At 31.0% G+C, this 57,671-nt stretch carries 55 protein-coding genes, 1 pseudogene and 1 other annotated feature (1 of these 57 running past the window's edge); of the genes and pseudogenes, 4 read left to right on the top strand and 52 right to left on the bottom strand.

Annotated features, from left to right (window positions below; all coding sequences use genetic code 11):
• From cysK to BR66_RS0109290, 3 genes are all read right to left on the bottom strand, one after another.
• A protein-coding gene (gene cysK / locus BR66_RS0109300) for a cysteine synthase A (protein ID WP_026882690.1) crosses the window boundary here: on the bottom strand, positions 1-574 show its 5' portion. Its footprint begins 335 nt before the window's first position; 574 of the gene's 909 nt are visible here — the first part of the coding sequence; the start codon lies at positions 572-574; its stop codon lies beyond the left edge, outside the window.
• A gap of 18 nt (positions 575-592) precedes the next feature.
• A complete protein-coding gene (locus BR66_RS0109295; protein WP_026882689.1) occupies positions 593-1,735 on the bottom strand; it encodes a trans-sulfuration enzyme family protein in 1,143 nt (380 codons plus the stop codon).
• A gap of 87 nt (positions 1,736-1,822) precedes the next feature.
• A complete protein-coding gene (locus BR66_RS0109290; RefSeq protein WP_026882688.1) occupies positions 1,823-2,449 on the bottom strand; it encodes a class I SAM-dependent methyltransferase in 627 nt (208 codons plus the stop codon).
• 85 nt (positions 2,450-2,534) lie between these two features.
• Positions 2,535-2,779 (bottom strand) — a binding site (T-box leader).
• 150 nt (positions 2,780-2,929) lie between these two features.
• Between BR66_RS0109290 and BR66_RS0109285 the strand changes: the two genes are divergently transcribed.
• Complete coding sequence (locus BR66_RS0109285) at positions 2,930-3,670, top strand: NADPH-dependent oxidoreductase (protein WP_026882687.1); 741 nt, start codon at positions 2,930-2,932, stop codon at positions 3,668-3,670.
• A 59-nt stretch (positions 3,671-3,729) separates the two neighbouring features.
• Here the strand turns inward: BR66_RS0109285 and BR66_RS0109280 are convergent, their stop codons facing one another.
• From BR66_RS0109280 to BR66_RS0109175, 22 genes are all read right to left on the bottom strand, one after another.
• Positions 3,730-3,942: a CsbD family protein gene (locus tag BR66_RS0109280; protein WP_026882686.1), complete on the bottom strand. Its 213-nt coding sequence runs from the start codon at positions 3,940-3,942 to the stop codon at positions 3,730-3,732.
• A 91-nt stretch (positions 3,943-4,033) separates the two neighbouring features.
• Positions 4,034-5,188: a DUF116 domain-containing protein gene (locus BR66_RS0109275; RefSeq protein WP_026882685.1), complete on the bottom strand. Its 1,155-nt coding sequence runs from the start codon at positions 5,186-5,188 to the stop codon at positions 4,034-4,036.
• A gap of 208 nt (positions 5,189-5,396) precedes the next feature.
• Entirely contained in the window at positions 5,397-5,522 is a 126-nt protein-coding gene (locus BR66_RS26625) for a hypothetical protein (RefSeq protein ID WP_278246806.1), read from the bottom strand.
• 82 nt (positions 5,523-5,604) lie between these two features.
• Positions 5,605-8,235 (bottom strand): pyruvate, phosphate dikinase, encoded by a 2,631-nt coding sequence (gene ppdK / locus BR66_RS0109265; protein WP_026882684.1) that lies wholly within the window; start codon positions 8,233-8,235, stop codon positions 5,605-5,607.
• A 293-nt stretch (positions 8,236-8,528) separates the two neighbouring features.
• A complete protein-coding gene (hisE, locus tag BR66_RS0109260) occupies positions 8,529-8,855 on the bottom strand; it encodes a phosphoribosyl-ATP diphosphatase (RefSeq protein WP_026882683.1) in 327 nt (108 codons plus the stop codon).
• A gap of 39 nt (positions 8,856-8,894) precedes the next feature.
• Positions 8,895-9,224, bottom strand: coding sequence for a phosphoribosyl-AMP cyclohydrolase (hisI, locus tag BR66_RS0109255; protein WP_026882682.1), 330 nt, complete (start codon positions 9,222-9,224; stop codon positions 8,895-8,897).
• A 94-nt stretch (positions 9,225-9,318) separates the two neighbouring features.
• Positions 9,319-10,080, bottom strand: a complete 762-nt coding sequence (gene hisF, locus BR66_RS0109250; RefSeq protein WP_026882681.1) for an imidazole glycerol phosphate synthase subunit HisF — start codon at positions 10,078-10,080, stop codon at positions 9,319-9,321.
• Between the two features lie 12 nt (positions 10,081-10,092).
• On the bottom strand, positions 10,093-11,151 hold the full coding sequence (gene hisC, locus BR66_RS0109245) for a histidinol-phosphate transaminase (protein WP_026882680.1): 1,059 nt from the start codon (positions 11,149-11,151) through the stop codon (positions 10,093-10,095).
• 2 nt (positions 11,152-11,153) lie between these two features.
• Positions 11,154-11,894, bottom strand: a complete 741-nt coding sequence (hisA, locus tag BR66_RS0109240) for a 1-(5-phosphoribosyl)-5-[(5-phosphoribosylamino)methylideneamino]imidazole-4-carboxamide isomerase (RefSeq protein WP_026882679.1) — start codon at positions 11,892-11,894, stop codon at positions 11,154-11,156.
• A 44-nt stretch (positions 11,895-11,938) separates the two neighbouring features.
• On the bottom strand, positions 11,939-12,553 hold the full coding sequence (gene hisH, locus BR66_RS0109235; protein ID WP_026882678.1) for an imidazole glycerol phosphate synthase subunit HisH: 615 nt from the start codon (positions 12,551-12,553) through the stop codon (positions 11,939-11,941).
• Positions 12,554-12,586: 33 nt separating this feature from the next.
• Positions 12,587-13,186, bottom strand: coding sequence for an imidazoleglycerol-phosphate dehydratase HisB (hisB, locus tag BR66_RS0109230; protein ID WP_026882677.1), 600 nt, complete (start codon positions 13,184-13,186; stop codon positions 12,587-12,589).
• 11 nt (positions 13,187-13,197) lie between these two features.
• Positions 13,198-14,490, bottom strand: a complete 1,293-nt coding sequence (gene hisD / locus BR66_RS0109225) for a histidinol dehydrogenase (protein WP_026882676.1) — start codon at positions 14,488-14,490, stop codon at positions 13,198-13,200.
• Positions 14,491-14,503: 13 nt separating this feature from the next.
• Complete coding sequence (hisG, locus tag BR66_RS0109220; RefSeq protein ID WP_026882675.1) at positions 14,504-15,145, bottom strand: ATP phosphoribosyltransferase; 642 nt, start codon at positions 15,143-15,145, stop codon at positions 14,504-14,506.
• 18 nt (positions 15,146-15,163) lie between these two features.
• Positions 15,164-16,402, bottom strand: coding sequence for an ATP phosphoribosyltransferase regulatory subunit (locus tag BR66_RS23495; protein WP_035795888.1), 1,239 nt, complete (start codon positions 16,400-16,402; stop codon positions 15,164-15,166).
• A gap of 268 nt (positions 16,403-16,670) precedes the next feature.
• Positions 16,671-17,375: an ABC transporter ATP-binding protein gene (locus BR66_RS0109210; RefSeq protein WP_026882674.1), complete on the bottom strand. Its 705-nt coding sequence runs from the start codon at positions 17,373-17,375 to the stop codon at positions 16,671-16,673.
• Complete coding sequence (locus BR66_RS0109205) at positions 17,368-18,138, bottom strand: ABC transporter ATP-binding protein (RefSeq protein WP_026882673.1); 771 nt, start codon at positions 18,136-18,138, stop codon at positions 17,368-17,370. The genes BR66_RS0109210 and BR66_RS0109205 overlap by 8 nt, the downstream gene beginning before the upstream one ends.
• On the bottom strand, positions 18,125-19,069 hold the full coding sequence (locus BR66_RS0109200) for a branched-chain amino acid ABC transporter permease (protein ID WP_051624165.1): 945 nt from the start codon (positions 19,067-19,069) through the stop codon (positions 18,125-18,127). Before BR66_RS0109200 ends, BR66_RS0109205 begins: the two co-directional genes overlap by 14 nt.
• A 9-nt stretch (positions 19,070-19,078) precedes the next feature.
• Positions 19,079-19,963 (bottom strand): branched-chain amino acid ABC transporter permease, encoded by an 885-nt coding sequence (locus tag BR66_RS0109195; protein ID WP_026882671.1) that lies wholly within the window; start codon positions 19,961-19,963, stop codon positions 19,079-19,081.
• Positions 19,964-20,052: 89 nt separating this feature from the next.
• Entirely contained in the window at positions 20,053-21,198 is a 1,146-nt protein-coding gene (locus tag BR66_RS0109190; protein ID WP_026882670.1) for an ABC transporter substrate-binding protein, read from the bottom strand.
• Positions 21,199-21,598: 400 nt separating this feature from the next.
• Positions 21,599-22,282 carry a hypothetical protein gene (locus tag BR66_RS0109185; protein ID WP_026882669.1) on the bottom strand — a complete coding sequence of 228 codons (684 nt, stop codon included), beginning with the start codon at positions 22,280-22,282 and terminating at the stop codon, positions 21,599-21,601.
• Between the two features lie 197 nt (positions 22,283-22,479).
• Positions 22,480-23,499, bottom strand: a complete 1,020-nt coding sequence (gene tsaD / locus BR66_RS0109180; RefSeq protein ID WP_026882668.1) for a tRNA (adenosine(37)-N6)-threonylcarbamoyltransferase complex transferase subunit TsaD — start codon at positions 23,497-23,499, stop codon at positions 22,480-22,482.
• A 2-nt stretch (positions 23,500-23,501) separates the two neighbouring features.
• Positions 23,502-23,777, bottom strand: a complete 276-nt coding sequence (locus tag BR66_RS0109175) for a hypothetical protein (RefSeq protein ID WP_026882667.1) — start codon at positions 23,775-23,777, stop codon at positions 23,502-23,504.
• Between the two features lie 150 nt (positions 23,778-23,927).
• Between BR66_RS0109175 and BR66_RS0109170 the strand changes: the two genes are divergently transcribed.
• Complete coding sequence (locus tag BR66_RS0109170) at positions 23,928-24,548, top strand: RusA family crossover junction endodeoxyribonuclease (RefSeq protein WP_026882666.1); 621 nt, start codon at positions 23,928-23,930, stop codon at positions 24,546-24,548.
• Positions 24,549-24,595: 47 nt separating this feature from the next.
• On the top strand, positions 24,596-26,389 hold the full coding sequence (locus tag BR66_RS0109165) for a MutS-related protein (RefSeq protein ID WP_026882665.1): 1,794 nt from the start codon (positions 24,596-24,598) through the stop codon (positions 26,387-26,389).
• A gap of 120 nt (positions 26,390-26,509) precedes the next feature.
• Here BR66_RS0109165 and BR66_RS0109160 read toward each other — a convergent pair whose 3' ends face one another.
• The 14 genes from BR66_RS0109160 to BR66_RS0109095 form a co-directional block, all read right to left on the bottom strand.
• Positions 26,510-28,051 carry a sensor histidine kinase gene (locus BR66_RS0109160; protein ID WP_026882664.1) on the bottom strand — a complete coding sequence of 514 codons (1,542 nt, stop codon included), beginning with the start codon at positions 28,049-28,051 and terminating at the stop codon, positions 26,510-26,512.
• The gene (locus tag BR66_RS0109155; protein ID WP_026882663.1) at positions 28,041-28,727 is read right to left on the bottom strand and encodes a response regulator transcription factor; all 687 of its coding nucleotides are present in this window, start codon (positions 28,725-28,727) and stop codon (positions 28,041-28,043) included. Before BR66_RS0109155 ends, BR66_RS0109160 begins: the two co-directional genes overlap by 11 nt.
• 152 nt (positions 28,728-28,879) lie before the next feature.
• Entirely contained in the window at positions 28,880-29,326 is a 447-nt protein-coding gene (locus BR66_RS0109150) for a DUF4342 domain-containing protein (RefSeq protein WP_026882662.1), read from the bottom strand.
• Positions 29,327-29,465: 139 nt separating this feature from the next.
• Positions 29,466-32,066, bottom strand: coding sequence for a bifunctional acetaldehyde-CoA/alcohol dehydrogenase (gene adhE, locus BR66_RS0109145; protein ID WP_026882661.1), 2,601 nt, complete (start codon positions 32,064-32,066; stop codon positions 29,466-29,468).
• A gap of 454 nt (positions 32,067-32,520) precedes the next feature.
• A complete protein-coding gene (locus BR66_RS0109140) occupies positions 32,521-33,678 on the bottom strand; it encodes a mannitol-1-phosphate 5-dehydrogenase (protein ID WP_026882660.1) in 1,158 nt (385 codons plus the stop codon).
• Between the two features lies 1 nt (position 33,679).
• Positions 33,680-34,120 (bottom strand): PTS mannitol transporter subunit IIA, encoded by a 441-nt coding sequence (locus BR66_RS0109135; protein WP_026882659.1) that lies wholly within the window; start codon positions 34,118-34,120, stop codon positions 33,680-33,682.
• A gap of 33 nt (positions 34,121-34,153) precedes the next feature.
• Positions 34,154-36,211 (bottom strand): BglG family transcription antiterminator, encoded by a 2,058-nt coding sequence (locus BR66_RS0109130; protein ID WP_026882658.1) that lies wholly within the window; start codon positions 36,209-36,211, stop codon positions 34,154-34,156.
• 30 nt (positions 36,212-36,241) lie between these two features.
• Positions 36,242-37,687 carry a PTS mannitol transporter subunit IIBC gene (locus BR66_RS0109125; protein ID WP_026882657.1) on the bottom strand — a complete coding sequence of 482 codons (1,446 nt, stop codon included), beginning with the start codon at positions 37,685-37,687 and terminating at the stop codon, positions 36,242-36,244.
• Between the two features lie 227 nt (positions 37,688-37,914).
• On the bottom strand, positions 37,915-38,280 hold the full coding sequence (locus BR66_RS0109120) for a PTS glucitol/sorbitol transporter subunit IIA (RefSeq protein ID WP_026882656.1): 366 nt from the start codon (positions 38,278-38,280) through the stop codon (positions 37,915-37,917).
• A gap of 253 nt (positions 38,281-38,533) precedes the next feature.
• The gene (gene srlE / locus BR66_RS0109115; protein ID WP_026882655.1) at positions 38,534-39,529 is read right to left on the bottom strand and encodes a PTS glucitol/sorbitol transporter subunit IIB; all 996 of its coding nucleotides are present in this window, start codon (positions 39,527-39,529) and stop codon (positions 38,534-38,536) included.
• A gap of 26 nt (positions 39,530-39,555) precedes the next feature.
• The gene (srlA, locus tag BR66_RS0109110) at positions 39,556-40,110 is read right to left on the bottom strand and encodes a PTS glucitol/sorbitol transporter subunit IIC (RefSeq protein ID WP_026882654.1); all 555 of its coding nucleotides are present in this window, start codon (positions 40,108-40,110) and stop codon (positions 39,556-39,558) included.
• A gap of 34 nt (positions 40,111-40,144) precedes the next feature.
• On the bottom strand, positions 40,145-40,522 hold the full coding sequence (locus BR66_RS0109105; RefSeq protein WP_026882653.1) for a transcriptional regulator GutM: 378 nt from the start codon (positions 40,520-40,522) through the stop codon (positions 40,145-40,147).
• Positions 40,523-40,833: 311 nt separating this feature from the next.
• Entirely contained in the window at positions 40,834-41,655 is an 822-nt protein-coding gene (locus BR66_RS0109100; protein WP_026882652.1) for an SDR family oxidoreductase, read from the bottom strand.
• A gap of 313 nt (positions 41,656-41,968) precedes the next feature.
• Positions 41,969-43,321 carry a glucose-6-phosphate isomerase gene (locus BR66_RS0109095; protein WP_026882651.1) on the bottom strand — a complete coding sequence of 451 codons (1,353 nt, stop codon included), beginning with the start codon at positions 43,319-43,321 and terminating at the stop codon, positions 41,969-41,971.
• 276 nt (positions 43,322-43,597) lie between these two features.
• Between BR66_RS0109095 and BR66_RS0109090 the strand changes: the two genes are divergently transcribed.
• Positions 43,598-44,254, top strand: coding sequence for an HAD family hydrolase (locus tag BR66_RS0109090; RefSeq protein WP_026882650.1), 657 nt, complete (start codon positions 43,598-43,600; stop codon positions 44,252-44,254).
• 65 nt (positions 44,255-44,319) lie between these two features.
• Here BR66_RS0109090 and BR66_RS0109085 read toward each other — a convergent pair whose 3' ends face one another.
• From BR66_RS0109085 to BR66_RS26000, 13 genes and pseudogenes are all read right to left on the bottom strand, one after another.
• Positions 44,320-45,309: a sugar-binding transcriptional regulator gene (locus BR66_RS0109085; RefSeq protein WP_242841136.1), complete on the bottom strand. Its 990-nt coding sequence runs from the start codon at positions 45,307-45,309 to the stop codon at positions 44,320-44,322.
• Positions 45,310-45,437: 128 nt separating this feature from the next.
• A complete protein-coding gene (locus BR66_RS0109080; RefSeq protein WP_026882648.1) occupies positions 45,438-45,860 on the bottom strand; it encodes a VOC family protein in 423 nt (140 codons plus the stop codon).
• 58 nt (positions 45,861-45,918) lie between these two features.
• Positions 45,919-46,611 carry an MBL fold metallo-hydrolase gene (locus BR66_RS0109075; protein WP_026882647.1) on the bottom strand — a complete coding sequence of 231 codons (693 nt, stop codon included), beginning with the start codon at positions 46,609-46,611 and terminating at the stop codon, positions 45,919-45,921.
• A 181-nt stretch (positions 46,612-46,792) separates the two neighbouring features.
• Positions 46,793-47,449, bottom strand: coding sequence for a GyrI-like domain-containing protein (locus BR66_RS0109070; RefSeq protein ID WP_026882646.1), 657 nt, complete (start codon positions 47,447-47,449; stop codon positions 46,793-46,795).
• Entirely contained in the window at positions 47,424-48,254 is an 831-nt protein-coding gene (locus BR66_RS0109065) for a MerR family transcriptional regulator (RefSeq protein WP_026882645.1), read from the bottom strand. The genes BR66_RS0109070 and BR66_RS0109065 overlap by 26 nt, the downstream gene beginning before the upstream one ends.
• Before the next feature lie 93 nt (positions 48,255-48,347).
• On the bottom strand, positions 48,348-49,448 hold the full coding sequence (locus BR66_RS0109060) for an NAD(P)H-dependent flavin oxidoreductase (protein ID WP_026882644.1): 1,101 nt from the start codon (positions 49,446-49,448) through the stop codon (positions 48,348-48,350).
• Between the two features lie 44 nt (positions 49,449-49,492).
• Positions 49,493-50,635 carry an AI-2E family transporter gene (locus BR66_RS0109055; protein ID WP_026882643.1) on the bottom strand — a complete coding sequence of 381 codons (1,143 nt, stop codon included), beginning with the start codon at positions 50,633-50,635 and terminating at the stop codon, positions 49,493-49,495.
• 52 nt (positions 50,636-50,687) lie between these two features.
• Complete coding sequence (locus BR66_RS0109050) at positions 50,688-52,112, bottom strand: HAMP domain-containing sensor histidine kinase (RefSeq protein ID WP_026882642.1); 1,425 nt, start codon at positions 52,110-52,112, stop codon at positions 50,688-50,690.
• Positions 52,109-52,909 carry a response regulator transcription factor gene (locus tag BR66_RS0109045; protein ID WP_242841135.1) on the bottom strand — a complete coding sequence of 267 codons (801 nt, stop codon included), beginning with the start codon at positions 52,907-52,909 and terminating at the stop codon, positions 52,109-52,111. The genes BR66_RS0109050 and BR66_RS0109045 overlap by 4 nt, the downstream gene beginning before the upstream one ends.
• A 619-nt stretch (positions 52,910-53,528) precedes the next feature.
• Positions 53,529-54,512, bottom strand: a complete 984-nt coding sequence (locus BR66_RS0109040; protein ID WP_242841138.1) for a LacI family DNA-binding transcriptional regulator — start codon at positions 54,510-54,512, stop codon at positions 53,529-53,531.
• Positions 54,513-54,723: 211 nt separating this feature from the next.
• On the bottom strand, positions 54,724-56,181 hold the full coding sequence (gtfA, locus tag BR66_RS0109035) for a sucrose phosphorylase (protein ID WP_026882639.1): 1,458 nt from the start codon (positions 56,179-56,181) through the stop codon (positions 54,724-54,726).
• Between the two features lie 26 nt (positions 56,182-56,207).
• The gene (locus BR66_RS0109030; protein ID WP_026882638.1) at positions 56,208-57,167 is read right to left on the bottom strand and encodes a carbohydrate kinase family protein; all 960 of its coding nucleotides are present in this window, start codon (positions 57,165-57,167) and stop codon (positions 56,208-56,210) included.
• 157 nt (positions 57,168-57,324) lie between these two features.
• Positions 57,325-57,671: pseudogene (locus tag BR66_RS26000) on the bottom strand (methyl-accepting chemotaxis protein); the annotation flags it as partial.

Genomic DNA, 57,671 nt, shown 5'->3' with positions numbered 1-57,671 from the left:
CTTTTAGGTATTTCATAATTCCAGTGTAAGTTCCGCCACTGCCAGCTCCACAAACAAAATAATCTATTTTCCCATCCAAATCTTTATATATTTCAGGTCCTGTGGTTTCATAATGTGCTGCAGGATTTTGCAGATTATCAAATTGTCTAAGACTTATAGCATTGGGCATCGTTTTAATAAGTTCCTCTGCTTTTGCTATAGCTCCAAGCATACCTTCTTCTCTTGATGTATTCACTATTTTTGCTCCAAGTGCTCTCATAATAGCTTGTTTCTCTAAAGAGAATTTTTCGGGTACAACAAAAATCACATTATAACCTTTATTAACAGCAGCAAGTGCTACTCCAATTCCTGTATTTCCGGCAGTTGGCTCAATAATAGTATATCCAGACTTTAATAATCCTTTTTCCTCAGCATCTTTTATCATGTATATACCGATCCTGTCCTTAATGCTTCCACCAGGATTATTAGTTTCAAGCTTTGCAAAAATATTGACACTTTTTTTAACACTTATATGATTTATTTTTATCAGCGGTGTGCTACCGATTAGCTCTCTAATATCTTCTATATATCTCATCATTCTAACCTCTCAAATCTATTTACTAGCTTTAAAAGCTGCAACCAAGTCTTCAATTAAATCATCTGAATTTTCTATTCCTACTGACAATCTAATTAGATTATCAACAATTCCAACCTTTTGTCTTATTTCTGCAGGTATAGCCGCATGTGTCATACTTGCAGGATGGCATATTAATGACTCAACTCCACCAAGACTTTCACCAAATGTAATAAGTTTAAAACTTGATAAAAATTTCTTATAATCATATCCATTTTTTATCACAAAGGATATTATACCACCATAACCATTTGCCTGGCGTGTTTGAACTTCATATCCTGGATGATCATGAAACCCTGGATAATATACCTTAGAAACTTCTTCTCTATCATTTAAGTATTTTGCAATAGTCTCACCATTAGCATTATGTCTATCCATCCTTACTGCTAAAGTTTTAATTCCTCTTATAAGTAAAAATGAATCAAAAGGTGCTAAAACTCCACCTGTAGAATTTTGAATAAACCGTATTTTTTCAGCTAGATTCTCAGTGTTAACTACTACTAGTCCTGAAACTACATCACTATGGCCTCCTAGATATTTTGTAGCACTATGAATTACAATATCTGCTCCAAGAGTAATAGGTGTCTGCAGATATGGCGTCATAAATGTATTATCAACAATTGTAAGAATGTCATTATCATTTGCTATATCTGCTATTGCCTTAATATCCGTAATATCCATAAGTGGATTAGTAGGTGTTTCAATATATATTGCCTTTACAGTTTTATCTATACTTTTTTTGACTTCTGCAAGGTTCGTTGTATCTGCAATAATATATCCTATATTAAAGTTCTTAAATATTTTATCCAATACTCTGAAGGTTCCTCCATATATATTATTAGATATTATTATTTTATCTCCTGCCTTGAATAAAGTAATTACTGCTGTAATTGCTGCCATACCAGATGCAAAAGCAAATCCTGCATAACCATGTTCTAATTCAGAGATCAACTTTTCAAGAGCCTCTCTTGTTGGATTTCCAGTTCTTGAATATTCGTATCCTGAATTTACCCCAAATGCCGATTGTTTATACGTTGAAGTCTGGAAGATAGGCACGTTTACCGCACCTGTCCTCTCATCACCATCTATTCCACCATGAATTACTAAAGATTCTATTTTCATATTTTTATCCTCCTGTTATTTTATTTTATGCATTTGAAAAAAGTTACAATTCAAATGGACTATCATGCCGACTTGTTATTTTGGGGATTATGCCTTAATTGCAGTAGCTATAAATATCCCCGTTTTTGTGTATTCACCTTTGCTTGAATAACCCTTGCAAAATAAATCTGTATTCTCCACATGAATATTTTTAAACCCTACTTTTTTAAACCAAGTGCTAATCTCATCATTTGAAAACCCTAGCCATTCATCAAACATTTCTTCTCTAGCCCACTCTCCATTATGCTTCATAACATCAGAAATTACTACAGTTCCACCTTTTTTAAGCATTCTATACATTTCTGAAATGGCTACCTCTGCATTTTTAATATGATGAAGTGCCATATTTATAAATACCACATCTAAAGATTCATCGAACAGTGATATATCAACTAGAGAAGATTTTAATGGGTATATATTATTTAAATTTTTTTCTTGGGAAGATTTTTTTAGTACTTTCAACATATTTACAGAATTATCTACAGAAAAAACTACAGCTGCTTCACTTGAAAGTGCCAATGATATAAACCCTGAACCACATCCTAAATCTGCTACCACCTTGTTTTTTATATTAACTTTTGATAAAACCTTAAACTTTAAATTTTCTTCAAAGTAATCACTTCTAATTACATTCCATTTGTCTGCTATATTGTTAAAATATTCTACGGAATTCATATTTATTCTCCTCTCATATTTTTCCTATTGATATACTATGATTAATATTAAAAAAAATCTTCAAAACAAAAAGCCTCTAGCATAACATAGAGGCAGAAATAACTTCCACGGTTCCACTCTAATTATTATGTGATAACCACATAACATCTCAATCTTAGGTACAATCATACCTAGACGCTTTATCGGGCGCACCCGCTGTTATCTACTAAAATTTTCGATACAGTGCTCAAAGATGCATTCGCATAAATCATACTAAAAACCCCTCTCAGCTTACAAAGGTTTCTCTCTTATAGCCAATTTTATGTTACTATTTCTTATCAAAGCCATTGTAATAATATGCTTTTATAATACACATAATATTCTAAAGTACTAATTTTGTCAACAATAAACTGTAATATTTTATTGTGTATTTACATTTGTTGCACACTGATTTATAATAAATATTAAATAATAGTTTTTATTATTTAAAGGAGATTGTATATGAATAATATTATAGATTCAATTAAGAACCATAGATCCATAAGAAAATATACTAATAAGGATGTTTCTGAAGAAATTATAAATGAAATTTTAAAATCTGCACAGGCAATGCCAAGCTCTATAAATTCACAAGAGACTTCAGTTATAGTTATAAGAGATAAAAAGAAAAAAGAAAAAATTGCTGAACTCACTGGTGGTCAATCATATATAGCTGAAGCACCTGTATTTTTAGTGTTCGTATTGGACATGTACAAAACTTATTTAGCTGGACAAAAAACAGGAAAAAAACAAATTATAACTGAAAGTTTTGAAGGACTTTCAGCTGGTGTATTTGATGCTGGCCTGGCAATGGGCGGTGCTATAGTCGCTGCAGAATCTCTTGGACTTGGCATCGTTCCAATAGGTGGCGTTAGACTTAATCCTAAAGAAATAATTAAATTATTAGAATTACCAGAATATACATATCCATTAGTTGGTTTAGTTGTTGGATATCCTACTGACACTTCTAAACAGAAACCAAGGTTTCCACTTAAAGCCTTTAGACACGATGAAACCTACAATAAGGATAAAATGAAAGGTTTAATAGATGGATATGACTCTGCTATGGAAGTATATCTAAAAGAAATAGGAAGAGAACAAGAAGTTAACTGGAGTGAATCCACTTCGAATATATACCAATATGTTTATTATCCAGAAGTTAAACCAACACTAGAAAGCCAAGGATTTAAAATTGATAAATAATACTTCTAAGCAAATGATAATAAGCAACATGACAGTGCATGTTGCTTATTATCATTCATTTAAGATTCATCCTTTTCATCCAACTTATCATTTATTTTTTTTGCAACATTCTCCTTTGCATCGTGAAATTTATCCTTTACATCCGCCTTTTTTGATTGAATTTTTCCTTTAAGTTCAGTTTCTTCACTACCTGTTGCTTTTCCCAAAGCCTCATTAGTTTTTCCTATAACATTCTCCTTAGCATTCTGAAATTTTTCTTTTAAATCCGACATTTTATCATCTCCATATATTTTTATAAATTATATTCTGAAAGTTAGTATTACCTTATTATACACACATTATTAATCATTCCATTTTGAATGTTTATTCGCTGTGAGATGCCAGAATTATTTTTTTTAATTCCTTCACATTAATGTCCGTAATAATGCCTTCGCTATCCCAATGTTTTTTGCAACCACAATAATCAAGTATTACACACTGAGGTACTAAGTTTAATCGTCTTGCTGCAAGTCCACCGCTTATAAGATTTAAAAGACAGGCAACTCCTACAATTCCTATTTCCCCGTACTTAACTTTTCCATCTGTAAATGCAGATGAACCATGTGGTATTATTAAAACTTCAAAGCCATGTTTTTTGCCCATTTCACTGAGCTTATTAACTCTACATTCTTTGGTACAATGTCCGCAAATATATCCGTCCTTAGTGTTTCTTGCCTTGCATATATTGCTTGGCTTATCTCTCATACAAATTGGAATGAGTAACTTCTTTTTTTTAGTTTTAAGAAAATCATTTCTAAAGGCTCTATTTAGAATTTCTGCGCCCACCATATTTAAATGATATTCTGTTCTTTTTCTACCTGTAAAAATAATATCTTCACTAAACCGATAAACATTTTTTTGGTTTTTTAGAAATTGTTGTACATTTATCGTATATTTACCTACTATAGTTTCACTTCTACTTTGAAACCATATTCCATAGTGGATTAGCAAATTAAAAACATTTTCTAGTTTGCTCTCAGTCAAACTAGAAAAATAATTTTCCCAATTTAAAATTCGTCTCCATTCTTCATTAAATTCACCAGAAGCTAGTATCCACCCTTGGAGTTTTTTTAAACCAAGAATAGATATTTCTAATTCATTGGTGGATTTCTTATTTAGAAAAATTGTAGAAGAAAAACCTCTAACAAGATCCGCACTTAATTTTATAGCTTTTCCTTTTTTTCTTAATGCTACAAGATTAACAAGAATTTTACCCTGGATTTTTGTTAATGCTTTGGCATTATTCCCATATACATTCCAAAGCACACCGACAATTAAAGCTTCTAACATATATTCTTCTCTACTTCTTAATGTTTCAATGCTATTTGCACTAACATACTTTGTAAACTCATCAATAACCTGTCCAAGTATTTTTTCCTCATGATTTAATGTTTCATCCGCCAAAAGCTTAACATCACTATAATACTGATCTGAATTTATATTTTTTTCTAAAAGGGAATAAGTGATAATTTTTTTCATATTTTTTACCTCAATTATCTGTATCTACTTACATAATATATGGATAATTAACATTTGTAAATAATTATATTGGAATTTAAAAGTAAAAATAGTCCCCACCTATAATTAGATGGGGACCAATACATGTTTTTTATTATAAACTTCTCAGCTGTAAGTCTTATTTATTATAATAGCTTAGATACGTATAATATAAATTTTAATTTTCTGGTTATCTTTCACCTCTAGTTAGTCCTTCTGTTTTATGTTTCTCAATTTCATCATCACGAACCACTTCTGGCTTTGAACTTTTCATATCTTGCTTCCTAGTTTTCTTTTTTCCTGTAGAATGTGACATAAAAACACTTCCTTTCATTTATAGTTTTACCTGTCACACTACAATTATTCACACTTATATTACCTTGAAGCCTGTCCCTGATCTATCTGGGATTTTTTACTTGGGCTTGCGCTGCCGCAAGTCTTGCCGTAGGAACTCTGTACGGTGAACAAGATACATAATCCAAACCTATCGAGTGGCAAAATTCAATAGAAGAAGGATCTCCTCCATGTTCGCCACATATTCCAAGTTTAATATTTGGATTAGTTCCTTTTCCAAGATTCACAGCCATTTTAATTAATTTTCCTACACCATTTTGATCAATGGTTTGAAAAGGATCAAACTCATAAATTTTATTAGAATAATAATCTTTTAAAAATGTACCAGCATCATCTCTTGAAAATCCAAAAGTCATTTGAGTTAAGTCGTTTGTACCAAAAGAGAAGAATTCGGCTTCTTCTGCTATTTCATCTGCGGTAATTGCGGCTCTTGGAATCTCAATCATGGTTCCAACATGATATTTAAGAGAAACAGCTTCTTTTGCAATGATTTTCTCAGCAGTTTTTACAACTATATTTTTTACATATTTAAGTTCTTTAACTTCACCAATAAGTGGAATCATAATTTCTGGAATAATATTATAGCTAGTTTTTTTATTTACGATAATAGCAGCTTCTATGATAGCTCTAGTTTGCATTTCTGCTATTTCAGGGTAAGACACTGCAAGCCTACAACCTCTATGTCCCATCATTGGATTAACCTCATGTAAATTTTTAATTGTTGAATCAAGTTCTTCGTAGGTAATAGACATTTCTTCTGCCAAAGCCTGTATATCTTCTTTTTCTGTTGGCAAAAATTCATGTAATGGTGGATCTAGTAACCTAATAGTTACTGATTTTCTTTCCATAACTTCATATATATGAATAAAGTCTTTTCTCTGCATAGGTAGTATCTTTTCAAGAGCTCTTTCTCTTTGAACTAAATTTTTTGCTACTATCATTTCTCTTACAGCCGCAATTCTTTCCGCAGCAAAAAACATATGTTCCGTTCTACAAAGACCAATACCTTCAGCGCCATATTTTACTGCAACTTTTGAATCTTTAACAGTATCCGCATTTGCTCTAACCTTAAGACTTCTAATTTCATCAGCCCAAGCCATAAAAGTTTCAAAATCTTTTTCAAGTTTACATTCACCAGTTTTTATTGCTGAACCATATACGTTCCCAGTACTTCCATCAATAGAAATAAAATCATTATCAAAGTATTTAGTTCCGTTAATTTCAATATATCTTTCTTTATCATTAATTATAATATTACTACATCCAACAACACAACATTTACCCATACTTCTAGCCACAACTGCAGCATGTGAAGTCATACCACCTCTAACAGTTAATATGCACTCAGACGCAATCATACCTTCAATGTCTTCAGGTGAAGTTTCAAGCCTAACAAGAATAACGTTTTCACCAAGTTTATGTCTTCTTTTAGCTTCTTCAGTTGAAAATGCTATTTTTCCTGAAGCTGCACCAGGCGATGCTGGAAGTCCTTTAGCAATTACTTTAGTTTTTGCTAATTCATCACTATCAAAATTTGGGTGAAGTAAAACATCAAGTTGCTTTGGATCAACTTTTAAAATAGCTTCTTCTTTAGTTATAATACCTTCCTCAACTAAATCAACAGCAATTTTTAACGCAGCATTAGCAGTTCTTTTACCATTTCTAGTTTGCAGGAAAAACAATTTTCCGTCTTCAATGGTAAACTCCATGTCTTGCATATCTTTATAATGAAATTCCAATTTGTTTACAATAGCAACAAATTCGTCATAAACTACTTTATTTCTTATTTCTAAAGTAGAAATATCTTCTGGAGTTCTAATTCCGGCAACAACATCTTCACCTTGGGCATTCATCAAATATTCAGCAAAAATCTTTTTTTCTCCTGTAGCAGGATTTCTAGAAAAAGCAACACCTGTTCCAGATTCTTCACCTTTGTTACCAAAAACCATTTCTTGAATGTTAACAGCTGTACCACAATCCCATGGTATATTATTCATTTTTCTATAAACATCTGCTCTATTATTGTCCCAAGACCTAAAAACAGCAGAAATAGCTTCAAACAATTGAAATTTAGGGTCATTAGGAAATTCTTCGCCTATATGATCTTTGTAAATTTTCTTGTAATTTACAACTAAACCTTTTAGATCTTCCCCTGTAAGTTCTGTATCAACTTTATAACCTTTAGCTTCTTTCAGATTAGAAATACACTGTTCAAATAGAGAATCATCTATATCCATAACAACACTTGCAAACATTTGAATAAATCTTCTATAACAATCGTAAGCAAATCTTGAATTTTTAGTTAAATTACACATCGCTTCCACAGTTTCATCGTTCAATCCTAAATTAAGAATTGTATCCATCATTCCCGGCATAGAAACCCTTGCTCCAGATCTTACTGAAATCAATAACGGTTTTAATGTACTGCCAAATTTTTTTCCACTTGATTTCTCAAGCTCTTCTAGTGCATTATTAATTTGCTCTATAACCTGATTTGAAAGTTTTTTGCCACAATTGTAATAATCAGAACAAGCTTCTGTAGTCACAGTAAATCCCTGTGGTACTGGAATCCCTAGTTTAGTCATTTCGGCAATATTAGCACCTTTTCCCCCAAGAAGGTCTTTCATAGATGCATTTCCTTCATTAAAAATGTATACTAATTTTTTGTTTTTCATTTTTTGTCCCCTTTGTATATAAGTACAATAATACTTTTATTTTTTTGTATTTATATATATTGTTTAGTTCCGTTTAGTATTGTATAATAAAAACGTTATCACATCAAGTAAACGTTTTAAAATAATCTGATATTGTAATTTTTTTATAAAATAATTGAGTATCTGAGACTTAAATGCAAAAAAAAATGCCTTATTGGTAATTTCATTTTAACTAAATAAATAAATTAAGGGAATACTAAAAGTCTTGTTTAAACAAAACTTTTAGTATTCCCTTAACTTTTTGCTTTTATCTTTTAAAGGTTTTTAATCGCCTTTCTCTCTTTCTTTTTATTTCCAGTTTTTAATTCTCTTTTCCCAAGTTCTGTCTCAATGTCCCTTAGGTCAACTCCTTCATTAGCTAGCAGTACCAATAAATGATAGGTTAAATCACATACTTCATTAACAATCTCTACCTTATCGGAATTTTTTGCTGCAACTATTACTTCTGTTGCTTCTTCCCCCACCTTTTTTAAAATTTTATCAAGACCTTTTTCAAAAAGATAGTTTGTATATGAACCCTCTAGTGGAATTTTTTTTCTCTCGAGAATAGTTTGATATAGTTCATTTATAACTTCGCTCATAATTTTTCCCCTTTATTTTAGGCATCTAAAACAAATACCCTAGAATTCTACATTTTTAAAGAAGCAACTTCTGCTTCCTGTGTGACATGCTGCCCCCACTTGCTCAACTTCAATAAGAAGAGTGTCATTATCGCAGTCCAATTTTATATCCAAAACATTTTGAACATGTCCTGAAGTTGCACCCTTATTCCAATATTCATTTCTAGATCTACTCCAAAACCAAGTAGTTTTTGTATTAATTGTTTTTTTTAGTGATTCTTTATTCATATAAGCAAGCATTAAAACTTCCTTATTTTCAGCATCTACAATTATAGCTGGCACCAAACCCTTACTAAAATCTACTGTTTCAAGCAACTCTATAGCCTTCATAACCAAACACTCCATTCCTATGAAACATAAGGCATCTTCAAAAAAATAACTAGTCAGTATGCTAGTCTATTTTCTTTCAGATGCATAATAAAAATTAAATTCTTACACTTACACCTTTTTCCTTTAGATATTCCTTAACATCTTTAATTGTAAGCTCCCTATAATGAAATAAAGAGGCTGCAAGAGCTGCATCACAATTAGTTTTATCAAAAACCTCATAAAAATGATCTATAGTTCCACAACCCCCTGATGCTATAACCGGAATATTCACCCCACTAGTTATAGCTGAAGTCAGTTCTAAATCATAACCATTTTTAGTACCATCAGCATCCATGCTAGTTAAAAGTATTTCACCAGCGCCAAGTTTTTCAACTTTTTTAGCCCATTCTATAGCATCAAGTCCAGTGTCTATTCTACCTCCAGCTATTACCACGTTCCATCCTGTATTATCTTTTCTTTTTCTTCCATCTATGGCTACAACTACGCATTGACTTCCAAAACGTTCAGCTGCTCTTTTTACAAGAGTTGGCTCTTTTACAGCTGAGGAATTAATAGAAATTTTATCCGCTCCAGCTGCCAAAATATCGCGAAAATCTTCGAGAGTCCTTATTCCCCCTCCTACAGTAAGTGGGATGAATATCTTTTCTGCTGTCCTTTTTACTACATCTATCATGGTGCTTCTTCCATCGGAAGTTGCTGTTATATCCAAAAATACTATTTCATCTGCGCCTTCTTCATTATAAAATTCAGCAATTTTAACTGGATCTCCCACATCTTTTAAATTCACAAAATTTATTCCCTTTACAACTCTACCCATATTCACATCAAGACAAGGTATTATCCTTTTGGTAAGCATAACATAACCCCCTTACTTTATTATTTCCTTAACTTTTTCTAAGAATACATCCATTTCTTCTTCTGAACCTATAGTTATTCTTAAATAATTATTTATTTTAGGTTTGTTAAAATACCTTACAAGTATGCCTTTTTCACGGAGTTTTATAAACAATGTCTCTGCTGATATTTCCTTGTGAGAAGCAAATATAAAATTAGCTTTTGATGGAACAATGCTAAAACCAATCTCTGTAAGATTTTTCACTGTATTATCTCTTGTTTTTATTATTTTTTTTGTACATTGCTTAAAGTATTCCTCATCCTCAAATGCAGCCACTGCTGCTACCTGTGCTATTGTATCTACCGTATACGAATTAAAAGAATTTTTTATTCTGTTTAATCCATGAATAAGTTCTTCCTGTCCAAGTGCAAGTCCAACTCTCATTCCTGCAAGTGACCTAGACTTTGATAATGTCTGCACAACTAAAAGGTTAGGGTAATCCTTTATTAAACTTACCACAGATTCACCACCAAAATCCACATATGCCTCATCTATTATTACTACCTTTTCAGAATTATAATCTAAAATTCTTTTTATAGCGGATACCTCTAAAAATTTACCTGTTGGTGCATTGGGGTTTGGCACTATAACTCCACCGTTTTTACTTAAAAAATCTTCCACATTTATAGAAAAATCTTCATTTAGTTTTGACAATCTTGTCCTTAACCCATAAAGATTAGCATACACCGGATAAAAACTATAACTTATATCTGGATAAACAATTGCTTCATCACTACTAAAAAAAGTCAAAAATGAAAGTGCTAATACTTCATCTGAACCATTTCCTACAAACACTTGATTTCTATTTAAATCATAATAACCCGCAACAGTTTCACGTAATTTTTCAGAGTCAGGGTCAGGATACAATCTTAAATCGCTGCTAGCTGCATCTTTTATTGCTTTTAACACTTTTTGTGATGGTGGATATGGATTTTCATTTGTATTTAATTTTATGTATTTTTTGTCCTTGGGTTGTTCTCCAGCAATATATGGCTCTATAGTTTTCGTAATTTCATTCCAAAATTTACTCATTTTTATAACCCCTGCTTTTTTTCAATAATCTGACTACCGGCTGCTATAGCTTCTTTTAAATCAACATTTCCTGAATATATTGCCTTACCAACTATAGTGCCATAAATTCCCATTTTATTTATAACCCTTAAATCTTCCAATTCCTTTATTCCACCTGAAGCTATTATATTGCAGCTTACACTATCATTTATCTTTTGTAATTGGACAAGATTTGGACCCATTAATGTTCCATCCTTACTTATATCCGTAAATATGATAGTTTTAACCCCTATTGCTTCAATCTCCTTAGCAAAATCTATATAATTTACATCACTTATATTTGTCCATCCGTTTACTGCAACCTTCTCATCCTTAGCATCTATCCCTACAGCTATTTTGTCACCATATTTTTCTGCAGCCTCCGCTACAAATTTTTTATCTTTTAAAGCTGCAGTGCCAAGTATAACCCTTGATACCCCTGCTTTTATTAAAGCATCCACAGTTTTTATATCTCTTATACCTCCACCAAGTTCTACAGGAATATTAACTTCCTTTATTACCTTTAATATAATTTCTAGATTTTTAATAGTACCATTTAATGCTCCATCAAGGTCCACCAGGTGAATATATTCTGCTCCTGCTTTTTTAAAAGACATAGCAACCTCTATTGGGTTTTCTCCTACCACTTCTAGTGCATCAAATTTCCCTTGATAAAGTCTTACACATTTTCCATCTCTTAAATCCATTGCTGGGAATATAATCATAAAAATCATTTCTCCTTTTATTAGGCGTCATCAAAAAAATAGCATTAATCACATAGTTTCCAAAAGTTTTTAAGCATTTGAATTCCTGGATCCCCACTCTTCTCTGGGTGAAATTGTGTTCCAAATATATTTCCATTACTTACAACTGCCGGCACATTAGCTCCGTATAATGTTGCCGCATCTATATTTTCTTCATTCATCTCGGCATAATAAGAGTGCACAAAATACACATAACTACTATTTTTTACCCCTTCTAAAATAGGAGATGATTTTATTATATTTAAATTATTCCATCCCATATGAGGTACTTTTAAATCTATTTGAAATTTTTTGATTTTTCCTCTAATAAAGCCTAATCCATTTGTATTTCTAACTTCATCACTTTCATCAAAAAGTAATTGCATTCCAAGACATATTCCAAGTATGGGTATATTCATCTTTATAGCTTTTTGTAAAGTAACATCAATTTTAAATTTTTTTATATTAGCCATAGCATCTGGAAATGCACCTACACCAGGTAAAATGATACCGTTACTACTTAATATTTCATCTTCATCCCAAGTAATATTACATGTAGCCCCAAAAGATTCAAATGCTTTTTGTACACTTCTTATATTTCCCATACCATAATCAACAATACTAATCTTTTTACTTTTCAAGGTAATCACCTCACATTTTTTCGAAATTTAGAACTAGTCATTTTGTAAGCTACCTTTTGTAGACATAACGCCTTTAATCCTTGGATCAATTTCTATTGCTTCTCTTAAAGCTCTCCCAAGCCCCTTAAAAAGTCCTTCAATCATGTGATGAGTGTTTTTACCATATAACACTTTGGCATGAAGGGTTATCCCGGAATTCATAGCCACAGCTCTAAAAAATTCTTCAACCATTTCCGTTTCAAAATTTCCAAGTAGCTTAGTTTCAAAATCTCCCTCAAATACTAAAAAAGGTCTTCCACTAATATCCATGGACACAAGTTCAAGACTTTCATCCATGGGTAAATATGAAGTTCCATATCTTTTTATACCTTTTTTATCTCCTAAAGCCTTGGCTATACACTTACCTAAAACAATTCCCACATCCTCAACTAAATGATGTGAATCCACATATAAATCGCCCTTTGCTTTAACCTTTAAGTTGAACAATCCATGTTTCGAAAATAGTGTTAGCATATGATCAAAGAATCCCACTCCTGTATCTATTTCTGAATTTCCTTCTCCATCAAGATCTAAACTCATTTCTATTCCAGTTTCAAATGTATCTCTCTTAATTAAAGCCTCTCTTTTTACCATTTATATCACTCCTAAAATCTTACCTTTATAGCATTTGCGTGAGCTGTTAGACCTTCAACCTCTGCTATTGTTATTATTTTATCCTTAACTTCTTTCAGTGCAGGTTCACTATAATAAATATAGCTAGATTTTTTAATAAATGTATCCACGGATAATGGCGAAAAAAATCTAGCAGTTCCACTTGTAGGTAACACATGATTAGGACCTGCCATATAATCTCCTAGTGGTTCAGGTGAAAAGCTTCCAAGAAAGATTGATCCTGCATTTTTAACTTTTCCTAGATATAAAAATGGATCTTTTACAATTAGTTCAAAATGTTCTGGTGCTATGTCATTGGCAAGATTTATTCCTTCATCTATATTTTCTACTACAAATATAATCCCAAAGTTTTTTAGTGATTCTTCAATTATTTCTTTTCTAGCTAAACCTTCAATCTGCTTTTTTATTTCTCCTTGTACCTTCACTGCAAGTTCTCTAGATGTGGTTACAAGAATAGCAGATGCTAACTTATCATGTTCTGCTTGAGACATTAAATCAGCTGCAATAAAACTTGCATCCCCTGTTTCATCTGCCAGCACTAATATTTCGCTTGGTCCTGCTATCATATCTATATCAACTAATCCAAATACACTTTTTTTTGCAAGTGCCACAAATATATTTCCAGGCCCAACTATCTTATCAACTTTTTTTATAGTTTCCGTTCCATAAGCAAGTGCAGCTATGCCTTGAGCTCCACCTACTTTATATATTTCATCCACCCCAGCAATATCCGCTGCTACTAGTATTGCTGGATTTATATTTCCGTCTTTTTGTGGAGGTGTAACCATAACTATTTTTCCCACCCCTGCAACCTTTGCAGGAATAGCATTCATTAATACTGAAGAAGGATAAGATGCAGTGCCTCCAGGAACATAAATTCCAACTCTAGCGAGCCCTCTAACTAATTGTCCCATAACTACTCCGTTGTCCCTAGTCATGATCCAAGCTTTTTCCCTTTGTTTTTCATGAAATTCCGTAATATTTCCTTGAGCGGTTTTTAATGCATCTATAAATTCAGCCTGAACTTTTCCATAAGCACTACTTATTTCTTCTTCGCTTACAATTATTGATGTTATTTTTTCACTATCAAACTTTCTTGTATAATCAATAACTGCTTTATCTCCACCATTTTTAACATTGCGAAGTATTTCCTGTACCACTTTGTTTGCATCTTCTTCCGTATTTCCTGATCTTTCCCTTAGGCTTTTAAAATAATTTTTTGCCTGCTTTGAATTTGCCTGTAATATATCTATTAGTTCACTCATATCTATGCCCCCCCTAATTGTTAACTACTTGTTGAACATCACTTATGATTTTTTTTATTTTATCAATTCTCATTTTCATACTAGCTCTGTTTACAATCATTCTAGCACTGATGTCACATATTTCATCAAAAATAACTAACCCATTTTCCTTTAAAGTAGTTCCTGTTTCAACTATATCCACAATCGCATCTGAAAGTCCAATTATTGGTGCAAGTTCCACTGATCCCTCAATTTTAATTATTTCAACATCCTTGCCTAGTTTTCTGAAATATTCTCTAGTAACTCTTGGGTATTTAGTTGCTATTTTTTTTCTATTATAACCTTTATTTAAATCAAAACTAGGAATGGATGCTAATGCAAATTTGCATTTACCAACCTTTAAATCCACAACTTCATAAAAATCTATTCCAGCTTCTAGAAGTGTGTCCTTACCAACTATTCCTATATCAGCTGCTCCGTGCTCCACATAGGTTAATACGTCTGCAGCCTTTACTAATACAAATTGAATATTATTTTTCTTATCGCTTAGTACTAATTTCCTGCCCTTATTTTTTAATTCCTCTGTGTCTATACCTATCTTATCAAATATTTCTATAGAGAATTTTTCAAGCCTTCCCTTTGTAAGTGCTATTCTTAACGGTTTTAAGCATTCCATAATAAAAAATCCCCATTTCTAAAATTTATATTCTTTTTTTGACCAACCATTAATGCCCATCTTATGTTCTGTTTTATCTATCACATTTATCAAGCAATAACAATCAACTCTTTCACAATATTCTAAGGCTTCTTCCTCACTATCAAATAATGCAACTTCCGCTTTAACTCCAGCTCTATTAATAGTTTTTAATAAAGCATATCCCTTATTTAAGTTGACAATATCACAAAAAACCACTTTTTCTATAGCCTTATCTGGAGTTAGTTTTTCCTGAAGCCTAAGTGCCTCAAGTACAATATCAACATTTATAGCAAATCCCGTTGCTGGTAAACTATCACCAAAATTTTCAATTAATTTATCGTACCTTCCTCCACTTAATATACTGTCACCAACTTCCATGCAGTATCCTCTGAATATCAAGCCTGAATAATAATTTAAATTTTGTAGCATCCCAAGATCAACGGATATGTATTTACTAAGTCCAAGTTTATCCATTACCTCATAAACATCTTTTATACATTTAAGTGATGTCATATTATCAGCATTATTTAAAAGTTTTTGTGTTTCAATTATAACTTCTTTACCTCCAAAAAGTTCCGGAAGTTTTTCTAAAACTATACTTATATTTTTATCTATATTTTCTTTATTATCGTCTAAAAATTCTTTTAAGGCTGATATATTTTTATTTTGAATTAGCATTCTTAAATTTTCTTTTTTTGATTCATCTAAATTCACCGTTTCTGTAAGTTCTTTGAAAAATTTAGAATCTCCAATTTCAATTTTAAAGTCCTCAAGACCTATCTTTTTAAGAGCTTCTATCCCAGTGTAAATTGCTTCCACATCTCCACGTATTTCGTGTGATCCTAATATTTCAATACCTGATTGAGTAAATTCGCTAAGTTTTCCATTTAATATTTCATTTACTCTAAATATATTTTGGCTATAACAAAGTTTCATTGGAAACATTTCTTTTTTTATCTTAGTAGCAGCTATTCGTGCTATAGGTGTTGTCATATCCGCCCTTAGAACTAAGATTCTTCCTCTGTTATCAAACAGCTTAAACATCTTTTCTTGACTAATTGGCTGGTCATTCATATTAAATACATCATAAAATTCTAAAGTTGGTGAAATAATTTCATGGTATCCATAATTTTTATATACATCTCTAAGCAAATTTTCTATTTGAATTTTTGAATAACATTCATTAAAAAGTATATCTCTTGTACCTTCAGGTATATAGTTGTTTAAATTTGGCATGTTAAATCCCCCATAATCAGTTTTCTTCATCAATTCATCACTGCACCGCTTTACTATACTAAAATATTAACAATAAAATTGTTTGTTGTCAACCTAAATTTATTATCTTAGATGAAAATATTAAATTATTTATTACGCCTTAAAAATTTCACTATATCACTTATAAAAAGTACAAGCAAAATGAAAAGAAAAATCCTTTTCATTTTGCTTGTACTTAGGCATGGTCAAAAATAGCAATTCAGTATTATAGTTTGTTTTCCCACATGCCTTATTCTCCTAAATATGCTTTTTTAATATCATCACTATGCAATAGTTCCTTTGCATTTCCTTCCTTCACAATATTGCCAGTTTCAATTACATATGCCCTATCTGCAATAGAAAGTGCCATACGTGCATTTTGTTCTATAAGTAAAACCGTAGTTCCTGCTTGATTTATCTCCTTAATAATTTCAAAAATATTTTTTACAACTAATGGCGCGAGCCCCATGGAAGGCTCATCCAAAAGAAGTATTTTAGGATTAATCATGAGTGCTCTACCCATAGCAAGCATTTGCTGCTCTCCACCACTTAAGGTACCTGCCATTTGTTTAGCCCTTTCCTTTAATCTAGGAAACTTTTGGAATACTTTTTCATAATCTTTTGAAATGTTAGCCTTGTCTTTTCTTATATATGCTCCAAGTTCAAGATTTTCCATTACGGTTAAATTTGCAAAAATTCTTCTTCCCTCAGGAACATGAGATATACCAAGATGTGGCATTTTATAACTTGGAAGCTTACTTATAGTCTTTCCTTCAAAACTAATTTCACCGGATTTTATTTGATTTAGCCCTGAAATAGCCCTAAGTGTAGATGTCTTCCCTGCACCATTTGAACCAATAAGCGTAACGATTTCTCCTTCATTTACTTCCAGATTAATATTCTTAAGGGCATGTATTACTCCATAATATAGATTTAGATCTTTAATCTTAAGCATCTGCATCATCTCCTAAGTAAGCCTTTATAACCTGCTTGTTTGTTTTTATTTCCTCCGGAGTACCCTCTGCAATTTTTTTGCCATAATCTAAAACAACTATTTTTTCACACAAATTCATAACAAGTTTCATATCGTGTTCTATAAGAAGTATTGAAATTTTATATTCATTTTTTACCCATTTAATAAGTTCAGTAAGTTCTTGTGTCTCTTGTGGATTCATTCCAGCTGCTGGTTCATCCAATAAAAGTAGTTTAGGACTAGCTGCAAGCGCTCTTGCTATTTCAAGTCTTCTCTGCTCTCCATAAGATAAATTAGCAGCCATTTCATGCTTCTTGTTATCTAATCTGAAAATTTTAAGAATATTAATTGCTTTTTCTTCTATTTCTTCTTCTTCTCTAAAAAATTTTGGCAATCTGAAAATTGAATCAAATAAATTGTACTTAACCCTAAAATTAAATGATATTTTAACATTGTCTAGCACAGATACATCTTTAAAAAGCCTAATATTCTGGAATGTTCTTGCCATTCTTTTTTTGGTTATCTGATAAGGTTTTATCTTAGTAATATCTTCCCCTGCAAATTGAATTATTCCTTCGGTTGGAGTACGAACACCTGTAAGCATATTAAATATAGTAGTTTTTCCAGCACCATTGGGTCCTATTAATCCCACCAAATCATGTTCGCCCATAGTAATTGAAAAATCCGAAACTGCAATAAGTCCTTCAAAACGTATGGTAAGATTTCGCACTTCAAGCAATGGCATCTTTATCCCTCCCTTTTGACTTTCTTTTAAACAATTTAGATGGAGAAATACCTTTTGCATTTAAAATCATTATTACAATTAAAAGTATTGGATAAATAACCATTCTTAAATCGCCAAAACCTCTAAGTCCTTCTGGAAGGTATGTTAGTACAGCAGTTGAAATAATACAACCTGGTATACTTCCAAGACCTCCTAGTACTACATACACAATAAAATCCATGGATTTAAGAAAGTTAAATGATTGAGGTTCTATATACATCATATAATGTGAATAAAGTCCACCTGCAACCCCTGCAATAAAAGCCCCAATAACAAATGCCATTATCTTGTATTTTGTGCTATTAATACCCATAGCTTCAGCTGCGATTTCATCTTCACGAATAGAAATCATTGCTCTTCCTTGTGACGAATGAACTATGTTATAGATTACAAGTATTGTTACAATCATTGTAAAAAATGTCCACGCAAATGTAGTTTTAGGCGGTATTCCTGTAAGTCCTTGTGCTCCGCCAAACTGGGGAATATTCTGAATTACCACTACTACTATTTGGCAAAAACCCAATGTAGTAATTGCTAAATAATCTCCTTTAAGCCTTAATGTTGGTATCCCAATTAAAAGTCCTATAAAACCAGCTATAATTCCAGCACCTAAAAGAGATAATGGAAAAGGTAGCTTTAAATTTATTGTAAGCATAGCTGCTGCATATGCGCCTATTGCCATAAAAGCAGAATGTCCTATAGTAAATTGCCCAGTAAACCCTACTATGAGGTTTACACTTAGAGCTAACATAATATTAATACAAATCAAAACCAGTATTCTTACATCGTACTGATTAATTATATTCTGATTAATAATAAAAGTAAGTATAACAAATATAATTATTGAAGTTGCTATAAATATTGAGAACCTTTTTAAACTATTTTTTATCATAGAATTCACCTACACTTTCACATTTGATTTTTTCCCTAATAGACCAGAAGGTTTTATAAGTAGAATTACGATTAATATTGCAAAAGCTATAGCATCTGAAAGTTTAGACGAAATATATACTTTTGTAAAAGTTTCAGCAATACCCATTATTATTCCTCCAAGCACCGCTCCAGGTATTATTCCAATACCACCAAGTACTGCTGCTATAAATGCTTTTAAACCAGGCATAATTCCCATATAGGGATCAATTCTAGAATAAAGTATGCCAACTAATACTCCCGCAGCACCAGCAAGTGCAGAACCAATAGCAAAAGTTATTGATATAATATTATCAATATTTATTCCCATTAATGCAGCTGCATCTTTATCAAAAGAGGTTGCCCTCATAGCTTTTCCCACCTTTGTTCTGAATACTATTATTTGAAGTAATGCTGCTAATAATATTGAAATTAAAATAATAATCAAATGAAGTGAATCCAGTCTTAATGCTCCGATTTTTATAATTTGTGATGGCAAAAGATTTGACGGATAAGTTCTATAATCTGGTCCAAATATAAAATCAAGTCTACTTCCATTTTCCAGTAGTAGCGACATTCCTATGGCAGTTATAAGCAAAGAAAGCTTTGGCGAATTTCTAAGTGGTTTATATGCAATTTTTTCGATTGCTACTCCTAAAACAGCTGCACATATCATCCCTATAGCTAAAGTGGGTATAAATGGCAAATTGAATTTTGAAGCAGCAAAAAATCCAAAGAAAGCTCCCATCATATATATATCTCCGTGTGCAAAATTTATAAGACCGATTATTCCATAAACCATTGTATATCCAATTGCAATAAGTGCATAAACACTTCCTAGGGCCAACCCATTAATCACTTGCTGTAAAAATTCCATTTATTTTCCCCCATTTCCGTTATATACTCAATTTCATTTAATTCTTATTACATAGCATGCATAAAAGAGCATGCTATGTAATAAATAAACTATGGTTGAACTTTTTTCACAAAATCGAAATCATTGTTTTTAACATTTATAATTACAGCTGCTTTAATTGCATTTCTATCTTTATCAAATGTAATTTTGCCTGACACTACAGTACCACTATAACTTTTTAATGCATTCTTTATGCTTTCACCATCTGTTTTTCCAGCTTTTTGGATTGATTGCACTAATACTTTCCCGGCATCATAGTTTAGTGCTGCCATAGAATCTGGGGTAGATTTATATTTTTTCTTAAAGCTATCAATAAATGTAGTAACTTCTTTTGAAGTGTCTTTTGATGAATAGTGGTCGGTAAAGTATGCACCATTTACGGCATCTCCACCAACTGTGAATAAATCAGATGAATCCCATCCATCTCCGCCTAAAAAAGTTGATTTTATTCCCTGGGCTCTTGCCTGTTTTGCTATCATACCTACTGTTGAATAGTAATCTGGTGCAAGGAGAACATCTGGGTTTTCATTCTTTATCTTTGTAAGCTGGGCATTAAAATCCTGATCATTTGTATTATAAGTTTCAGAATCTAATATTTTGCCACCTGCTTTTTCAAAAGATTTTTGGAAATTATCTGCAAGACCTTTTGAATAATCATTTCCGTTATCATAAAGAATAGCTGCTGTCTTAGCTTTCAAATCTCCTGAAGCGAATTTAGCAATTACTGTCCCTTGAAAAGGATCAATAAAACATGTTCTGAAAATATAGTCACCTGCTTGTGTGATTTTAGGATTAGTTCCTGTACCTGTAACCATAGGTATCTTATCCTGCTCTAGAATTGGAGCAACGGAATTAGCACAAGTACTAGTAAGCGGTCCAACAATTGCTACAACCTTGTCATCATTTATAAGTTTTTGTGCAACATTTACTGCTGAAGCCGGTTTATTTTCATCATCTCCATAAATAAATTTAACCTTCTTTCCATTTATTCCACCTTTGTCATTAATTTCAGTTTGGAGTAAATCCAAACCATTACGAGCTGACTTACCAAAAGCAGCCACTGATCCGGTAAGTGGAATTACAACTCCAATATCTATTTCGTCGCTAGAACTACCTCCACTTCCAGTACCACATCCAGAAAAAATTCCTAATGTCATTGCTAATGTAATCGCCAATGCTATTTTCTTTTTTATCATAAAAAAAGCCCCCCTGTAAATTTAATAAATAATGAGACATTGCTAAATATATTTCTTCAATATTAACAACAAAGTATTAATATTGATATAATAGGAATTTCATAACTATATTCCTATTATATGTATATAAATTATTTTCCATTATAATATCATAATTTAATATCATAATCAATATTTTATTAATAAATTATTAATAAAATATCTATATATTTATTACATTTCATACTAATTAGGGTATTTTATAATATTATATAGGCCGAAATTGGATATTTTTATTTAGGTTTTAATAGAAATAGAACTACAATCCTTCATTTTTAAGTTATAGATATTATTAAAAATCCAGATTAACTTTAATTGCAAGGTTAATCTGGATTTTTAATATAAATTATATAGCTTGTCCTTATTTGCATAAATAATTTAGTTTAGTAACTAAATTTGATAATTCAACCTTAAAAAGATTATTTGTTTCATATGTAAACATAGCTATTAATTCCTTGTATTCATGCATATATGGGTAATCATTCAATTTTGACCCTTGCATTCTCTCAAGATGCTGATTTATTCTATTCTCATATTCAATAAGTTTCTCTATTCTAGAATAATAATTTACAAGCTCTTGTATCTCTTCTTTACTAAGTTTTGATGAAATATAACCAAAACACTGAAGCCAATTTCTCATAATAGTAACATTACTTATTTTAACAAGTTCAAATCTTTTATTTTTAAATAGTCGCCTACTTCTTTCGATATCAGCTCTAAAAATTCTAGCGTAACTTTTTACCGAATCATTATGTTTATATTCTTTTATTTTTTGCTCATACCAGACAATTATAAATAATGAACTAAGCATTCCTACTAATACCCCGATTATTGTGGTATTTAAGCATAATTTATTTACAACTGAAACATCTTTGGAATCTACATCAATAAGCTGATTGTTGTATAATATCACATTTAAAACAATAAATAATATTAACACAAAGAATGTTATAATACGTGATTTTGCTCTTATAAAATTCAGCAATTTTTCTACATTAATGCCTTTATTTGTGTGGTTTTTATCTATATTTACTCCTGTAAACATGTTACTATTCTCCTTTCCTATATTTATATATACACATCATTAAGTTCACTCTAAATAAATCACAAATTAATTAAATTATTCACCATTCTATTACATATTATAGTTTAAATTACATATAATTACAATATAAATGTAAAAAATAAATATAACATTAACAAAATATCCATGTTATATTTAAAATTTCAGTATATTTAACTTCATTCACCTAATTTAAGATTTGGTATTGCATTAAAATCAAGTGTTGCCCTTTTACCTTTAATATAATCAAAATATGCAGCACTTCCTATCATTGCTGCATTATCTGTGCATAATATTGGTTCTGGAAATAAAACAGTTATATTGTTTATTTCTCCTACTTCCTTAAGTGTTTTCCTAAGGCATGAATTAGATGCCACTCCACCTGCTACTGCAATTTTATCAACCTTCTTTATCCTGCATGCTTTTATTGTATTTTCTACTAAGACGTCAACTACTGCCTTTTGAAATGATGCAGCTACATCTGCTTTATTAATTTGTTCACCTTTCATTTCCATCTTATTCAAATAATTTAATACCGAAGACTTTACTCCACTAAATGAAAAATCCAATGATTCATCATGAAAACTTGCTCTAGGAAATTTTATTGCATTTTCATTTCCTTCTTTGGAGATTTTATCTATCTTAGGTCCACCTGGATATCCAAGTCCAATTGCTCGTGCAACTTTGTCAAAAGCCTCACCAGCCGCATCATCTCTCGTTTGCCCCATTACCTCAAACTCACCGTAGTCTTTAGCATATACTATAAATGTGTGTCCACCTGAAACAACTAAACAAAGAAATGGTGGTTTCAGATCTTTATACTGTATAAAATTCGCACTAATATGTCCTTCAATATGATTAACAGCAATTAAAGGTTTGTGCGTAGCATATGACAGTCCTTTAGCATATTGAACACCTACAAGAAGTGCTCCCACAAGTCCTGGTCCATAAGTTACACCTATGGCATCAATTTCTTGAAATGTAAGTTTTGCTTCTTTCATTGCTGAATCCACGACGCCAGCTATAGCTTCTATATGCTTTCTTGACGCAACTTCTGGAACAACTCCACCGAATTTAGTGTGGATTGCTATTTGAGATGCTATTATATTTGACAATACATTTCTTCCATTTACAACTACAGCAGCTGAAGTTTCATCGCAGCTACTTTCTATAGACAATATTTTTATATTTTTTTCCATTTTTACTTTACCTCTTTATCAATTAGCTTGACTATTTTTTTAATTTTATTACTATCCATTTCATCTTTAATTTCACAGTCATATATTTTTGTGGTTTCTATAAACTTTAAGTTAACGACAAAACATACCACAACTATAAATATTGTGATAAATATATTCCTTGTCAAAACATATATTCCAATGGCAAGTATTCCCATTTCCACTGTTAATCCCTCTATTATAAATTCTTTTTTTCTTTTTTTATTTAAAAATGCTTCTTTCTTATTAATAGTTGCCATGCTATTTTACCCCCCAATTGTATACTCACCTTAAGATTATATCCTAAGTTTATCTAAATGTAAAAACAACTTTTCTGTAAATAATAAATATTATATACAACTCTATGATATAATATTTATATAAATATTTCTTAATTCAAGGAGCAAATAATGAATAAATGTTACGCCAAAGTTATAGTACTAGGATCTCCTATTACAAAATCAAATTTCAAGCTTTCTAACACTCAGGGAAGAGCTATATTACCAAGTAATTCAGGAAAGTATCACGATAGATACGCACTTTATGAGGAAGAGATTGCTTATGCCACAAGAGTTCAAAATCCGAGTGTCACCTTAGATGAGGCCTTAATTGCAGTATTAAAAGTCTATTATAAGAGCGAAAAAAGGCATCCTGATACAAATAATATTACAAAAAGCATATTTGATGGAATTGAAAAAAGTGGTCTTATAATAAATGATGCTCAAATTAGAAGACTTGTAATTGAAGAATTTTATGACAAGGTTAATCCAAGATTTGAATTAGAGTTATTTGGAGAAAGTCTTTACTCTGTAAATTACAACGTTGTGCTAAAAGAAGAAAAAAGTGAAAAGATTGTATATTCACCGCCATCTAATAGGACAAACAAGTTTATTAAAAAAGAGGTGCCTAAAAGTCATTCTGATTTAATTCTATGTGAACTTTGTAATAAAGAAATAATTGGGGATGAATTTATTTCGGCAAATAATGGTAAAATGATAATATGCAAACCATGTTCAAAAAAAATGTTTTAATTAAGACACATTAATTAATATACATAATTCTAGAGAAGGTGAAAAAAATGGATAAAACAGATGCATTTATAAGTCGTAGCAAAAATCTTAAATCACAGGAATTGGTGCTAAAAAAAAGTCATAGTGTCTTTGGAACATTAAGACTTATAGCCTTTATTGGCATTTTAATATTAGTTTTTTTAATTATAAAAAAACCTTCATCAATTATATTACTCATAGGGTTATTGATTTCTGCAATTCTTTTTATAATTTTTTTAGTTCATGATAGAAATTTATCTTCAAAACTAAAAAAGTTTAGACGTTTATTGCTAATAAATGATAAATATATGAAAAGAATAGCCGGTACTTGGACTGAATTTGAAGATAACGGTGAGGCTTTTAAGGATTTACAGCATCCTTACTCTAATGATTTAGATATATTCGGAAGCAATTCTTTGTTTCAGTTGATCAATACTACAAAGACCTTCTTAGGTAGAAATAAATTAGTAAGCTTATTGAAGTCTCCAGAGCTTAGCACAGAATCTATTAAGAAAAGACAATCAGCTGTAAAGGAATTGTCGGGGAAAATAGAATTTTGTGAAAATCTTGAAGATGAAGGTATGTCAAATATTAAAATTTCCAATGATACTAATGAACTATTAAATTTCATTGAGGATTTGAATAATACTTTTAAAGATTATATAAAAAAAATCATAACCCTATTGCCAATAGTCACAATAATATTTTGTGTTATAACCATGATACTTAAAATTCCTATTTTATATGATATTTTATTGATTTTGTTTTTAGTTCATGCTTTTATTAATGTTATAAGTTTGATAAAAGTTTATCCTGTGCTTAATTCCATGGAAAGTTTTAATAATGATTTTGCTGCATATGGACATATATTTAAACTCATTGAAAAAGAGAATTTCAAAGATTCATATCTAAACCAATTAAAAGACAATCTCTTTGTAAAAGATAAAGCTTCAAATATTTTAAAGAAACTAGATACAATTATAAGTGCTATTAATTTCAGAAATAATTTTCTACTATACATTGTATTAAATCTACTATTCTTCTGGGACTATAGGTGTTTGTTTTATTTAGAAACTTGGAAAGGTAATTATGGTACTTTGATAAGAAAATATTTAGAGACTGCGGCAGATTTTGAAGTAATATCAAGTTTGGCTACAATATCACATTTAGATTCAAACCTTTGCTATCCAACTTTTTCAGGCACTAACCCTAAAATTAATGCAAGTGACCTAGGCCATCCACTTATATTAGCTTCAGATAGAATTTATAATAATGTTGATCTTAAAAATAACATTTTTATTATTACTGGTTCCAATATGTCAGGTAAAACAACATTTTTAAGAACTATGGGCATTAATCTAGTACTTGCTTATGCAGGTGCACCAGTTTGTGCAAAGGCCATGGATTGTAGTTTACTAAAAATCTTCACCTCCATGCGTATTAGTGATGATTTAAGTAAAGGTCTATCAACTTTTTATGTTGAACTTACTAGAATTAAGACCATATTGGATTTTTTACCACAAAAAGATCCAATGTTATTCTTAATTGATGAGATTTTTAGAGGAACTAATTCTAATGACAGAATAATAGGCGCAAAAACTGTTTTAAAAAATTTAGACAAAGAATGGTGTGCAGGGTTAATTTCTACTCATGATTTTGAGCTGTGTGATTTAGAAAAAGTAAACGATGATAGAATTAAAAACTATCATTTCAGAGAAGATTATACAGATAATAAAATCCACTTTGATTATAAATTAAGACAGGGCCGCTCAGACACTACCAACGCCAAATATTTAATGAAAATGGTTGGCATTGATATTTAAGGCATTTTCAAAAAAATAACTAGTCAGTATGCTAGTCTATTCAGATGCCTAAATCAAAGTCTATGACTTTAAAATGGGAAAGTATATATCATTATGTACTTTCCCATTTTACTGTTTTTTTCAAGATACCTGAATTTCTAAAGGTAAAAATATAGTTATTGTTGTTCCGTAGTTGACCTTGCTGGTCACATTAATACTTCCATGATGTATTATTATAATCCACTTTGCAATTGCTAGTCCTAAACCAGTACCCCCTGTTTCCTTATTTCTTGATTTGTCTGCCCTATAAAATCTATTAAATATATTAGGAAGGTCTTCTTTAGGAATTCCAATTCCATTATCCTCTATTGTTACTACTACTCCCTTTTTTTCAACATGAGAATTTATTGTAATCTTGCCATCAGAAGGTGTGTACTTTATACTATTATCTATAAATATTCGCAATGCTTGTTTAAGTAATTTTTCATCTACATTAATGTTGATATTTTCATTTGCAATATTTATTATTTCATGAATATTATCAATTAACCTTGTTTCTTTTATGATTTCATCTATTAATTCATTGAACTTTATGTTATGTTTTTCTACGGTTTGCTTATTATTATCGCCCCTTGCAAGAAATAAAAGTTTTTCTATTAACTCCTTCATACTATCAGCCTCAGTTGTAATGGCTTCTATTGACTCATCAAGTACAGCCTTATCATCCTTACCCCATCTGCTTAATAGCTCTGCATAACCCTTAATTACAGAAATTGGCGTACGTAATTCATGAGAAGCATCTGCTACAAACTGATTTTGCTGCTGGTATGATTTCTGTATCCTATCAAGCATATGATTAAAAGTCTCAGCAAGTTCCCTGAGTTCATCTTGTGCACCACTTATATCAAGCCTAGTATCAAGAGCATTTATATTGATATTTTTAGCTCTACTTGTCATATTTTCAACAGGTTTAATCATTTTTCTACTAGCCTTTGATCCTGCTCTTACAATTATAATTATAAAAATAAAATCAATTAAAATAAGACTTATAAAAAGAATTAATGTGCTTATTAACTCCTTGGATAAATTATATTCAACTTGAATGTAAACTTCTTTCCCATTAAATTTTCCCGAATCATTAAAAATAATACTATGATTTAACGTATTTTCTTTGCCAACTGCATCAGTTTGATTTTGCACTGAAATTAAATATTTCCCATTTAAGCGACTTATACCAATATCAACATTTTCTTTATAAAACTTTATTTTGCTTTTATCTTGTTTGGATGAGTAAACAATCTTATGTTGCTGATCAAATATACTTATATCTATATTTTCAATTTCTGAAAGTTTTTTAATATCATACTGAGAAATTTTATTACTACTAGACAAATCATATGAAACAATTTGAAAATCTTTTTTTATATTATCTTCCACATTTCTAGCATTATATACTGTGAACCCTGCTAACACTATTAGGTTTAACATTAAAAATGCCAAGAAGAAAATAAAAGTGTAAACTACTGTGATTTTAAATATAATGGAAAATCTAAATCTTTTAACAATATTTTTTTTCAACGTGTCAAGTAATTTAAAACACTTCCTGAGAAATATAAAAGGCCATACTATTATTGATTTTATATATTTGATAATGCTTATAACCCGATTTTTTTTATCCTTCATCTTTTAATGAATACCCCACGCCTCTAACTGTCCCTATTAATTTTATTTTATATTTCTCATCTATTTTGCTTCTTAAATACCTTATGTACACATCCACAACATTTGTATCTCCCAAATAATCGTAACCCCATACTTTTTCTACTATTTTTTCTCTAGTAAGAACTATATTTTTATTCTCTACAAGATATTTCAATAGATCAAATTCCCTCTTAGTCAAATCTATAGTTTCATCATCATAAGAAACCTTATAAGCTTTTATATCTATTTCTAACTTTTTTATTTTTAAAATTTGTAGTTTATTCTCATTTGCTTTTTTTATTTTTAAGGCAGATCTTATTCTAGCAAGAAGTTCCTCTATGGCAAAAGGTTTGGTTACGTAATCATTTGCTCCTAAATCAAGCCCAATTACCTTATCCATAATTTCATCTTTTGCTGTAAGCATTATAACCGGAACATCTGATTTTTCTCTGAGCCTTCGTAGAACTTCTATTCCATTCATGGATGGCAACATTACATCAAGAAGTATAAGATCAAAATTACCTTTTAATGACATTTCAAGTCCAGCCCTACCCTCATAACATTTTTCCACCTCATAGCCTTCATACTGCAGTTCTAATTCTAAAAACCTAGCAATTTTATGTTCATCTTCAATAATAAAAATTTTCTGTTTTGCCATGAATAAACCTCCTGACTCTACTCGCCATCTAAAAAAATAAAGCATCTAAGAAATAATTAAATTGTATTATTTTCTTAGATGCTTTATTTTTATTATACTTCATTTCATAAACTTAAAACAGATAATGGATACATATTGAATTTTATAATATTCTACTTTTTAATATCCTCAGTGAAACTTTCCTTAGCTTTGTCTACTATATTAGTTACTTTATCAATAGTTTCATTAACTTTCATTTCTTCTCCATTTTTACCTTGAAACTTGATTTTGTACCCAGTTAGAAGTGCTACTATTAAACCTATTACCGTTACATATGGTGCTACAACTGTTATGATAACAACTGCTGTTACTGGTAGGCTTAATATTGTAGTTTCTGCCTTTCTCACAATAAATTTTGTTCGATTACCTTTTTTAATGATTTTTTTTACTATAGTGAAAAAATTGCTTTCTTTTTCCTGGTTAACTTTATTTTGTTTTTCCAAATAGATTAGTGCTTCAACCATATCACCATTTGTCTTTTCAAGTGCATCCCTTGCCTCTTCATAACTAACATTAGCTCGCCTTTTTAATTCATCAATTAATTCTAATTTTACTGTCATCTTTAATCCCTCCAATTAATATTATGACTTAATTATAAATCTCAATAATTAATTGGAGATTAGTGTAACATTAGAATTAGATTAGAAAATAACAAGTCAAAGATGCGAAGGATATTTTGAAGATGCCTAACACCTGTTATTATTTTTCTCCCATTTTAATTTCACCAAATGCGTTTATAAACATTTGTTTAATTTCGCTTATCAATGGATATCTAGGATTAGCGCTAGTGCATTGATCATCAAAAGCCTTCTCAGACATATCATCCAATGTTAAATAAAAAGCTTCTTCTTTAATTCCTGCATCCTTTATAGTCAATGGAATACTTAATTTTATTTTTAAATTAGTAATTGCCTTTATTAGTTGTTCTACTTTGTCACTATCTGTATTTCCACTTAGTTTTAAATAATCAGCAATCCTAGCATATCTTTCTTTTGCATCTGGATATTTATATTGTGGAAATGAAGTTTGTCTTACTGGATTGTCTACTGCATTAAATCTAATTACTTCCTCAATTAACACTGCATTAGCAATACCATGGGGTACATGGTGCTGGGCTCCTAATTTATGGGCCATTGAATGACATACTCCTAAAAATGCATTTCCGAACGCCATACCTGCTATTGTAGATGCATTTGCCATCTTCTCTCTAGCAACTATATTAGTCTTTCCTTCATTATATGCTGCTGGTAAATATTCAAATATCATTTTTATTGCTTGAAGTGCCAATCCATCTGTGTATTCCGTTGCCATAACAGATACATAGGCTTCAATAGCATGAGTTAGTGCATCTATCCCTGTTGCCGCAGTTAGACCCTTAGGCATATTCATCATAAATTCTGCATCTACAATTGCCACATTCGGTGTTAACTCATAATCTGAAAGTGGATATTTCATCCCCGTTTTTTCATCTGTTATTACTGCAAAAGGTGTTACTTCTGAACCAGTACCAGCAGTTGTTGGTATTGCTACTGATATAGCCTTAATTCCAAGCTTTGGAAAACTGTGTATTCGCTTTCTTATATCCATAAATTTCAGTGCCAGTTCATCAAACTTCTCTTCTGGATGCTCATATAAAACTTGCATAATTTTAGCCGCATCCATAGCTGATCCTCCACCTATGGATATTATAGTGTCTGGTTCAAATTCAAGCATTTCTTTGGCGCCTTTACTCGCACAGGCAAGTGTAGGGTCTGGCTCAACATCTGAAAAAACTTTAAACCGTATGTCCATTTTTTCTAAAACTTTCGTTACTTTATCGGCATATCCTAATTCATAAAGCACTTTATCAGTTACAATAAATGCTTTTTTCTTACCCATATCTTTTAATTCCCTAAGTGCAAATTCCAAACATCCATATTTGAAGTATATTTTTTCTGGTACCTTAAACCAAAGCATATTTTCCCTTCTCTCAGCTACTGTTTTTATATTCAACAAATGTTTAGGTCCTACGTTTTCAGACACTGAATTTCCACCCCAGAATCCACAACCTAAAGTAAAGGAAGGTGCTATTTTAAAATTGAATAAATCACCACTAGCCCCTTGGGATGAAGGTATATTTATAAAGGTTCTTACAGTTTTCATTTTAAAACTAAACTTTTCTATTTTTTCTTTTTCACATACAGAATCTATAAACAATGATGATGTATGTCCTTTTCCACCTAATTCCACCAGTCTTTCGGCCTTTTCTAAAGCTTCATCAAAACTATTTACTCTATACATAGCTAATACTGTGGATAATTTTTCATGTGAAAATAGTTCTTCTAATTCCACAGACTTAACTTCTCCAATAAGTACCTTTGTCCATTCAGGTACATTAATATCTGCCAACTTAGCTATTTTGCAAGCTGATTGTCCAACTACACTAGCATTTATATTCCCATTATTAAACATTATCATTTTAACTTTTTCTATCTCATTTTTACTTAATATATAAGCTCCTCGTTTAATGAATTCATTTTTAACCTTATTATATATGGAATCTAAGACTATTACAGATTGTTCCGAAGCACATATTACACCATTATCATAAGTTTTAGATAATATTATTGAACTTACGGCCATTTGTATATCTGCACTTTCATCTATTATAGACGGTGTATTCCCAGGTCCAACTCCAATAGCTGGTTTACCAGATGAATAAGCCGATTTAACCATACTAGGTCCTCCTGTAGCTAGTATTACATCTGCTTCACTCATTAATATTTTTGAAAGTTCTATAGAAGGTTCGTCTATCCACCCTATTATTCCCTCAGGTGCCCCAGCCTTAACTGCAGCCTCTAACATTATTTTTGCAGCTGCTACTGTTGATTTTTTTGCTCTTGGATGAGGAGAAAATATTATGCCATTTCTAGTTTTTAAGGAGATTAGTGTTTTAAAAATCACTGTAGAGGTAGGATTGGTAGTTGGTACTATAGCTGCTACAACACCTATTGGCTCTGCTATTTTTGTTATACCATAGGTTTCATCTCTTTCAATAACACCACATGTTTTTTCATCCTTATATTTATTATATATATATTCAGCAGCAAAATGGTTTTTTATTACCTTATCCTCTAGTAATCCCATACCACTTTCTTCCACAGCCATTTTAGCCAATGGTATTCTGGCTTCTAATGCTGCAATTGCTACTCTTTTAAAGATTTCATCAACCATCTCCTGGGTAAAGGTTGAAAACTCTTTTTGAGCTTCTTTTACACTTTTGAGCTTTATATTTAACTCTTCTATGTTTGTTACTTTCATATACATACACCCCTTTTGATTTAAATAAATTTCAATGAAATTGTATTGATAATTTTTTAACACATATGTGCATAGTTATTATTCAATGTATACTGTTGTATAACAGTAAAATAGTACATTGATAGTTATTTTTATAAAAAGTATCATAATACTGGCTATTTACATCATTTTCCCTTGTTTATTAAATCTTTTTTGTTTAGGTATGCTTAGTTTTATAAGTTAACTTATAAAACTATTGTATAACAGTTTAAAATCATTGTCAATTCTTTAACAATGATTTTATAGTAAAATTCAAAACTTAATGTTTTTATGTTTATTACAATATTACTGCTACTAAACTAAAAAAAATTATAAAAAACCCAAAGATGGGTTTGATGAAAAAAAATGGTCATAGGAAATTTTTCCCTATGACCATTTCCAATTGAATCTTTTCTTTATTTTTCTGCATATCAAATTATTTTATAGTCATTAATTCATTATATTTCTCAGCAATTTTATCTAATAAAGGACTCTCTTTATCTAATCCTGTCACAATATTAATTGCACTTTTTATTCCCCTTGAACCTATAATTGTTTGTATTTCTTCCGCTTTTTCATCTCCGCTATAGTTAAATGTAAATCCCGCTGCAATTCCACATATAATGTTAGTGTATTCCATATTGTATTGAAAACAAAGTTTAAGTGGTGATATCAATCTATCGTTTGAGGCTAATTTCCTCATAGGGTCACGTCCAACACGGAATAACTCATCTTGAAGATAGGTATTTTCAAATCTTTTAATTAACTTTTTAGAATATTCATTTAAAGCATTTTTATCTAGCTTATGTTTTTTGCTTAACGCTTCTATAGCTTCACCATGAAAACCAATAGCAACCTTTCTTATAAACTCATCTTGTATTGCTTCATGGATAAATTTATAGCCTTTTTTATAGCCAAGATAAGCTACTGTTGCATGAGCTCCATTCAATAAAAATAGTTTTCTCTCAAGGTAAGGTTCTAGGTTTTCTACATAGTCTGCACCTATTATTTTTTTATTTATTTTAACTTTTGTGCTCTCAATATCCCATTCATAAAAATCTTCAACAGCTACATCAATTGGCAATTCTTTTTTAATGTTCACATTAGGAACAATTCTATCAACTGCACTATTTGGAAAACCAACATATTTCTCTAAATAGTTTTTAAACTCATCATTTGCTTCTTCTAATATGGAATCTTTCAGCATATTAGTAGCAAATAATGCATTTTCACATGCAATTATGTCTAGTGGTTTTTCGTTCTTACTATTATATCTTTCTAGTAAAAGTTTATATAACAATTTTCCAGTACTTTTTAAATTATTTGCACCTATTGATAAAGTAATCAAATCAGTTTCAGAAACATATTTTTGTAATTTTTCTGTGTCATTTAAACCTACTGCTTTTACATTTTGTATTTCTTCCTCGCTTTTTGTTGTACTTAATGTTATCACTTTATATCTGCCGTATTTATTTATATCATCTACTAAAGCATTGGATATATCAACAAAAGTAACCTCATATCCTGATTTTGCTAACAAGTACCCAATAAATCCTCTTCCTATGTTACCAGCTCCAAAATGCAGTGCTTTCATATTACATCTCTCCTTCGTCTATTATTGATATAACTTCTTCTGGTGTTTTTGCAACTCTAAGTCTTTCAACATTTTCTTCATATTGAACTGTTAAAGCTATTTTGGACAATATCTCCATATGTTCTTCACCTTTGCCTGCAATACCTATAACCACATAAGCAATATTTCCATCCCCAAAGTCAACTCCTTCAGGATATTGAGCAATAACTATACCTGATGCTATTATTTCTTTTTTATATTCATTCATACCATGGGGTATAGCTACACCATTACCCATATATGTTGTAACTTCATCTTCTCTAGCTTTCATTCCTTCAATGTAATTCTTATTTACATACCCTGCTGAAACCAAAAGGTTTCCAACTCTCTCAATAGCCTGGTATTTTGATTCTGAAGCTACTTTTAATTCAACATTTTCTGCTACTAAAATTTGTTTACTCATTTGTTTGCCTCCTATTAGCTTTTCTATATAAATTTAATTATTTTCCTTATTAAATATTTTCAACATTTTATCTCGCAAATCTTTTATATCTCCCATTCTGAGAGTTTCTGTAAAACTTTTATTTTCTATTAGCGATATACTGATATTCCCCATTTCTTCAAGTATATATGGTTGTTCGTTTTTTCTCGCTAGCAGTACTATAAAAGTGTCCACTTGCTCATTTACAAATCCTGTAGATTGAATTGACATAAATTTTTTCAGCCTATATACCCCTACAAATGGACTGATAACAAAATCAGATCTAGTGTGCAAAAGTGCCACATGTGCATTAGGTATAGCAACGCTTCCCATCTTTTCTCTTTTCACTATTAGCTCTTCTATTTCTTCTTTATTATTTATTATTTTATTATCATAAATCTTTGATGTAATCAAAGCGACCATTTCATCAAAAGATTCTGATTGTATTGTCTCTATCTGTAAAGTTTTAATCATATTATTTATCATTTCATACTTCTCTTCTTCATAATTTTCACTTTTATCCTTTTGAGCAAGAGAAATAACATAATCAAAGGAATTACTTTGTTCTTTTATTGTTTTAATACAATTATTTATTTTTGCTATATCTTCACTATTCAAGAACGGTGAAACAATTATTATATTACTATCTGGAAAACTCTTATTTGTATCAATATTTACAGTGGAAAGAATTATGTCATACTTTTTATCATTTTCAGACCAATCCTTTAGTGATTCAATACTAACTTCATCAATGCCTTGTATAACATTTTTAACCTTACTTGATAATATACGTGCTGCACCCATACCATTTGGGCAAATGACAAGTACAGAAAGTTTATTTTTTAAATTTTCTGTTCTTTCTATAGCTGCGCCAATATGCATAGTTACAAATCCAATTTCATCTTTGGACATTTTAATGTTATATTTTAGAAAAACAAGTTTACACGCATAATCTACTGCATTAAACAAATCTCCATAATATTCCTTTACCTGATCTACTATGGGATTTTTTACTGTTATTCCCATATTAATCCTATAAATAGCAGGATTAAAGTGATTTGATAAACCTAAAATTAACTGATTATCAAAGTTAATTGTAATGTCTAGTTTTTTTTCAACTTCATATACCACTTCTGCCGCCAAATCTTCTAAAGTAACTCCAAGTTCTTCAAACTTTCTATCGGAATTATATATATATTTGTTACCTAAAAGATGAATAGATATATTTGCGATTTCACTGTCAGTAATTGATATATTCAATTTGTGTAAAAATCCTTGCAATTTATGACTAAAAGAAAATTCATTAAATGAAAGTACATCTTGGATAAACTCTAATGGAAGAACTATTGGATGATTTTCCATTGTTTTTTTAATTGCTATAATTATGTGGATAAGTGAAGTTAAATAAGCAATATCATCAACATTTGCAATTTCATTGTTTACAAATGTCATAATTTTTTTTGAAATCTCAATAGCTTCACTACCAAATAATATCTTAAAAAACGACTGTGTTGCTGAATCTTCTTTTGTATCATATACATAAGCCAATAATTCTTCCACAGGTTTATATTCATAAATAAGTTCAATTAATGCATTTCTTTTATTCCATTCTGATCCAATAACTAATATCCCATATCCATTTTTTCTACTGAAGGATAGATTCCTTACAGCAAGCCATTGTTTAATTTTATCCATATATAAACTTATTGTACCTTCAACTACATTAAGCTGATAACTGAAAAATGAAGACTTATATGGCTCATTAGCTAATAACAGTTCCGCAGTGATTAAGAGCATCCTTTGTTCTTGGGTAAGTAGCCACTGTTTTGGAATCACACCTAAGGACTGATTTAGAATGTTTATTTCTTTATCATCGCCAAAAATTACCAAGCTTCCATTTTTCACGGCTATTTTAATGTCCTCGTTCTTTAGTACAATATTCATGGAAGTTATCTCTCTCAATATTGTACGAGAACTCACATCCATCTGCTTAGAAAGCTCTTTAACGCTTAATGTATGGATTTCAAATAACGTATTAAAAATAAACTTTTGTCTTGCTGTTAATTCATCCATTTCCTTCACCACTTACTTATAAGTTATTTTTTAGATCAATTTTTTTAATGTATCTATATATCCATCATACACCTTGTTATCAAGGAAATTTTTAATTGTGATTATTTTTGCATTTGGAACTACCTTTAATGCTCTTGGTGCAAGACTTTCCTGTATAAATACAACTTTTGCATTTTTAGGTATTTCATCTACTGGTGAATGTTGCACCTCAATACTTATTCCTGCATTCTTTAATTTCTTTTTAAGTATAGATTCTCCCATTGCTGATGAACCCATTCCTGCATCACATGCAAATATTATAAGTTCAGGCATTTCCTCAGAAGCTTCAATTTTTTCTACATTACTTTCAATTTTATTTTGTGATTTGCTTTCAACTTTCATATCGCTTACCAAGTTTTGAGCATTATCGAAAGAATCTTCTTCTGCTGACGCACTGCTTTTTTTAACTATAAATGATCCTACCAAGAATGACACTATTGTTCCAACTAATACACCTGCTAATACAGGTAATAAGTGTCCTCTAGGACTCATAGCTACCTCTGCAATAATACTACCTGGTGATGCTGATGCAACAAGTCCAGCTCCAGTAAGTACAAATGTAAGATCAGCAGCCATTCCTCCAAGAATTACAGCAATTAAAAGTAGAGGATTCATTAATACATATGGAAAATATATTTCATGAATACCACCGAAGAAATGAATTATTACAGCTCCAGGTGCTGAGCTCTTTGCATTTCCTTTTCCGAAAAAGCTGTATGCAAGAAGAATACCGAGACCAGGACCAGGATCTGATTCAAGAAGAAAGAAGATTGAACTTCCAGCTGCTTTTACCTGAGCTATTCCCAGCGGATCAAAAATCCCATGATTAATTGCATTATTTAAAAATAATATCTTACCTGGTTCAACAAATAGTGCTATAAGTGGAAGCATTCCAATATCAGTAACCCACTTTGCAGCACTTCCAAGACCCATTGAGAAACTACTTACTATTGGTCCTATTACTAAGAAACCTAGTACAGCAAGTATAGCCGATAATATTCCAGAAGAAAAATTGTTTACAAGCATTTCAAATCCTGTTGGAACTTTACCTTCTACAAGTTTATCAAACTTCTTAATTAAATATCCGCCTAAAGGTCCAACTATCATTGCGCCTAAAAACATTGTTACTGGTGAACCTATAATAACTCCCATTGCTGCAATTGCTCCAACTACAGCTCCTCTTGTACCATAAATAAGTTTACCTCCAGTGTATCCTATAAGAAGTGGTAAAAGAAATGTTATCATAGGACTTACTAGTTTGTTCAATTCCGCATTAGGAAGCCAGCCAGTAGGAATAAATAATGCCGTTAATAGTCCCCATGCTATAAATGCGCCGATGTTTGGCATTACCATTGCTGCAAGAAATCCACCAAACTTTTGTACTTTAACTTTAATTCCGCCTTTACTACTTGATTTTATATTTTTAGTGTTATCCATAAGAATTCCTCCTTTGATTTGATCTACCCTTACTATATGCCCAAGTAAACGTTTTTACAATCTTATCTACTTTAATGTTGTCCTGTGAAAACCATGACAAGTTTAAACTAAAAATTTTTGTAGAAGTTATAATTTAAATTTTTAGTATTCTAAAGCAAAAAAAAAGAGCCCAATTTTCGACCCTTTCTTTATAAATTATCTGCTATTATTTTTAAATTAATTAAAGATTAAAACGATACTACTTGAACTATATCCCCTATTGAAACTTCTTTTATTTCTTTATCTTCCAAATATAATGTTCCATCTAACGCTGCTTTTTTACTTCCATCAAATTTTAAGCAAATATGTCCTAAATCTCTTAAATTTTTATTAACTACATCGCCAACAGCTGTAATTTTATATTCTACGTTACCTATCTTTAGTGTATGTCCCATTTTAATCTCTTCATTGAGCTGGTTAATATTATGTAAAATACAATAATCTGCTAAATCTTGTGGTGCATTTTCTTTAAACATTATAACCATTTTTTCTGGATAAAAATCCGGAACCATATCACCTATTTTTGTTATTTTAGTATTATATATTAATTTCATTATTATTCCTCCCATCTAACAAAGTTATAATGAGTAATAAAAGTTTTCACCCATATTACTCATTATAAAAAACTTTAATCATAAATACAATGATTGCAAAGACATCTATAAACAGAGTTCTTTGTTTCAGGTGGAATTTTTAGGCCGCAGGTCATCCATATGAAACTTAGAAGTCGTTATCCATGGCCTTAGCCGCCGTCCTCTCACACTTCAAGAAGATGAGAGTAATACGGCTAGTGGTCACTAGAATAATTTATTTTGCATATAAACCAAAGCTAGCTAACCATGCTATAAATACGGTAGTAGGCCCTGTTATCCATCTTGAATAAAGCACAGCTGGAACTCCTACTTCAACTGTTTCCGCATCGGCTTCTGCAAGCCCAAGCCCAACTGGTATAAAATCACAAGCTGCTTGTGAGTTTATTGCAAATAATGCTGGTAATGATAATTGTGGAGGTATTGTTCCATTACCAATTTGAACTCCAACTAAAACTCCAATAACTTGTGCTATTACGGCTCCGGGTCCTAAAAATGGGGATAAAAATGGGAATGAACATATTGCTGACAATAGTAATAATCCAAATATATTACCTGCCAATGGTGTTAATCCTTTAGCTATAACATTTCCAAGTCCTGAGCTTGTCATTATTCCAACAAACATAGCTATAAAGGCCATAAATGGAAGTATAGTATGTATTACTGTATCAATTGTTTCTCTACCTGCTTGATAAAATACAGCTATTACTCCTCCCATTCCTTTACCGATTTTGGCTAAAATACCTGAAGATTGTTCTGTTATTTTTTTATCTGAAGTATATTTATAATCCTTCTTTTTTTCTTCTTGAACTACTGGTATTGATTCCACTTCTTCTGTACCTTCATAGATGCTCACACAATTAGGTTTTACGGCTGATATGTAAATATCAGGTAGTATAAATTCTGCTAATGGACCACTTTTTCCTGTAGCCACTAAATTTAATGTTGGAATTCTCTTCTTTGGATATATTCCACATCTTAATGTACCACCACAATCTATTATTACACAGGCAGTCTCAGCATCAGGTATAGAAGTCTTAAATCCATCTATAACTTCTCCTCCACTTAACTCTGCAATTTTAATTGCGAGTTCCGGTATTACTCCACCAGTTACGCAAACTATTTTATATTTGTCCTTAGTAAATTTAATTATTAAAGGACCACCAAATCCACCTGAGCCTGCTTTAACTTGAATAGTTCTAAATTGCTCCATAAACCTTTCCCCCTTATCTTAATTCACTATAGATTTAAAACTTTAACTTTGCTTGAAAGTTTTATTCCTTGTTGCTTTTCAACATAGGATGTTGTAAAATCTGTTATCCAGCCTCTAAAGAAGTTTGTAACAACACCAACTAAGAAGTATCTCATAGCTAAGTCTGCAGTTGGTAGTCCTAATTTTGAAATTCCATTTGCTATTCCAAGAAAAACAAATAATTCTCCTGGATCGATATGTGGAAATAATCCATTCATAGTATGGCATGAAAATGAAGCCGCTGCATAATAACTTGGTTTGTATCTTTCAGGTAAGAACTTACCTATTGATAGAGTCATTGGATTGCAAAAGAAGAATGTTGCTATTACAGGTAAAACCAAATATCTTGTGACTGGGTTTCCTCCTAGCTTTTTAAACAACCTTTCTACTCTTTCTTCTCCAACAAATTTAATAATCGCATTCATAGCAACTAACAGCATTATAAGCGTTGGAACTATACCAGTAACCCATCCTACAAATACCTTACCACCTGCATTAAAAAGCCCAATAAATCCTGTTGCTAAATTTGTTAATAATTGCATAATAGCACCTCTCTTTTATTTATTATTAATAAGTCTAGCTAACCACCTCCTTAAATGAACAATAATTTTCTACTGCATTTTTAACAGCTTTAATTTTTCTCGGATTCATCCTATTAATAATTTTGTCATCTATATGAAGCAAATTTTCATGTTCTATTTCTTTAAGTGGCCTTAGCTTTGCAAACACCGTTATTCCTGTCATTATTTTAGCCTCTAAAATCTCCAGGTTATCATCAATACAAATCAGTACAATAGTTCCAGAACTTATCTTACCTTTCTTTTTACCGATTGCAACTTTTCCTTTTCTACGCAGTCTTATAAACTCCGTATTAAAATTTTTCATTTGAAAATAGCTTAGCATAGCTTGCACAATCCACGCAGACCCTATAAATATAATTAAAGTTAATACCATATTAATTCTCCTTTCTATTTTTACGTTTAAACATTTTTTGTGAACTCAACATCTTTATTATGATATATTTCATTTTAAACGTTTACTTGGCTGATATTAACAAATTCGTTAACTATCTCTTTGCACATTTGTGAGTGTGCGTGTCATTTGTGTTATCTTTAATTTTATTATACACTAATTGCAGTCTTTTACAATAGATATTTAAATTAATTATATTTTTTATTTAAGGGAAGATATCTCTTTACTAACTTCCCTTAACACCTAGTTCCATCATACATGAACATCACTATACATGTCACAATTTAATCTCATTATCCTCTTGTTTTTCCTCCCGCTACATTATACGTTACTCCATGAATATAATTTGCCCTGCTGGATGCAACATAACAAACTAAATCTGCCACTTCGCTCAATTTTCCCGATCTTCCAAGGGGAATTGTAGTTGTTTTATTATATCCTGCTCTTAATTCATCTACCGTAATTTCACGAGTATAAGCTAATGCAGTTTCATATTCAATGGTTCTAAGTCCTGTTGCTTCTAAAATTCCTGGTGCTACTCCAACAACTCTTATACCTTGTCTACCTAGTTCTTTTGCCCAAGATCTAGTAAATGAATTAACCGCATTTTTTGTTGCTGCATAAATACTTTGTCCTTCTGAACCTTCAAGTCCACTTTCAGATGACATATTTATTACTACTCCTGATTTTGCTTTAACCATTTCTCTAACTACTGCTTGTGTACAAAAAAACACGCCTTTTTGATTAACATTTACTATTTTATCAAAAATAGCTTCATCTAATTCATATTTGCTATGTGGTTCTTTAGCATCCACCAGCAGTCTAGGTATATTTATACCTGCATTATTCACTAGAATATCAATCCTACCAAATTCTAGCTTTGCTTTTTCAACCATTTCATTAACACTGATAGCATTTGATATATCAGTTTTTACATAAAGTGTTTTTCCACTATTTGCTTTTATTTTAAACTCAGGTGCCTTAGAATTCATATCACCCACAACTACATTAGCACCATTATCTAAAAATTCTTGAACCACAGCTTCGCCTATTCCAGATGCTCCGCCTGTAACTATTACCGTCTTACCTTCTAATTCCAACCATGATTTTTGCATAATTTTCAGTCTCCTTATGTTTTAACATTGATTTAGTTTCGATTTTAATTTTAATCCAACTAGAATTTCATCACATATGTGCAATGCTTACTCATTTGTTATCTTCTGTTTTATTATACATCTTTGTGTAACCTTTTTCAATAGTGATTTTATCTTTTTAGCGCACATACCCAAATTAATATTTATAAACATAAAAAGATGATTCCTGTAAAATACAGGAATCATCTTTTATTCAAAATACACTTTTAAATTTTTATTTAGCGAATTGTAGCATTCACATGTTTCTCAATCATTGATTATTTTATTATAGTGATTAATTTAATCTTTTTTCTAATTCATTTCTCAGAGATTCATAACCATTTTTCCCAAGAAGTGCAAACATATTTTTCTTATATGCTTCAACTCCTGGCTGGTTAAATGGGTTTATTCCAGATAAATATCCACTAATACCACAAGCTTTTTCAAAAAAATAGACTAGATACCCAAAATAATATGCAGTTAACTCAGGTACATTAACTACTATATTGGGTACCCCACCATCATTATGTGCTAAAATAGTACCTTCAAATGCTTTCTTATTTATGTAGTCCATTGTATTTCCAGCTAAAAAATTTAATCCATCTATATTTTCAGCACTTTCTTCAATTACAATATTTTTTCTAGGATTTTCAACGTTTATTATTGTTTCAGAAATATTTCTTAAACCCTCTTGGATATATTGACCCATAGAGTGCAAATCTGTTGAAAAATCAACTGCTGCTGGAAATATTCCTTTTCCATCCTTGCCTTCACTCTCACCAAATAATTGTTTCCACCATTCACCGAAATAATGCAAACAAGGTTCATAATTCACTAATATTTCTGTAGTTTTACCCTTTCTATAAAGAACATTTCTAGTCACTGCATACTTATAAGCATCATTTTCATCCAATTCTGGCCTGCTGTATGCCTCTCTTGCGTCCGCTGATCCTTTCATCATTTCATCTATGTTTATTCCTGCTGCTGCAATTGGTAATAATCCAACTGGTGTTAAAACTGTAAATCTACCGCCAACATCATCTGGAATAACAAAAGTTTCATATCCTTCTACATCTGCAAGAGTTTTCAAAGCTCCTTTTGCTTTATCAGTAGTTGCATATATTCTTTCCTTTGCTTCCACTTTTCCATATTTTTTTTCCATATAATCTTTAAAAATTCTAAAGGCCACAGCTGGTTCAGTTGTAGTCCCTGATTTTGATATAACATTAACAGAAATATCTTTCCCCTCAATAGTTTCAAGTAAATCAACCATATATGTTGAACTCAAGTTATTTCCAACAAAATATATAACTGGTGTTTTTCTTTTATCTTTTGAAATATTGGAATGAAATGTATGGGATAACATCTCTATAGCAGCTCTAGCACCTAAATAAGAGCCGCCAATTCCAATCACTATAAGTACATCCGAATCATTTTTTATTTTTTCTGCAGCTCTTTTTATCCTTATAAATTCTTTTTTATCATAATTTACAGGAAGATCAATCCATCCCAAGAAATCATTTCCTTGACCTGTTTTATTGTGTAGCATATTATGTGCTTCTGTAACCATGGGTTGTAAGTATTTAATTTCATGTTCTTCTAAAAAAGAAGCTACCTTAGTTAGATTTAAAGATAATCCTTTAGCCATAAATACACCTCCGTAAAAAATTAATAATCATTGCCTCTGTAATTTTATAAACATGTAGTAATATAAGTATATTTTAAAATTAACACCATAGATTCATGCACATATTCTCATTTTATCACAAATGTCTACATTGTAATTATCTATAAATATAACTAAAATGTCAATATAAATTAAATAATTATAAATATAAATATTTAATTATTAATAATCGTGTAATTTATTATGCAAAAAAATATGCTACAATGGATTTGTCGCATATTTTTTGGGGGGATAATAATGAGTAAAATTGAATTAGTTATTTTTGATATGGATGGACTTATGTTTAATACCGAAGTCCTTACTATAAGAGCTTGGAAAGAAACAGGTAAGTTATATAATTATAGTATATCCAATGAATTTCTTTTAGGGCTCCTTGGAATGAATAAAAAATCAATTCAGGCCCAGTTTGAAAAATGTTTTGGTGATGATTTTTCCTTTGATTTTATGTATAGCGAACAAGGTAAATGCATCAATAAAATTATTGATACAGAAGGACTTGGAATTAAAAAAGGGCTTAATGAATTGCTAAGCTATTTGACTGAAAATAAAATAAAAAAAGCTGTAGCAACTTCAAGTTCAAGAGAGAGGGCTGAAAATCTGCTTTCTATAGCAGGTGTGTTAGATAAATATGATGAAGTTATATGTGGGGATGAAGTTACTAAAAGTAAACCAGATCCAGAAATATTTTTAACCGCCTGCAAAAAATCCAAAGTACATCCAGATAACGCCATAGTGCTAGAAGATTCAGAACGAGGATTAGAGGCTGCTGTTGCTGCTAAAATTAGATGCGTTTTAATTCCTGATTTAGTTGAGCCTTCTAAAAATCATGTAAAATTAGCATATTCCAAAGTTATTAGTTTAATGGACGTTATTAGTCTAAAAAATCTACTATAAATCTAACCTATAACCCAGGGGACTCCGTGTCCCCCATTTAACTTAAGATATGGGCTATAATATCATCATTTTTCATATTCAACTCGCTTAATTTGATCATCTAATTCTAAAATCAACCTAGCAGTCTCTTCAGTGGTAATTAGTACATTAATGAATTTCCCTTTCAAAGCGCTTAATATGGATGGTACTTTCTCTTGGGATTCTGCTACTCCAATAGAATATTCAAGATTTCTTAGCATATCTAATTCTATACCAATGGTTCTATCATTTATATCGCTATCAATTATATCACCCTTTACATCATAAAATCTTGAACATATTTCACCGACTGCTTTGCTATTTTTTATATCCGTTGTATCTTTACTTTTATATTCATTTGACCACACCAAATTCGAAGATTTATGGCGTGAACCTATCCCTACAAAAGCTTTATTAACTTTTTTCCACAATTGTGATATATTTTTGTAATTATCATCTTGAATCACAGCAGCCTTTATGGCCTTGTCAGAAGTTATCGCCGGCGCATATAGATAATGGGCTTTTACTTTAAAAGCTAATGCAACCTTAGAAACTATAGCTGATACATGATTTTCACTGTCTATATCACTAAAACCACCTACTAGTGGAACAATATTAGCAGATATCGCTTTACAATCAGTTAGCGCTCTCGATAATGAGGCTAAAGTAGTTCCCCATGAAAAACCTATAATATCACCATCTTTAGCTATTCTTTTTAAGTACTCTGCAGCTGCAAATCCAAGTATTTGAGATTTAATATCATGAGTTTGCATTGTTTCTGATGGAACTATACAAGTTTCTTTTAATCCAAATCGTTTTTCCATAGCTTCTTCTAATTGAAAACATCCATTGAATTCACTCTTAATCGTAATATTTACAATACCTTCTTCTTTTGCCTTCTTTAAAAGTCTGCTAATAGTAGTTCGATAAATACCCAGTTTGTTAGATATTTGGTTCTGAGTCAGACCATCTATATAATACATTTGCGAAACTTTAACTAGAATTCTTGTTTCTTCCCATTTTGACAAATAAATCACTACTTTCTAAGATATTTCTCATATATATTATAGTGCATCATTGCACATTTGTGAAGTATCTTTTAACTATTTTAAAAGGGTCACGTATATTGTGCCAACTTATTATAGTAGCAAACTATATATTTTATTTATTTTACTCTATTAGCAATTGGATGACTTTCTTTAAACTGCACCAAATCCCATAGGTTACCATATAAATCTTTGAATACTGCAACTGTACCATATGATTCTTCTTTAGGTTCTCTAACAAATTCTATACCTTTTGAGATCATTTCATTATAGTCTCTCCAAAAATCATCTGTTCCAAGAAATAAGAAAACCCGTCCTCCTGACTGATTTCCAATAAATGATAGTTGTTCAGGTTTGGAAGCCCTTGCAAGTAATATTGTTGTTCCTGACGAACCTGGTGGAGACACTACCACCCAACGTTTATCTTGTTCTTGTTGATATGTATCTTCAATTAATGTAAAATGAAGTTTTTTTGTGTAAAATTCAATGGCTTCATCATAGTCTTTTACCACTAACGCAATGTGTACAATAGATTGTATCATTTTATTCCCTCACTTTTCATAAAAAATATTGATCATATTTTACCATGATAACATAGTTTTAGAAAGATTCTGAAAGACCTTCTATTTCACCAAGTGAAAACGGACCACCGTGACCGCAGTAAATCATTTTCGGTGACATTGATATAACCTTTTTAATACTATCATTAGTTTTTTCAATACTATCAGCATACATAGGTAAATTAGGTTTTCCTTTACTAAGCATTCCACCCATAATTAAATCTCCAACAAAAATATTACCATCATCCAAAGCAACAGAAATTGATCCATTAGTGTGCCCAGGAGTTTCTATAATCTTACCTTCAAAGCCAAATTCATAAAGTGGCATTTCGCCTTCTATGATAATCTCTGGATCATAGGTTGTAAAATTCTTTATTGTTTTACCTAAAAAGAGGCTAAAGACTTTCCCTATGGCATTTGTAGGATGCAATTTTGGATTCTTTCCAGTTTTGATTATATCTAAATCAAATTTATGAATGACTGTCTTTGCCCCCGTAATTTTTCTTAAATCATAACTTGAACCCATATGATCGGAATGACCATGTGTAATAATTATTAATTGCACATCTTTATACTCTATACCAGCTTTGTTCATCGCTTCCAAAATATTCTTGTTTGAACCAGGTATACCACAGTCGATGATAATACTTCTACCATTTTTACCTTTAAGAAGAAATGCATACACCATTCCAAAATGTATGGGGATAATTTTGTAAGAACTTTTTTCTACCATAAATCATTCCTCCAACTTTAATATAAATGCTCACTTACAGTATAATGATACATGCCTTTAATGTCAAAATTTATAAATAATAGGTAGTATACTCCCATTTAATTAATAAAGTTTTTTGCATCTTGAACTGCACATCTAATGTATCCTCCATGTTTTAAATACTCAAAGCATGGAGGATACATTAGTATTGAACTGGATGTCTTAATACAGTTTTCAGTTTTTCAGGTTTGGTTTTTCTAGGGTCTGACAGATATATTTCATGGTGCCTTCTTATATTTCCATTAACTTTAATAGAGGAAATTGCATTTTTTAAATTCTGCTCTTTGATAAAAGTTTCGATTTGAGCTATGGTTTTAGGTTCAGCATCATATGGTCCAATATGCATAATTTGAACACACAAACCCTCCGTAAAAGTTTCAAAATGCGCTTTTGAAATATGAATTTTTGGTTTTTTTATCTTCAGTTCAGCGCACGCCCATTCAAATACTTCCTTGGTCACAAATTCTGGCTGTCTAATCATAACTGTCCAGCGGTATTTATCCTTTTGCGTTAGATCCATGTTATCATTTTCAAGCCACCACAATCCTTCAAGTGGCAGAACAACATAGTCAAAATATCCCACGGGTTGGTACTCCATTTTTTTGCTCATTTTAATGATATATGATAATCCGTACAATAACTCTACTGCGGATTGGTATGCACCCCCCTCGTCATTTGGATTTCCTTCTCCATCTACCATAATAAAATTCATGGTTGGCACATCAATAAGAGTTGCTTTAGTTTTTGGTGAATATAAATCCTTGTATTTCTTCTTATAATCCAGTTTTTCCTTTGCCACGGCTTGCCTCCTGTTCAAATGGAATGATAATTTCGGTTATGAACTTGTTTGGATTACCCTTAAATATCATACCCGGACCCTTTATATATACTTCGCGAAATGGTGTTAAACATTTAATGTTATGGCTGATTGCATAATCAAGCAACTCCTTATATGCAAAATTGAGGCTTTCATAACTCCCAAGGTGAGTAGTGCAAATAGCCTTTATCTGAGGTAGTGTTTTTCCAGTAATATTATCTGTACTAATTAATTTTCTGGTCGGCACACAAAGTTCAATATCCGCATTTTCTTTAAATTCAGCATCATAATAACAGTTAAAAGGTTTTCCTAAAGCATTTCCCTTTACAACTTTATAGATTTTCCCTATATGCTTTGAAACATCACTATACTTTCCTTTATACCTTATAGACGCTACTGTAACCGGATCAAATTCCTTAACATTAATTTTATAATTCATAAATATTCCCTCCATCTGCTTTGGTTTAATGCAGAGGTTTATTTTTCTAATCAATTCTTTTTCTTCATCAATTTTTCTCTCTATCATATTCTTTTTTTCTTCTAAGTAATATGATAAATCGGCTATATTTCCGCAGTTATCCAATACATCTTTAATTTCAGAAATAGAAAAATCAAGGTTACGTAGCAAAACAATTAATCCTGCTTTCTCAAAATCACTTTCATCATAATATCTATAGGAATTTTCTTCATCTCGATACGATGGAGTTAGCATATTCTCACCATCATAATACCGTAAAGCTTTAACCGTAAGATTTGTAATTTTAGAAAAGTCGCCTATTTTGTACATATCCTCACCTCTATATAAATAATATAAACTATCCTCTGCACAGGAAGGTCAAGACTAATTGCATCCCAAAAATATATTACCTTTTCAATTTTCCTAATTGTATCCCAAACTGTACTCTGCTTTTAACGATTCGACCAATTTTTTTACTGAGAGCAATTCACTTATTTTATATGCATTCTGTCCTGCAAATACAAAACCATCTTTTAAGTTACCTTTTTTAGCATTAAATAATGCCAAGGAGATGCAGTAAGGACTTTTTTTATAATCACAAGTTCGAATACATTTAAAAGGACAATTGAAGGGTTCTTTTAAATTGTTTTTCACATCATCTAAGAATTTATTTCTAATTGCTCTTCCAGGCAATCCAACAGGACTTTTTATTATTACTATATCTTCCTCTTTGCAGTCAATATAAGACTGTTTAAATTCCATAGATGCATCACATTCATAAGTTGCAACGAAGCGAGTTCCCATTTGAACCCCTGATGCACCCATATTTATAAATTTATAAATATCTTCTCCTGAATATATCCCGCCACCAACAATTATAGGTATATTTATATTGTATTTTATCTCATACTTCTTAACTTCATTAATCACTTCTGGAACTAGCCTTTCCAAAGAATAATTGGAATCAAAGATTTGTTCTTTCTTAAAGCCTAAGTGTCCACCCGCCATAGGCCCTTCAAGTACAAATGCATCTGGCACGCAGTCATATTTTTCAATCCATCTTTTCAGTATAATTCGTGCAGCCCTTGCTGATGAAACTATTGGAACCAATTTTGTCTTACTTTTCTTACCTACTAGATTAGGTAGTTCCATTGGAAGTCCTGCACCCGAGAAAATGATATCTGCCCCCTCTTCAACAGCTACTTTAACAATTTCTTTGTAATCAGATATAGCCACCATAATGTTTACTCCAATTATTCCACTTGTTTGCTCTTTAGCTTTTCTAATCTCATTTCTAAATGCTCTTTTGTTAGCCTCACGTGAATTCTTTACAAAGTCCTGTTCGTCCATACCTATTCCTACAGCTGAAATCACTCCTATGCCACCTTCATTAGCCACAGCAGTCGCTAATGATGAAAGTGATATACCCACACCCATACCTCCTTGAACAATTGGTAGATTTGCAATTAAATCACCAATGACTAATTTGGGCATATTCTTAAATAAACCTTTAATTTCGCTCATAAAATGAAATCCTCCTTTGGCTAATTGATTATTAGTACTAACAACTATTCAGATTTGATTTGATTATCACTCAAACGATTGTTAACTTTATCGACAAAAAATTTGTAAATACTTGCGACTATAGGAACACTCAAAAGCATACCAACAATTCCTCCTAATTCGCCACCTACTATAATTGCACCAAACACCCAAATTCCAGGCAAGCCTATGCTTAACCCTACTACCCTTGGATAAATAAGATTGCTTTCCAGTTGATCTAGTATAAATATAAAAATCAAGAACAATAATGCACTCATTGGACTTACTGTGACAACCATAAAAGCTCCTAACGCTGCTCCTAAATATGTACCCAAAACTGGAATCAATCCGGTAACACCTATAAAAGCACCAACTGCAATTGCATAGGGAAAGCCAAATATAAGCATTCCAACCGTGCATAAACACCCTTTAATAACAGCTTGCACACATTGCCCTAGAATGAAATTTGAAAATGTATTATTAATAACATGAAAAATATATTCTATTTTCTCTATGCTCTTGCTTCTTAAGAATGCACTCATGACCTTTCTTATCTGCATTAATAATTTTTCTTTATTTACTAGAGCATAAATAGCAAAAGTAACTCCAATAATAAAATTCATTAAGCCATTGGTTAATGACCCCATTAATGAAAAAATGGAATTTAAAATGTCATTAAGTATATCTGAGGCGGTAGACATTATACTTTGTAAAATCCCATCAATATTTATATGCAGTGCTACTAACCCTTTTTTAATTACTTCATACTTATCACTATTAACCGTAATAAAATTCTTCACATTTTTTAATATTATGGGGATTTCATCTGTTATACCAGAAACTGTATTCACAAATTGTGGTATTACTATTAAAGCTATTATTACTATCATCCCTATAATTAGCAATATGGATAAGAAAATACAAACAATTCTTTTGGATTTTTTTATAAATTTATTACTTACTTTAGGAAAATATATTTTTTCTAACTTCTTCATTAATATATTTAAAACATAAGCTATTATTAACCCTGAAACTAGTGGCAAAGCAGCATTACCAATATTTCTTAATTGTGATATGATTTTCTCAGAGTACTTTATTAAAAGTACCAGAAATGCTACTATTATTAATAAATACTTAGCTATGCTTATAACTTTTTTATCATATTTCATTTACTTAATTCCTCCATACTTATTGTATAAGCACCCAAATTGGTACGCATTTTCAATTAAAGCTATCCGGTTCTAGCTCAAAGCAAAAACATGTTCCATTTTCCATATCACTTTTGACATGAATGTTTCCATTCATTCTCATGATTACTTCTTTCGCTATGGATAAACCCAATCCAGCTCCTTCTTCTTTATGTGCTTTATCTACTTTATAAAAACGATCAAAAATAAAAGGCAAATCTTCAGACTTAATTAGAGAACCTGTGTTACAAACACATACGATAATTTTTTCTTTTTCTTTCTTTGCATATAGTGTAATAGTGCTACTATCCTTTGCAAATTTGAGAGCATTATCTATTAAAATGGTCAAAGCTTGTGCAATACGATGGATATTTCCATTAGCATAGATGGGGAATTTACCTTTTTTTACAATCAATTGCATATTTTTTTCTTCTGCTAACATTTTAAATTTGTCCTGCTGATCATATAGTATAGCTAAAATATCAACCATCTGCATTTCAAAAGGTGTGTTTCTTGACTGCAATCTTGATAATTCAAATAGATCATTTACTAATACGTTTAGCCTTTCAACTTCATTGTAGATAATTTCATAAAAGTGTTTTCTCTTCCATTCATCTTTTACCATTCCCTCTTTAAGTGGAATAATCAGTCCTTTTACAGCTGTAAGAGGTGACCTGAGCTCGTGAGAGACATTTGCTACATAATCTCGCCTTGTTTGTTCGAGCCTTCTAGCCTCTGTAACATCTTTAAAAAGAAGCACAGTGCCTACAATGGTATTTTCTTCAGAGCGTATCGGAGATCCTGAAATTAATATACTCCTTTCGTTGTAGGAACATGTGACTATCTCTGTTTCTTGTTTTTCAATTGCTGACAAAGATACTTTGAATATTACTTGTCGCACATCCTCCGGCAATTCTTTCAAGCTTGTTTCTTCACCAAACATTTCTTCAAAAGTACGATTTTTTAGATTGATTTTTTGGTTTATATCAAATCCAAGTAACCCATCTCCCATGGAGTTCAGTATCTGCTTTAGCAAGTTCCCCTCTGTAGTAAGAGAATTAATGGTATTGGAGAGCTCTGATGCTAGTTTATTTAATGTATCTGCAAGTTGCCCCATTTCCCCACTGTAATTTACCTTAGCACGAATTGAAAAGTCTCCCTCTGACATGGCTATTGCAACTTTTTTCATTTCTACTAGTGGACTCGCGATTTTTTTGGATGCAAACAAAACCGCTGGTCCCACCACTACTAAGGTAATAAGCATTGAGCAGAGCACCCCCGTATTAACTCCAAATATTATTTGATTAGCATCCTTTAATCGTTCTTGAATATATTCATTATAGAAACTATACAGGGTGATTGTAAGTCCAATGGATATCAATACAAAAATTAACATAACAACAAAAATGACCTTTACAGATGAACTTTTTATATTTAAATACTTTTCTTTTTTTTTCATATTCCCCCCTCGAACTTATATCCAATTCCGTAAACAGATTGAATTCGCTCTGCATATTCTCTTGGAAGATGTGAACGAATTCTGTTTATGTGAGTATCAATAGTCCTCCTATCCACATAAGTATAATCTGCCCCCCATACCTTATCTAGGATTTCATCTCTTGATAGCACAACCCCTGGATTTGACAAGAACAAAAATAATATCTCAATCTCCTTAGGTGTAGCACTTATTAAAACATCATTAAAAATAACTTTATAAGTAGCTACATTGACTTGTAGATCACCAAATTTAACATTGGACGATACTTTTTTAACATTTATATCTTCTATCCTTCTAAGCACGGTTTTAACCCTAGCAACTACTTCCCTTGGATTAAATGGTTTTACAATATAATCATCAGCTCCTAATTCAAGTCCAAGAAGAATATCGATTTCCTCTCCTTTTGCAGTGAGCATTATAATCGGAACTTTAGACACCTTGCGTATTTCTTTGCATACTTCAATTCCTGATGTATAAGGCATCATAATATCCAAGATAATAAGATCAAAGTTACCCTCTAATGCTTTTTGCAATGCTTCTTCACCATTGTATACACTTGTATATAAAAAATTATTATCATCCAAATATATGCCAAGTGAACTATGAACTGCCTGATCATCATCACAAATCAGAATATGTGCCATTTGTACTCCCCCATCTATCACTGTACTAGTTTTATTATCACACGTAGTATTTATTAAAATTGCAAACTCATATGTTTTACTTTGTAAACCAACTTCATCAACTTTACTATTCATAATTCCAGCATCTCTTTCAGTTTTAGCGGAGAAACTCTCTACTATCGTAATTTGTCTTAATTATAATGAATAAATAAAGTAATTTCTACAAATTTAACAATTGTCTACAATTGTTAATATTATGCTACATATTTGTATCGCAATTTAAATAAACTGCCAAAATTAAAGTAAAAGCTATAGCATTTACTTTAATTTTAAATGCTATAGCTTTTTGTATTTATTTCTTTGGGTATTATAATTTTGCCAACAAATAGGAGTAGCATACATTAATAGTGAATAAACTATATACATTGGAGCAATTGTATTATGATAAAACCAAGATTGTACACAAATTTCTGTTGAAATCTTACACAATCTACAATCACTAGTGAATCTATATGTGTCGAAGAACCAACAAGACGAGGTGGTCAAGTTCTATTTTTTGCTCCAATTGGCGCTACCTTTAGACAAACTGCTAACAAGATAGATGTAGATGAAGATTAACAATTTCAGAGCCTACTAAAAAATACAGGGCTCTAAAGATACGCCATTAAAGACTTCTAATTCTACATTGACGACAACAGAGTAGCAGACCTCCGCTATTCAAGAAGTTTCTGTTTTAGCCGACTGACTTAATCAGTTAATACTTATTTGACTTTAAGCTCGATTCTCTGACTACAATTCTTGTTTTTAATATTATATGTTCTTCCTCTATTTTTTCTTTATGGTTTATCTTATCAATCAAAATTTGAATAGACTGTTTTCCTATTTCTTCGATAGGTTGTGCCACACTACTCATAGTTGGGCTTACCTCCTTACCTATAAAAGTGTTATCAAAACCTACTAAACCAACTTTTTCTGGCACAGCTATTTTTATTCCCTTTAAAATGTGTAAAACAAGTAATGCTTGTATATCATTATAAGCCAATATACCTATACGTTCATTTTCCAAACTATTTATTATGTATTTCTCTAACTTTACTCTAATTGAATTGTTATGTTTTCCGTCTATACTACTCCAACTTTTTTTCATATCAAAACCTGAAATCTGTATTTCATCCTTAAATCCTCTACCTTTTTCGTCAATATTGTTTCCTACAAAAGCAAACTTTGAATATCCCATATTAATTAAGTGTTTTGCTACATCTTTTCCAGCCGAATAATGAGATATTGATACACAACTCCATCCCTTTAAGTCTTGAGTAATTACCACCGATGGAATATCAATATTTTTTAACTTAATTAAACTCATTTCTTGATTGCAAGGGACTATTAAGATTCCATCCACCTTATAACTTTTCAATATATTTATATATTTTTTTTCTTTTTCAAATTCATAGTTAGTATTACATAAGATAATACTGTATCCATATTTTGCTGCTTCACTCTCAATAATTTTAATGATATCGGGAAAAAATGGATTGGCTATATCCGTAATTATTACACCTATAAGTAATGACTTGTTCCCTACTAAACTTTGAGCAATAATATTAGGTTGATAATCAAGTTCTTTAATCAATGCCATTACCTTTTCTCTTACTTCCGCATTTACTGGAGCACTTCCATTTATAACTCTCGAAACAGTTGACTGAGACACCCCAGCCTTTTTCGCAATATACTTCATTGTAACCACATGAAAACCTCCCAATATTTTTTTTGCGTTCGTATTCATAAATTATGATTAATTCTATCATTTAACACATTTTAGGTCAATATTCTTAATGTAGGCAATAAAAAAAAATCAGTTTATCCCTAAAATAAACTGATCCAAAAATTCTTTAATTAAAATTTTACTCCAAGTGAATAATAATATTGTTATTTATTGTTATTTATTTTTAATATATCCCTAATAATTCTTTATACTCTTTTGTTTCCAAACAATAATATTTTATAGAAAATCTGTATGAAGCAATATTAGCCGTTAATATTGTTTTATAATCTCCTTTTTTCCAAGATATCTTTAATAATTGTTTGTCTTCCACATCATCAATTAAAATATCACCATTAAAAGCAGGATATGAATTCCTAAATTTCATAAGATTTATAATTCTTTCCATGATAGGTCTTTTAAGACTTTCTTCAACCTCTTCTTTAGTATAATAATGACGATTTATATTTCTACCTACTTTAGTTTTTTCAAGTAGGTCAATATCATTTTCACCCGCTAAAAGCCCAACATAATATACTTGTGGTATTCCTGGGGCGAAAAACTGAATAGCCCTAGCAAGTACATATGCATCATCATTATTTCCAAGTGCTGAATAATAAGTACAATTAACTTGATATATATCTAAATTATTATATGCAACCGTGTTATATATTTTCTTTACATTTGCTCCTTTAGAAAACAAACATTCCCTTGTTTTTTCTATCTCCTCATCACTTAAAAGATCTTTAACATCAACAATTCCTATACCATCATGAGTATCCAATGTTGTAAATTGTTTTTTGGGGCATATTTTCAACCAGTTAACAAGCTTTTTCCTTGATCCGCTGTAAAGGCTATGAAGCAATAACATAGGAAGTGCAAAATCATATATCCAATAGCCTTTTTCTGCAAGTTTCATCTGAATTGAGTAATGTTCATGTATTTCAGGAAGTATTTCAACATTTAATGGTTTTAATATACCCTTAACATAATCTAACAATTTCCATGTATCCGGTTCAACAAAAAAGCAACTTGTCCCACATCTTTTGGTAGCATATGCAAATGCATCAAGCCTTATAATAGAAGCTTTATTATTTACCATATTTAATAAAGAATCCTCAATAAACCTTTTTGTTACTTCTGAAGCTACATTTAAGTCAACTTGTTCACTATCAAAAGTGCACCATACTTTTTCTGTTGTTCCATCTTCAAATTCTGCGTTTATGTATGGTGCTCGTGGTTTTCTTTTATATATTAAATCTACGTCTTTCTGAGTTGGTGCACCACTTGGCCAAAAATCTTTATATCTTATAAAAAAATCAGCATAAAGAGAATTATCTTTATTTTTTTCAAAATCTTTGAAGAATTTAGAACTTCTAGATATATGATTAATCATAAAGTCGTACATTAAATAAAAATCTTCACTTAAATTTTTCATGTCATCCCATGTTCCAAAGTTCTCATCAACATCCTCATAGGTAAGGGGAGCAAATCCTCTATCAGCTGATGATGGAAAGAAGGGGAGAATATGAACTCCTCCAATACAATCCTTAAAATGAGATTTTAAAATATCGTTCATTTCATTGAGATTTTTTCCTAAACTATCAGCATAAGTAATTAACATTATTTTGTTTTCCATTTCCATGTATATGCTCCTATCATATTAAATAATTAGTTTAACTGTTCTACTTCTTTTAATGTAGGTAAAGCATCAATTGCTCCTAGTTTAGTGCATGCCATAGCACCAACCTTGTTACTAAATAAAACCATTTCTTTGATTTTTTCAAAATCATTTATTAGATTTTTAGGATTTTCCTCTTTAGAGATCTTATAAAGAAATGCTCCTACAAAAGCATCCCCTGCTCCTGTTGAATCAATAGATTTTATTTTTATACTACTAACTATACTGACATTTTCTCCATTAGAAATCAATGTTCCATCTTTTCCTAATGTAACAGCTACAAGTTTTGCACCTAAATTATGAAATTCTTTAACGCCATCTTCTAAGTTTTTCTTTCCTGTTATTATTTGAATTTCTTCATCACTCACTTTAACAAAGTCTGCATATTTTATACAATTTTTAGATACCGTTATAAATTCATCCAATCTACCCTTCCACAAATCTACTCTGTAATTTGGATCAAATGATATAAAAGATTGCTTTTCACTTGCAAGTTCCATAACTTTCAAATAAGTATCCTTAGATGGTCCTCCTAATAAAGCAGTAGCTGATCCAAAGTGAATTATATTGAAATTTTTGAATTTTTCACTGTCTAAATCGTCCCATGTGAAAAGTTCATCTGCACCTCTATTAAAAATAAAATCTCTTTCTCCGTACTCATTTAATGAAACAAACGCAAGAGTAGTATTTGAGTTATTATCCATCACAAGCATTGAGGTATCAACTCCAGTCTGCTCCAATGTATCCTTTAAAAATTCTCCAAAATTATCATTGCCTACTTTTCCAGCAAAGTAAGCTTTTCCTCCTAACTTTGTTAAAGCTGCCGTAACATTAGCTGGTGCACCTCCTGCTTTTTTTACGAAGTTAATCCCTTTAGTTAACCCCTCATTTACATCTGAACAAATAAAATCAATTAACAATTCGCCTAAACATAATACACAATTTAACAAAAAAAACACTCCTTTCAAAATATTGAAATGGTACTCCACCTATTTGTATTTATCCAATAAAAAGCATCAGTCTTGAATACGTATTCAAAGTCTTGTTTTATACTAGCATTAAGTATTTATCCTGTCAAGATTATAATACTTAATGTATCTTAGCATATCAGAGCCTAAATTCATTCATATGCTCATCCATAGCCAAAGAACTTTCCTTACTCTCTTCATTTTGTTTCAAAATGGAATCACTTTTTTCACTTACAGAATCTATATTTTTAACTATATCACCCGAAGCCCTTGCCACATCTGTAACAGTTACAGCAACCTCATCTAACGCACTTGACATTTGGTCTACTGAATCAGATATAGTTTTAGAAACTTCCGCAAAATTCTCTACCAATAATTTCACAGTATCTCCATCTTTTTTATACTCTTCACTAATTTTAATGAAATTAGCGTATTCACTTAAAACATCTTTTTCAATATAATCCAATAAATCCTGAGATGAACTGG

This window comes from Clostridium akagii DSM 12554, assembly GCF_000686725.1.
Taxonomy (GTDB): Bacteria; Bacillota; Clostridia; order Clostridiales; family Clostridiaceae; genus Clostridium_I; species Clostridium_I akagii.
This window is presented reverse-complemented; position numbering and strand designations above follow the sequence as displayed.

Bases quoted from the DNA above. Each gene is read 5' to 3' on its own strand.
- BR66_RS0109295 (WP_026882689.1), bottom strand. From the start codon at position 1,735: ATGAAAATAGAATCTTTAGTAATTCATGGTGGAATAGATGGTGATGAG.
- BR66_RS0109290 (WP_026882688.1), bottom strand. From the start codon at position 2,449: ATGAATTCCGTAGAATATTTTAACAATATAGCAGACAAATGGAATGTA.
- BR66_RS0109285 (WP_026882687.1), top strand. From the start codon at position 2,930: ATGAATAATATTATAGATTCAATTAAGAACCATAGATCCATAAGAAAA.
- BR66_RS0109280 (WP_026882686.1), bottom strand. From the start codon at position 3,942: ATGTCGGATTTAAAAGAAAAATTTCAGAATGCTAAGGAGAATGTTATA.
- BR66_RS0109275 (WP_026882685.1), bottom strand. From the start codon at position 5,188: ATGAAAAAAATTATCACTTATTCCCTTTTAGAAAAAAATATAAATTCA.
- BR66_RS26625 (WP_278246806.1), bottom strand. From the start codon at position 5,522: ATGTCACATTCTACAGGAAAAAAGAAAACTAGGAAGCAAGATATGAAA.
- ppdK (WP_026882684.1), bottom strand. From the start codon at position 8,235: ATGAAAAACAAAAAATTAGTATACATTTTTAATGAAGGAAATGCATCT.
- hisE (WP_026882683.1), bottom strand. From the start codon at position 8,855: ATGAGCGAAGTTATAAATGAACTATATCAAACTATTCTCGAGAGAAAA.
- hisI (WP_026882682.1), bottom strand. From the start codon at position 9,224: ATGAAGGCTATAGAGTTGCTTGAAACAGTAGATTTTAGTAAGGGTTTG.
- hisF (WP_026882681.1), bottom strand. From the start codon at position 10,080: ATGCTTACCAAAAGGATAATACCTTGTCTTGATGTGAATATGGGTAGA.
- hisC (WP_026882680.1), bottom strand. From the start codon at position 11,151: ATGAGTAAATTTTGGAATGAAATTACGAAAACTATAGAGCCATATATT.
- hisA (WP_026882679.1), bottom strand. From the start codon at position 11,894: ATGATTATATTCCCAGCAATGGATTTAAGAGATGGAAAATGTGTAAGA.
- hisB (WP_026882677.1), bottom strand. From the start codon at position 13,186: ATGGTAAAAAGAGAGGCTTTAATTAAGAGAGATACATTTGAAACTGGA.
- hisD (WP_026882676.1), bottom strand. From the start codon at position 14,490: ATGAGTGAACTAATAGATATATTACAGGCAAATTCAAAGCAGGCAAAA.
- hisG (WP_026882675.1), bottom strand. From the start codon at position 15,145: ATGGAATGCTTAAAACCGTTAAGAATAGCACTTACAAAGGGAAGGCTT.
- BR66_RS23495 (WP_035795888.1), bottom strand. From the start codon at position 16,402: ATGCCAAATTTAAACAACTATATACCTGAAGGTACAAGAGATATACTT.
- BR66_RS0109210 (WP_026882674.1), bottom strand. From the start codon at position 17,375: ATGCTTAAGATTAAAGATCTAAATCTATATTATGGAGTAATACATGCC.
- BR66_RS0109205 (WP_026882673.1), bottom strand. From the start codon at position 18,138: ATGCCATTGCTTGAAGTGCGAAATCTTACCATACGTTTTGAAGGACTT.
- BR66_RS0109200 (WP_051624165.1), bottom strand. From the start codon at position 19,069: ATGATAAAAAATAGTTTAAAAAGGTTCTCAATATTTATAGCAACTTCA.
- BR66_RS0109195 (WP_026882671.1), bottom strand. From the start codon at position 19,963: ATGGAATTTTTACAGCAAGTGATTAATGGGTTGGCCCTAGGAAGTGTT.
- BR66_RS0109190 (WP_026882670.1), bottom strand. From the start codon at position 21,198: ATGATAAAAAAGAAAATAGCATTGGCGATTACATTAGCAATGACATTA.
- BR66_RS0109185 (WP_026882669.1), bottom strand. From the start codon at position 22,282: ATGTTTACAGGAGTAAATATAGATAAAAACCACACAAATAAAGGCATT.
- tsaD (WP_026882668.1), bottom strand. From the start codon at position 23,499: ATGGAAAAAAATATAAAAATATTGTCTATAGAAAGTAGCTGCGATGAA.
- BR66_RS0109175 (WP_026882667.1), bottom strand. From the start codon at position 23,777: ATGGCAACTATTAATAAGAAAGAAGCATTTTTAAATAAAAAAAGAAAA.
- BR66_RS0109170 (WP_026882666.1), top strand. From the start codon at position 23,928: ATGAATAAATGTTACGCCAAAGTTATAGTACTAGGATCTCCTATTACA.
- BR66_RS0109165 (WP_026882665.1), top strand. From the start codon at position 24,596: ATGGATAAAACAGATGCATTTATAAGTCGTAGCAAAAATCTTAAATCA.
- BR66_RS0109160 (WP_026882664.1), bottom strand. From the start codon at position 28,051: ATGAAGGATAAAAAAAATCGGGTTATAAGCATTATCAAATATATAAAA.
- BR66_RS0109155 (WP_026882663.1), bottom strand. From the start codon at position 28,727: ATGGCAAAACAGAAAATTTTTATTATTGAAGATGAACATAAAATTGCT.
- BR66_RS0109150 (WP_026882662.1), bottom strand. From the start codon at position 29,326: ATGACAGTAAAATTAGAATTAATTGATGAATTAAAAAGGCGAGCTAAT.
- adhE (WP_026882661.1), bottom strand. From the start codon at position 32,066: ATGAAAGTAACAAACATAGAAGAGTTAAATATAAAGCTCAAAAGTGTA.
- BR66_RS0109140 (WP_026882660.1), bottom strand. From the start codon at position 33,678: ATGAAAGCACTGCATTTTGGAGCTGGTAACATAGGAAGAGGATTTATT.
- BR66_RS0109135 (WP_026882659.1), bottom strand. From the start codon at position 34,120: ATGAGTAAACAAATTTTAGTAGCAGAAAATGTTGAATTAAAAGTAGCT.
- BR66_RS0109130 (WP_026882658.1), bottom strand. From the start codon at position 36,211: ATGGATGAATTAACAGCAAGACAAAAGTTTATTTTTAATACGTTATTT.
- BR66_RS0109125 (WP_026882657.1), bottom strand. From the start codon at position 37,687: ATGGATAACACTAAAAATATAAAATCAAGTAGTAAAGGCGGAATTAAA.
- BR66_RS0109120 (WP_026882656.1), bottom strand. From the start codon at position 38,280: ATGAAATTAATATATAATACTAAAATAACAAAAATAGGTGATATGGTT.
- srlE (WP_026882655.1), bottom strand. From the start codon at position 39,529: ATGGAGCAATTTAGAACTATTCAAGTTAAAGCAGGCTCAGGTGGATTT.
- srlA (WP_026882654.1), bottom strand. From the start codon at position 40,110: ATGCAATTATTAACAAATTTAGCAACAGGATTTATTGGGCTTTTTAAT.
- BR66_RS0109105 (WP_026882653.1), bottom strand. From the start codon at position 40,522: ATGGTATTAACTTTAATTATATTTATAGGGTCTGCGTGGATTGTGCAA.
- BR66_RS0109100 (WP_026882652.1), bottom strand. From the start codon at position 41,655: ATGCAAAAATCATGGTTGGAATTAGAAGGTAAGACGGTAATAGTTACA.
- BR66_RS0109095 (WP_026882651.1), bottom strand. From the start codon at position 43,321: ATGGCTAAAGGATTATCTTTAAATCTAACTAAGGTAGCTTCTTTTTTA.
- BR66_RS0109090 (WP_026882650.1), top strand. From the start codon at position 43,598: ATGAGTAAAATTGAATTAGTTATTTTTGATATGGATGGACTTATGTTT.
- BR66_RS0109080 (WP_026882648.1), bottom strand. From the start codon at position 45,860: ATGATACAATCTATTGTACACATTGCGTTAGTGGTAAAAGACTATGAT.
- BR66_RS0109075 (WP_026882647.1), bottom strand. From the start codon at position 46,611: ATGGTAGAAAAAAGTTCTTACAAAATTATCCCCATACATTTTGGAATG.
- BR66_RS0109065 (WP_026882645.1), bottom strand. From the start codon at position 48,254: ATGTACAAAATAGGCGACTTTTCTAAAATTACAAATCTTACGGTTAAA.
- BR66_RS0109060 (WP_026882644.1), bottom strand. From the start codon at position 49,448: ATGAGCGAAATTAAAGGTTTATTTAAGAATATGCCCAAATTAGTCATT.
- BR66_RS0109055 (WP_026882643.1), bottom strand. From the start codon at position 50,635: ATGAAATATGATAAAAAAGTTATAAGCATAGCTAAGTATTTATTAATA.
- BR66_RS0109050 (WP_026882642.1), bottom strand. From the start codon at position 52,112: ATGAAAAAAAAAGAAAAGTATTTAAATATAAAAAGTTCATCTGTAAAG.
- BR66_RS0109045 (WP_242841135.1), bottom strand. From the start codon at position 52,909: ATGAATAGTAAAGTTGATGAAGTTGGTTTACAAAGTAAAACATATGAG.
- BR66_RS0109040 (WP_242841138.1), bottom strand. From the start codon at position 54,512: ATGAAGTATATTGCGAAAAAGGCTGGGGTGTCTCAGTCAACTGTTTCG.
- gtfA (WP_026882639.1), bottom strand. From the start codon at position 56,181: ATGGAAATGGAAAACAAAATAATGTTAATTACTTATGCTGATAGTTTA.